The sequence below is a fragment of the Pseudomonas gingeri genome, from assembly GCF_013385425.1.
Lineage (GTDB): Bacteria > Pseudomonadota > Gammaproteobacteria > Pseudomonadales > Pseudomonadaceae > Aquipseudomonas > Aquipseudomonas gingeri_D.
Window position 1 is genome coordinate 171,899 of sequence record NZ_JACAQA010000018.1, and the last position, 57,035, is coordinate 228,933.

Genomic DNA, 57,035 nt, shown 5'->3' on the forward strand with positions numbered 1-57,035 from the left:
CACCAAAACCGAACAGCACGCTGGTCACCCCAGCCAGTCCGCCAAACAGTGCCAACAGCCCATAAAGCATCACGTCGGGTCCTTTCAGAAAGAGAGAACCCCAACCTTAAGCAGCTGACACTTGGCGCGCTTGCGCAAGTCCGTCAATACTGTTTGCGTTTCGGCCAGACAGACCCTGCCATGCGCAACACGTCCCTCGCTCAGTTCGATCACCTGCCCCAGGCCGTGATCGCCATCGGCACCGATTACCCCCACGGGCACCTGCTGGCCCGCCACCAGCACCGTCGGGCGCAATTGCTCTATGGCGCCACGGGGGTGATGCATGTGCTCACCGATGGCGGCAACTGGATCGTCCCGCCGCAACGCGCGGTGTGGATTCCTCCCGGCGTGCCCCATCAGGTGCTGATGCTCGGTGTCAGCACCCGCAGCCTGTATATCGAGCCCGATGCCGTCGGCGAGATGAGCCAAGCCTGCCAGGTACTGGAAGTCTCGGCGTTACTGCGGCAGTTGCTGATCGCCGCCGTCGACATGCCGGTGGACTACGACCCACAGGGCCGCGATGGCGCGCTGATCACCCTGTTGCTGCATGAGTTGGCCCGCGCCCACAGCCTGCCTCTGCATATCCCCCTGCCCCAGGACCCGCGCCTGCTGCCGCTGTGCCAGGCCTTCGTCGGGCAACCGGACATCCGCCAGTCCCCCCGGGCCTGGGCGGACCGCCTGCACCTGAGCCTGCGCAGCTTCGGGCGCCTGTTCCAGGACCAGACCGTCCTGAGCTTTTCCCAATGGCGACAACGGGTCTGCGTGGTCCTGGCCCTGGCCCGGTTGAGTCAAGGCGAGTCGGTCACGCGGATTGCCCTGGATTTCGGCTACCAGAGCCCGGCGGCGTTTTCGACCATGTTCCGCCGAGTTCTCGGCCGATCTCCGAGCAGTTTCCTGCAGACTTCGGATACCTTATGACGACACGTACGACAAGGACCCCGCCCATGCATATCCTCAACGCCAAGCTGCGTCACCGCGAAGGCCTGTATGACCTGCACCTGGAACACGCACGGATCGCGAGCATCACCCCGCAAACCGGCCCGTTGAGCGCCGGCCCAGATGATCTCGACGCCCAGGGCAACCTGGTGGTCCCGCCTTTCGTCGAACCGCATATCCACCTCGACGCCACCCTCACCGCCGGCGAGCCACGCTGGAACATGAGCGGCACCCTGTTCGAAGGCATCGAGTGCTGGGGCGAACGCAAGGCGACCATCACCCATGAAGACACCAAGACCCGCGCGAAGAAAACCATTCGCAGCCTCGCCGCCCATGGCATCCAGCATGTGCGGACCCATGTCGACGTCACCGATCCGCAGCTGACCGCGCTCAAGGCCATGCTCGAAGTGCGCGAGGAAAGCCGGCACCTGATCGACCTGCAGATCGTGGCGTTTCCCCAGGAAGGCATCGAGTCCTATCGCAATGGCCGGGAACTGATGGTCGAGGCGATCAATCTCGGTGCCGACGTGGTGGGCGGCATCCCGCACTTCGAATACACCCGGGACCAGGGCGTGTCCTCAGTGAAGTTCCTGATGGACCTGGCGGAAAAAACCGGCTGCCTGGTGGACGTGCATTGCGACGAAACCGACGATCCGCACTCGCGTTTCCTTGAAGTGCTGGCCGAAGAAGCCCGCAGCCGCGACATGGGTTCACGGGTGACCGCCAGCCACACCACGGCCATGGGCTCCTACGACAATGCCTACTGCGCCAAGCTGTTCCGTTTGCTGAAAGCCTCGGGGATCAGTTTTGTCTCCTGCCCCACCGAGAGCATTCACTTGCAGGGCCGCTTCGATAACTTTCCGAAGCGGCGGGGCGTGACCCGGGTGGGCGAGTTGCTGGACGCCGGGATGAATGTCTGTTTCGGCCAGGACTCCATCGTCGACCCCTGGTACCCCTTGGGCAACGGCAATATCCTGCGGGTGCTGGAGGCCGGGCTGCATATCTGCCATATGCTCGGTTATCGCAATCTGCAAAGCGCGCTGGACCTGGTCACCGACAACAGTGCCAAGGCCATGGCCCTGGGTGAACGCTACGGGCTGGAAGTCGGACGCCCGGCCAACTTGCTGATCCTCTCGGCCGACAGCGACTACGAGATGATCCGCAGCCAGGGACTGCCGCTGTATTCGATCCGTGACGGCAAGGTCCTGGTGAAACGCCAGCCGGCACAGTTGCAGTGGCAGGACCCGGTATGAAATTCGACAAGGCCTACTGCATCAGCCTCGACGAAAAACTGACGATCTATGACGTCCGCGATCTGAACTTCGACGAGACGGTGGAGTTCGATTCCAGCCGGGAAAGCTTCCAGTGCCCGAACGATGCCTGCCGCGCGGCGTTCGACAGCAGCAACCGGCTGACCACCTACAACGCCAGCAACCCACGCTTCAAACGCACCCCGCATTTCAAGAACATGCCCAGTACCCGGCACCTGGCGGACTGCCCGTACCTGAGCGCGGAAACCGCACCGAGCGGGCTCGATGGGGAACAGCCGCCGGACGATATCGAAGGCGAACAGAACTTCCCCGTCGAGCTGCTGCTGACCCGCCGCACCTATGCCCGCAAGACGCCGGCCAGCGTCGACACCCGACCAGCGCAACCAATAGCGGAACCGACGCCAGTCATCATCGATACTCCCGCCGTCCAGGAAACCAAGGCCCCACCGAACCGCACCAGCGTGTTCGCCCATCCGGTGGAGTGCTTCGTCTCCAACCACGCCAACAAGGACCTGCTCAAACGCATGCCCCTGACCATTGGCGACCTGACCCTGAACTACAACACCTTCTTCAAGAAGGTCGAATACTGCCAGGACCGCCAGGGCCTGATCTACTGGGGAAAAATAAAGGAAATCAAGGACTACAAGACCAGCTTCAGCGTGGTTTTCGACAAACCGGTGTGGGCCGACAAGAAGCGCTACTCGATCAATGTCTACCTGAGCAAAAGCCTGATCGAGAACTACCGCCAGCGCACGGTGTTCCTGGAAGAGATCAAGAGTGTCATCGACCAGGCTGAAGACCTGTATTGCTTCTTCTACGGTGTCACGCCGCAATTGAAGCAAGTGCCGAGCAAGAAGAACCCGGACCAGACCTTCAGCGTGTTCAGTTGTGAAATCGACAACCTGGATCACTTCCTGATTCGCCAGGCGCCAGGACTTGATGCCCCTTGAACCGGCTCAATCCGCCGCGCCGGTGCGCGCGGTCGAGGCACCGGCCCACTGGTAGGTCTTGTGGGCCGCACATCGGGTGTCACTGGCCACCGAGCGGTCGAACACGAACTCGAAGGTCACCGCGCCCTGATAATCCGTGCGGACGATCCGGTTGACGTCCAGCAGGTGCCAGCTGCCATCCTGGCGCAAGGAGTCCGGCGAACGGTATTGGTCGCTGGCCCTGGTCACCCCCTGCTTGTTCAGGGTGTCCAGGTGAAAGTTGATATTGGCCTTGTTGCCGCCACCCTGGCCGCTGCTGCGGACAATCCGGTAGCGCACCGTACTGACATCGAAGTAAGCCGTGCTGCCGGCGGAGGCGAACACCACCCTCGCCTCGAGTTCGCCCCTGAAGCGGCCCACCGAGCATGAAAAATAGTCGGTTCGACTGCCCTCCAGTAGTTCCGCCGGGCTGGACTCAACCGCATCGGTAGTGCTGGAGGAAACCACTTTCTTATCGCTGATGGCCGGCTCGGGCACCGCCTGAGCGCACGTGGAGGCGGTGCTGAACACCAGCCCGGCACACACCAGCGCGCTGAATAAACCTTTGATTGCTCTCATCGTAAATTCCCTTTAAACGAGTCGGAAATTCGGACCCGTTCTCACGGGCCGACCAGGGCAAGGCGCTCGTCGGCCTTCCACCCTGTCGACTCATCAAGCCAAAACCGCCAGGGTCGGACAAGGGCCGAACAGGCCTGCGCAGGGCGGGCTTTTTCTGGTCTCGATGTCGGCCTCAGGATTGACGCCGGGCCGCGCCAAACAGGTGGACACTCTGCAACTCGTCGTCCAGGGCCACCAGACGGATCGGCGCCGTGCCGCCCGGCATGCCGACCCGGACTTCGCCAGCCTCGACCCAACCGACCCGCCAGGCCGCACAGGCCACCGCGCTGGCACTGGTGCCGGAAGACGCCGTCGGTCCTTCACCGCGCTCGAACACCCGGGCCTGCAATTGTCCCGGCGCCACCCAGGTTGCCCATTGCAGATTCACTCCCGCCGGACAGGGTTCGCCGGCACCGGTCGGTGGGGCAAAGGCGATGCGGGTCAGGCCAGGCTCCAGGGCCGACTCGCCCATTTGTGCGTTGCTCGGTAGCAACGTCGGCTCGTCGACCAGGGTGACGCAATGCGGATTGCCGATACGCACAAACTGGCTGCGCTGCCAGCCGGCGTTCAAACTCGACAACTGTGCGACATGGCTCAACTGGCGGCCATTCAACTGCGCCTCACCGACACGCCGGGCAGACACTGCCTCCGGGCCGAACGCCGGTTTCCCCAGGTCCAGCCAGAACCCCTGTTGATCCTCGACCTGCGCCGGCTCGACCAAGGTGGCGACCGGAGAGAGGCCCCCCGGCTGATCGTGATGAACCCGCAACAGACAAGCGCCCTGAACCGGCATCAAGCCCTGCTCGGTCAGCGCCTGGGCGAAAATCGTCAAGCCGTTGCCGCTGCGCTCGGCCAGGGTGCCGTCGGTATTGATAATCAACAGGTCGAACGGCGCTTCGCTCTGGAACGGCCCGACCAGCAGGCCATCGGAACGATGGTGTTTGCCACCTCGCGCAGGCACCTGCCCTCCCCAGCCACAAAGTGCCTCCACCGCCTCAAGCGCCCAGTCCTGGCGTGACAGCGCCGCCTGCGCGGCATTCGTCGGCACATCCAGACCCAATGCCCGCACTTCCCCAGGACTGGCCACGGCATAGATATTCCCGCGCGCATCGTAAAACGTTGGCATGCAGCCTCTCCGCAATTCTGCTTTCAGACCCGCCACTCTAGTGGCAAAACCTCGCTTCCCGGGAGCATTTTCCAACGGATTGGCTAGGTGTCCACCCGTCGATATCCTGCTGACGTCGACGCGCGAACCCTACTTTTTCACGGAGGACAGAGCATGAACAGCAAGGCCTCCGTAGCGTGTTGCAAGTACGCGTCGACGGCGAGCAGATCGTCGCCGTGACCCTGTTCAGCCCCGAATAGGCCTCAGCGCACCAGGCACGGGCGCTTGTTGTTGAACGACCAGCCGGGAATCAGGAACTGCATCGCCACGGCGTCATCGCGGGCACCGAGGCCCATGTTCTTGTAGCACTCATGGGCCTTGGCCACCGCGTCCATATCCAGTTCGATGCCCAACCCCGGCTTTTGCGGAACCTGGATAAAACCGTCGACGATCTGCAGCGGATCCCGGGTCAGGCCCTGACCGTCCTGCCAGATCCAGTGGGTGTCGATGGCAGTGATCTCACCCGGCGCGGCAGCGGCGACATGGGTGAACATCGCCAGGGAAATATCGAAGTGGTTGTTGGAGTGCGACCCCCAGGTCAGCCCCCATTCATGGCACATCTGCGCGACCCGAACCGAGCCCTGCATGGTCCAGAAATGCGGATCGGCCAGGGGAATATCGACGGCATGCAACTGAATCGCATGGCCCATTTCCCGCCAGTCGGTGGCGATCATATTGGTCGCCGTCGGCAGGCCCGTGGCCCGGCGGAACTCGGCCATGACTTCACGACCCGAATAGCCGTTCTCGGCACCGCAAGGGTCCTCGGCATAGGCCAGCACATGATGCTGATCACGGCACAGGGCGATGGCTTCCTTCAGCGACCAGGCGCCGTTGGGGTCAAGGGTGATCCGTGCCAGGGGGAAGCGCTCGGCCAGCGCCGTGACCGCTTCGATTTCCGCCGCGCCACTGAGCACGCCGCCCTTGAGTTTGAAGTCATTGAAGCCGTAGCGCGCCTGGGCGGCTTCAGCCAGCTTGACGATAGCTTCGGGGGTCATCGCCTCTTCATGACGCAGGCGGAACCAGGCGTCATCCGCCTCGGCTTCGTGACGGTAGGCCAGGTCGGTCTTGCCGCGATCACCGATATAGAACAGGTAACCCAACACCTTCACCGCATCACGCTGTTGCCCCTCGCCCAGCAAGGCTGCCACGGGTACGCCGAGGAACTGACCGAGCAGGTCGAGCAGCGCGGCTTCCAGTGCCGTCACCGCATGGATGGTGATCCGCAGGTCGAAAGTCTGCTGGCCACGACCGCCGGCATCGCGTTCGGCGAACGTGCGGCGCACCTCGTTGAGCAGCTTCTGGTAGTTGCCGATGGACTGCCCCAGCAACAGCGAGCGGGCGTCCTCCAGGGTCGCGCGGATACGTTCGCCTCCCGGCACTTCACCGACGCCGGTGCGGCCGCTGCTGTCGGTGATGATCACGATATTGCGGGTGAAAAACGGGCCGTGGGCACCGCTCAGGTTCAGCAACATGCTGTCGTGGCCGGCCACCGGGATGACCTGCAAGCCAGTGATGACGGGGGCCTGGCCGGCCGCGTGGAGAGTGTTTGTCGTCATGATTCGTACCTGTGTTCAACCGCAGTCTTCAATGGGATTTGTTCAGGGCCGGGCTGACCGATCCCGGTAATGTCTGGGTCGGCTTGGGCTGGGTCCGGGCAAAGAACACCAGGATCGCGGCGATCACCGAGGCCGCCGCCAGGCCGTACAAGCCGCCCTGGATCGAGCCGGTGCGCTCCTCCAGCAGGCCGAAGGTGGCCGGCGCGACAAAGCCGCCGAGGTTGCCTGTGGAGTTGATCAGGGCAATTACCGCCGCGGCGATGCGCGCATCCAGGTAGGCCTGGGGAATTGGCCAGAACAGCGACGAGGCGGACTTGAAGCCGATGGCCGCGAAGCACACCGCGACAAAGGCGAAGATCGGCCCGCCGGTGGTGGACATGAACATCCCCAGCGCCGCGATCAGCAGGGCCGAGGCGACCCAGGCCTGCTGGTGTTTCCACTTGCCCGAGGCAGCCGCGAAGGCATACATGGCGATGATCGAGATCAGCCAGGGAATCGAGTTGAAGAAGCCCACCTGCAGGTCGCTCATCTGGCCCATCTTCTTGATGATGCTCGGCAGCCAGAAAGTGGCGGCATAGATGGTCAGCTGGATACAGAAATACAACACGCAGAACAGCAGGATCTGGCGGTCCTTGAGCAGACTCCAGATCGACGGTTTGACCGGCATCGAGGCGTCGCGCTGCTGCTGTTCATCCTCGATGACCTGCACCAACCGTTGCTGTTCGGCGACGCTCAACCACTTGGCGTCCTTGGGAGAGGAATCGAGCCAGAACCAGGTGAAACCGCAGAGCACCACCGACGCCAGCCCTTCGATGACGAACATCCACTGCCAGCCGTGCCAGCCGAAGCCTTCGATCTGCAACAAGGCCCCCGACAGCGGACCGGAAATCAGCGAGGCCACGGCCGAGCCGCTGAGGAAGATGGCGATCGCCTTACCGCGCTCGACCCCTGGCAACCAGCGGGTGAAGTAGTAGATCACCCCGGGAAAGAAGCCGGCCTCGGCCACCCCGAGCAGGAAACGCAGGATGTAGAAGTGGGTTTCGTTCTGGACAAAGGCCATGGCCGTGGCGACCAATCCCCAGGTGAACATGATGCGGGTCAGCCAGAGCCGTGCGCCGACCTTCTGCAAGAGGATATTGGACGGCACTTCGAACAGCGCATAACCGATAAAGAACAATCCGGCACCAAACCCGTAGGCGGCGGCGCCGATCCCCAGGTCGTGTTCCAGGTGCGTGCGCACGAAACCGATGTTCACCCGGTCGATGTAGTTGACGATAAACATGATGACGAACAGCGGCAGCACATGGCGCTTGACCTTCGCCACGGCGACGGCCAGCAGGGAATCGCGTTCCGCTGCTGCGGACGGATCTAGGGTGTTGTTCACGACAGGTCTCCCACGGGTTATTTTTGTGTGCGGGGGTGCTGGATCAGACGAGCCAGTCGACAGTCATCATACGAGTAGAAAAATAGCTCAACAAGTGCTCCTGCGGGGGTTTCCTGGGACAAATGACCGATGCTGAACGTAAAATCATTCAAAAAAATATATATATAATTGATTTATAAGTACTTTTTTTAAAATTAAAATACCCAAAAAAATCATCCGGGGATGTTTGGCCAAAGCCATCATTCGAAGTCAGCCGCTCCTGATTTCAAGTTGTCATACATGCTGGCGACCACCCCTACGCCTCTTGTCATACGAGTGTTAAGCTTTGCCCTCGCTCCTGTGTGACACGCCCATGAACACTGAAACCGCCCCTTCTGCGCCGCGGCGCAAACGCAGCCCCAACCTGGCCCATGACCTGGTCGATCATCTGACCCAGCAGATTCGCCTGGGACATTTGAAAGCGGGCGACAAACTGCCGTCGGAAAGTGCCATCGTGTCTGAGCACAAGGTCAGCCGTACGGTGGTGCGCGAAGCGATTTCCAAATTGCAGGCCGCCGGCTGGGTGGAAACCCATCATGGTGTCGGCAGTTTCGTGCTGGAGCGCCAGGAGCCCCACGGCTTGCGCCTGAATGTGGAAACCGCGTTGAGCGTGCGCGATCTGCTGGAACTGCGCCTGGGTCTGGAAACCCAGGCGGCGGCGCTGGCGGCGCGGCGGCGCAGCGATGAGCACCTCAAGCAGATGCGTGCGGCGCTGGACGAGTATCGGAGCCTGCTGGCCAACAACGATAGCTGTGTGGCGGCCGACCAGCGTTTTCACCTGCTGATCGCCGAAGCCACCGGCAACGCCTATTTTTCCGAGATTTTGCTGCACCTGGGCAGCTCGATGATTCCGCGCACCCGGGTGCCGGGGGCGGAGCGCGGCGATGCCGACCTGGCGCAACTGGGCCAACTCGCCAGCCTGGAGCACGAGGCGATCCTCAACGCCATCCGCCGCCAGGACCCGGATGCGGCGCGGGCAGCGATGTGGACGCACTTGAGCAACAGCCGCGAGCGGTTTTCCCGCGAATAACCGCCACACGCTGATCTTTAGGAGCCGGCTTGCTGGCGATCAGCCGATAGGCTGAGGTTCTGGCGGCGCCCCGCAGATCGCTATCGCCAGCAAGCCGGCTCCTGCAAAAGCGGCGTCGACTTCAAGGTCAGCGGTGGTCACACCTCATCCGCCGGAATCCGCCGACAATCCTCCGGCCCCAGCAAGCGGCCATCCTCGGCACGCAACTCCAGCGGTCGCAACGCCGCGCCCAGCTGCTGATCGACCATCACTGAATGGCGCTCACCCGGCTCGTAGAGGTATGCCTCACCCCACTGGCGCAAACCGATGATCAGGTGGAACAACCCCTTGCCCTTCGCCGTCAACACGTACTCCTGATACGCACTGCCATCGGATGCCGGGACGATCTCCAGCACGCCATGGGCCACCAGGCTTTTTAGTCGCGTCGCGAGAATATTCTTGGCCATGCCCAGATTGCGCTGGAACTCGCCAAAACGACGGATGCCGTCAAATGCATCACGGATGATCAACAATGACCAACCATCACCGATGGCGTCCAGTGACCGGGCCACCGGACATTCGCCCCCCTCCAGACTCGAACGCTTGACCATGGCCTGAAGCTCCGCCGATAAATGTGGTTGCAATATAAAACCAGTCACTCTAGGGTACAAGTAGTTTCAAAAAGAAACCACAAATCCCGGAGCCGATCATGGAATCTGAAGCACCGCTCACCTCCCATGCCCTGGACACTGTCACACACCTGCCCGGCGCGGTGGTGCTGCTGTTCGCCTTTGCCTGCGGGCTGTCGGTGGGCAATGTCTACTACGCCCAGCCGCTGCTGGACGCCATGGCCGAGACCTTTGCCATGGACCCTGCCAGCGTCGGCATCGTGATCAGCCTGACCCAGATCGGCTATGGACTGGGCCTGCTGTTGCTGGTCCCCCTCGGCGACCTGTTCAACCGCCGACGTCTGATCGTCGGGCAGATGCTGCTTTCGGTGGTGGCGCTGCTGGTCACTGCCCTGGCCCCCAGCAGTGCCTGGCTGCTGATCGGGTTGGCCAGCGTCGGCTTGCTGGCCGTGGTGACCCAGGTGCTGGTGGCCTACGCCACCCATCTGGCAGCACCGGGTGAGCGCGGCCAGGTGGTCGGGGCGGTCACCAGTGGCATCGTGGTCGGCCTGCTGCTGGCCCGCAGTGTGGCCGGCGGCATGGCCGACCTGGCCGGCTGGCGCTCGGTCTATGGGTTGTCCGGTGCCCTGACGCTGTTAATGGCGGGCCTGCTGTGGCGGGCCCTGCCGCGGGTCGAGCCGCCCCGGCCACGGCAGGCGTATGGGGCGCTGATCGTTTCGGTCTTCACGCTGTTCAAGGAGGAAAAGGTCCTGCGGGATCGGGCCGTGCTGGCGATGTTGATCTTTGCCGCCGCGACGGTGTTGTGGACGCCATTGGTGTTGCCCCTGAGCGCCCCGCCGCTGTCGCTGTCCCATACCGAGATCGGTCTGTTCGGCCTGGCCGGTGCCGCCAGCGCCCTGGGCGCCGCCCGGGCCGGACAACTGGCGGATCGCGGCTGGGCGCAGTGGACCAGCGGCGGCGCCTTGTTGCTGATGCTGTTGTCCTGGCTGCCGATTGCCTTTACCCAATCGTCGCTGTGGGCCTTGCTGCTGGGAGTGATTGCCCTGGACCTGGGCTTGCAGGCGTTGCATGTCACCAGCCAGACGCTGATCTATAGCGTCAGGCCGCAGGCGCAAAGCCGGCTGGCGGCGGGTTATATGGTGTTTTATTCAGTGGGTAGCGCGGCGGGGTCGATCGGGGCGACGGCGATGTATGCCTGGGCAGGTTGGTTGGGGGTTTGTCTGTTGGGGGCGGGCCTCAATACGCTGGCGTTGGGGTATTGGGGGTGGTCGCTGAGGGTGGTGAAAAACCATTGAATCAGTGGTGCCGGGACGGACGCCTTCGCGGGCAAGCCCTGCTCCTACAGGATCGAGTCGTACCGAAATATTGCGTACACCCGGAACTTGTAGGAGCAGGGCTTGCCCGCGAAGAGGCCCGCCCGAACAACCAATGACTTCAATCCTTACCACGCACCATGCTTTCCAACACCCCATCCCGACGAATCCAGCCATGGAACAGCGCCGCGGCCAGGTGCACCAACACCGTCAGGAACAACAGATATGCCAGGTACCCATGGGCCTTGCGCAAAAAGGCAAAAGTCGTCGGATTGGCCGACATGATCGCCGGCAATTGCAGCGAACTGCTCAGCATCACCGGATCCCCCGCCGCCGAAATCATTGCCCAACCCAGCAGCGGCAATACCAGCATCAACGCATACAACAACACATGGGACAGCTTCGCCGCCAGCGCCTGCCAACCCGGCAAGTCTTTCGGCAACGGCGGTTGGCGGGTACTGAAACGCACCAGCAGGCGCACCACCACCAGCAGCAGAATCGCAATCCCCAGCGGCTTGTGCAGGTGCAGCAACCATTCATGCCGCTCGGACACCGAGGCCACCATGCCAGCACCGATAAACAGCATCGCCAGGATCATCAGTGCCATCAACCAATGCAGCAGGCGCGCCAGGGGCGCGAAGTGATTCGAAGGGGCGCTCATGGGCGGGACTCCTGTGACGAATGGGCGGCAGGCAGGGAGCCGACTTCACTGGTGCGACGCAGATAGGAACTGGCATAGGCCGCCGAACGCGCCGCCAACAGGGGATCGGCCGAAGCCTCGATACCGCTCGGCAGGATCAGCGGGTCGTAGTTGATATCGCGGCAATCGCCGTCGTCCTGGGGCTGGGTGCTTTCCAGCACCAGGGTGCCGGCGTTGAGCACCTTGTGTTCGCCGGTCCATTGCCGACTGGCATCGTCCGTCGGATCGCCGGGATTGGCCAGGGTCAGGCGCAATTGCCATTTCAGCGGGCCTGCCGCCAGGCGCTGGGCCAGGTCCTTGGCGAGAAAGTCGGCACCGTCCGGTGCCGTCGCCCCCGCGGCATCCTGGCTCAACGGCACCAGTCCCCAGCGCACGGCCTGGCGCTGGCCGGCCGCGTCGACCAGATAGAAGGCATTCAAACCGCTATAGCTTTCGGTGGCATAGCTGGCCGACGGCTTGGCGGTCTTGACCCATTGCAGGAATGGCGCGGTTTCCGGGTGGCTGGCGAAGAACGCCGCCATGGCCGCCGGGTTCGGCTTGCCGGTGCTCGGGTCGGGCGAGGCCGCCTTGAGTTGCTGGAAAAATGCCTCGGGGGTGCCGACCGGAAACACCGGCATGCTGTTCATCCCGGTGCGCCATTGCTGGCCGTTGGCCTGGGTGAAGCGCAAACCGAGGCTGCGAATCGGTACGCTGCTGTCCGGCGCGTAAGGGTTACCGCTGGGCAAGGCGAAGCGTCCTTCCACCGGCACGCTGCCTTCGCGGAAGACCTGGGCGGTGGAATAGGCACGGGCGGCATCGCTGCTTTCAAAATACCCGGCCACACACACGCCCTTGGCATGATTACGCCTGAAGCCGGCATGCAGGCCGTTGTTTTTCTCGAAGGTATTGACGATCCGTCCGGGGGTCAGGCGCGCCGGATCGAGCCGACCGTTGACATAGGCAAAGGCCCCGACCAGGACGGCGAGCACGGCGGCGATGCCCGCCAGGCGCAAGACCTTGCTCGAACCGCTGAGGGGCGGTGGTGTGTGATCTACCATGAAAAAACTCCAGGGCCTCAGGCGGCCACAGGGTGAAGGAGCTATAAGACGAAGGCCGTCCCGGTTTATTCCAGGCGCCCCGATTTATTTTTCGAATATTTATTTTCCGGCCGTTGGAATAACCTTCGAGGCCAGGCGTCTTGCTAGTCCAAGCGTAGTGACTGGTTAAAAACCCGCAGGATTCCATGAACGATCTCGATGAGCAGTTACGTGAATTGATCCCGCGAATGCGGCGTTTCGCCGTGTCGTTGACGCGCAATCCCAGCAGCGCCGACGACCTGGTCCAGGCCAGCCTGGAGCGCGCCCTGTCCAGTTGGGGCGACAAGCGTGCCGAGGGCGACCTGCGGGCCTGGCTGTTCTCGATCCTGTATCGCCAATTCATCGACGCCCACCGTCGCGGCAAGCGTTATGCGCGGATGCTCGAGTTCTTTACCGGCCGCGACGATGCCCAGCCCTCGGTGGAACGCACGGTGGTGGCCCAGTCGACCCTGGAAGCCTTCGAGCTGCTGCCCACCGAACAACGGGCCTTGTTGCTCTGGGTCTCGGTGGAAGGTTTGAGTTATAAGGAGGTCGCCGAGATTCTCGACGTCCCCACCGGCACCGTGATGTCGCGTCTGTCCCGCGCCCGCCAGGCCCTGCGTCAGCTCAGCGAAGGCGAAATCACCAGCCCCTCCCTGCGGATATTGAAATGATCACTATTCCTCCAAGCGAACGCGACCTGCACGCCTACGTCGATCATCAGCTCAACGATGCCGACCGGCAGTTGCTGGAGACGTACCTGGCGAGCCACCCGGAACTGGCCGAACAGGTCCGCGACTGGCAGCGTGATGCCCAGCACTTGCGCGCGGCCCTGGGCGGTGCCTTGCAGATGCCGGCGAACCCGGCGCTGGATCCGAGCGTGATTCGCCGACGCCTGCGCGGTCAGTCCCGCCAGCACCTGGCCAGTGCCGCGGTGCTGCTGATTGCCGTGAGCATCGGTGGTGTCAGCGGCTGGCAGGCGCGGCAGATGACTTTCCCGCAGCCTGCGCCAATGGCCGATGCGGTGCAGGCCTATCGCATGTTCGCCACCCAGGACATTTTGCCGGCGGACTTCAAGGTCGAGCAGAGCGGCGACCTGCAAGGCTGGCTCGACCGCTATTTCACCCAGGCCAACCGCTTGCCGAACTTGCAGAACGCCGGGTTCAAGCCGGTCAGTGCACGTTTGCTGAGCACCGAGCAGGGCGCGGCGGCGATGGTGCTGTATGAGAACCCGCAAGGGCAACGGATCAGCTACTACGTACGACCGCCGGGACCGCAGAATCATCTGCTGGAGCGCGGTGGGCGGCGGGATGGTGAACTGCGGGCCGAGTACTGGTCCGGCAGCGGCTACAACTACGCCATGGTGACCCCGGCGGACAGCCCAGCGGCGCAGCTGTTGCAGCAGACCACGCGGTTCTAGGGGCTGAGGTTCTCGCTGTTCTTGAGGGCCTCTTCGCGGGCAAGCTCCGCTCCCACAATATCGGCGTAGAACTCAAAATTCGTGTACAACCGAGGTCCTGTGGGAGCGGAGCTTGCCCGCGAAGAGGCCCTCAAATCCACCCAAGATTTTCCAAGCTGAACCCCCTACTGTGCAGTACCAAATATCTGCGACGGTCGCCGCAACAACGGATCAAACGGATTGATCCGTGGCCCGATCGCCGCGGCCTCGCGCTTGAGCAACTCCACCACCGTCGGCAGGCGATCCGGTCCCAGGCGGTCGCTGATGGTGGCCACGCTCAACGCCGCCACCGCCCGGCCCTCGCGATCCAGGATCGGTACCGCCACCCCGGCCATGCCCTGCAGCACCCCGGTATTGCGACCGGCATACCCGAGCTTGCGCACATTCTCCACTTCCGAACGCAGCAGCACTTCGTCATACAGATGGAAATCCCGCAGTCGCGGCAGGTTGTAGCGGATCACCGTTTCCCGCTCCTCCTCCGGCAGGAAGGCGAGAATCGCCAAACTGCCCTGCCCCACCCCCAGGGCCACGCGCCCACCGATATCGCCGGTAAAGGTGCGGATCGGAAACGGTCCTTCGCTACGGTCCAGGCAGATCGCATCGAAGCCGCTACGGGCCAGGAGGAACAACGAGTCCCCCAGCGATGCCGACAAACGCAATAACGCCGGCCGCACCAGTTCACGCAGATTGCCGGTCTGCCCGGCCCGGGCCGCCAGGGCAAAAAAATCCAGGCTCAGGCGATAACGTTTGCTGCGCCCATCCTGCTCGACCATGCCCTCGTCCACCAGGCTGCGCAGCAACCGATGCGTGGTCGGCTGGGACAAACCGACCCGTTCGGCCAACTGGGTCACCCGTTCACCACCCTCCGGCGTCTCCCCCAGGCTGCGCAACACGGCAAACAGACGAGACACCGCGCCGACACCCACTTCACTTTTCTTATCATTCCGTTCAGTGGAATCCATTATCACTTTTCTCGACTGTAAATTTATTCAATGAATGAAAGTGAAAATAATCATTCTTTCAGTGAAATTCACTCTTTCGCACATCCTAGGCTTCGTCCTACTCTGCGTCCACAAGGGGCGATTCGAACAACACCGGTAGCCGACACAGGTCGAGCACCACGCACCCCGGCAATACCCTTTCGTCTCTGCCCATGACAAAAAAGTGCGCCCCCGGCGTACACAACAACACACAGGTGGAACGCAGTTATGGCCTTTCTACGACTTGAAGGCGTGTGCAAGCGTTATGGCGAGATCGAAGCCGTAGTCGCCACGCATCTCTCGGTGGACAAGGGCGAGTTCGTCTCGCTGCTCGGTCCCTCCGGTTGCGGCAAGACCACGACCCTGCAAATGATCGCCGGCTTCGTCGAAGTCAGCGCCGGCGCGATTCTTCTCGACAACCGCGATATCACCCACGCCAAGCCCAGCAGTCGCGGCCTCGGTGTGGTATTCCAGAGCTACGCGCTGTTTCCCCATATGAGTGTCGAGGACAACGTCGCCTTCGGCCTGCGCATGCGCAAGGTACCGGCCGCCGAAGTGCGCAAGCGGGTGGCGACGGTGTTGCAGCTGGTGCGCCTGCACCAGCACGCCGAGCGTTATCCGCGCGAACTGTCCGGCGGCCAGCGCCAGCGGGTCGCCCTGGCCCGGGCCCTGGTGATCGAACCGCCGGTGCTGTTGCTCGATGAACCGCTGTCCAACCTCGACGCCAATCTGCGCGAAGAGATGCAGTTCGAGATTCGCCGCATCCAGCGCGAAGTCGGTATCACCACCCTGATGGTCACCCACGACCAGGCCGAAGCGCTGTCCATCAGCGACCGCGTGGTGGTAATGCAGGCCGGGCGCATCACCCAGATCGACGAACCCTACAAACTCTACGAACACCCGCGCACGCGCTTTATTTCCGGCTTCGTCGGCAAGGCCAACCTACTACCGGGAGACCGCGATGCCAGTGGTTGCCCGCAAGTGCGGCAACTGCCGGGCGAAGGCGAATTGACCCTGAGCCTGCGCCCGGAAAAGATCGACCTGCTGGCCGCGGGTAGCGGACGTCTGCCCGGCAAAATCCTCAGCCGGTTCTTTCTCGGCAGCCAGTGGCTGTACCGGATCGACACCGCCATCGGCGAGATCACGGTGGTGCGCCGCAATGACGGTTCGGCACCGCTGAACGAAGGCACGGCGGTGGGCCTGGATTGGCCGGCCGAGCTGCTGCGGGTGCTGGAGCACGGCGAGGTGCCGGCATGAACCTGCTCGCGCGGATGCGCCAGGGGCGCCGTGGCTACCTGTTGTCGGCGCCGGCCCTGCTGCTCTACCTCGGCCTGCTGATCCTGCCGCTGGGCCTGACCGCCGTGCTGTCGTTCAACGTCTTCGATTACCAGACCGGGGTCAAAAACCACGCCTACACCCTGGAACACTACGGCCTGCTGTTCAGCGATCCGTACTTCTATGAAATCTTCCTGCGGACCTTCTGGATCAGCGGCCTGACCACCCTGCTCTGCGTGCTGATCGGGGTGCCCGAAGCCTACATCCTCAGCCGCATGGGCACACCCTGGCGCTCGATCTTCCTGATCCTGATCCTCACCCCGTTGCTGATTTCGGTGGTGGTCCGGGCTTTCGGCTGGAGCCTGCTGCTGGGTGCCGACGGCCTGGTCAACCAGAGCCTGCAAGCCTTCGGCCTGGCGCCGATGAAACTGCTCTACACGCCGTTCGCGGTGGTGATCGCCCTGGTCCACGTGATGTTGCCGTTCATGATCATTCCGGTCTGGACCTCGCTGCAAAAGCTCGATCCGGCCGCCGAACAGGCCGCGCTGTCCCTCGGTGCCAGCCACACCACGGTGATGCGCCTGGTGGTGTTGCCGCAGGTGATGCCCGGGGTGCTGTCCGGCACGCTGATCGTGTTCGGCCTGTCCGCCAGTTCCTTCGCGATTCCCGGCCTGCTCGGCGGACGCCGGCTGAAGATGGTCGCGACCCTGGTCTACGACCAGTACCTCTCGGAACTCAACTGGCCGATGGGCGCGGCGATTGCCGTGGTGCTGTTGCTGCTCAACCTGCTGATCATGTTGTCGTGGAACCGGATGATCGAGCGTCGCTACAAAAAATCCCTGGGGGCCGCGTAAATGTCCAGAAACGGCCCGTTGGCCCTGCTGTTCCATAGCCTGATCGTGGTGTTCATGATGGCGCCGCTGGTGGTGGTGTGCCTGGTGGCCTTCACCCCGGAAAACACCCTGAGCCTGCCGACCACGCACTTCTCGCTGCGCTGGTTCCGCGCGGTGTTCGAACGCGCGGATTTTGTCCAGGCGTTCTACAACAGCCTGATCCTGGCCTTCAGCGCCGCCAGCCTGGCGACCCTGATCGCGGTCCCGGCGGCCCTGGCGATGACCCGTCATCAGTTTCCCGGGCGGGATTTTCTCAATGGCCTGTTTCTCTCGCCGATCATCATTCCGCACCTGGTGCTCGGGGTCGCCTTGTTGCGCCTGTTCGCCCTGATGGGGGTCAACGGCAGCTTCGCCTGGCTGATCGCCGCCCATGTGCTGGTGATCACGCCTTATGTGCTGCGCCTGGTACTGGCCGCCGCCATCGGCATGGACCGTAGCGCCGAGCAAGCCGCCGAATCCCTGGGGGCCGGGCGCTTCACGCTGTTCCGCCAGATCACCCTGCCGATGATCCTCCCCGGCGTGGCCGGTGGTTGGCTGCTGGCGTTCATCAACAGCTTCGACGAAGTGACGCTGTCGATCTTCGTCACCTCCCCCTCGACCCAGACCCTGCCGGTGCGCATGTACGTGTACGCCACCGAATCCATCGATCCGATGATGGCGGCGGTCTCGGCCCTGGTGATCGCGCTGACCGCGCTGACGATGATTCTGCTCGACCGGGTCTATGGCCTGGACCGGGTACTGGTAGGCAAACAATGAGGCCGACATGGCGCTGCTGACACGACTGGCCGAAGGCGATCGCCCGGCCCTGGACTTTACCCTCGACGGCGAACCGGCCAGCGGATTGCAGGGCGATACCCTGCTGACCGCGCTGCTGACCGCCGGTGAATATCTGCGCCACAGCGACTTCAGTGGCGAACCCCGTGCCGGGTTCTGCCTGATGGGCGCTTGCCAGGATTGCTGGGTCAGGCTGGCCGACGGGCGCCGGGTGCGCGCCTGTTCGACGATGCTCGAAGCCGGGCAGCAGGTGAGTCGGGAAGGGAGAAAGCCAGCATGACCCGCACGTCGGTAAAAGGCCGTGGCATTTTTTCCAGAAGACGGCGGGTCGAGCATGTCTGAGATAGTGATCGTCGGTGCCGGACCGGCCGGTATCCGCGCCGCACAAACCCTGGTTGCCCATGGCCTGCGCCCCTGCCTGCTGGATGAAGCCGCACGCGGCGGCGGGCAGATCTATCGCCGTCAACCGGAGAACTTCCGCCGTTCTCCGGTGAAACTCTATGGGTTCGAAGCCCGCAAGGCGGTAGCGATTCACCAGACCCTGGACCGTCTGCGCGAACAACTCGACTACCGGCCCGACACACTGGTGTGGAATGCCGAAGACGGCGCCCTCGACACCTTGCAGCAAGGCCGTGCCGGGCGCCTGGACTACACGAAGGTGATCGTCGCCACAGGCGCCACCGACCGGGTGTTGCCGATCCCCGGCTGGACCTTGCCCGGTGCCTACAGTCTCGGTGCCGCGCAGATTGCCCTGAAATACCAGGGCTGTGCCATCGGCCAACGGGTGGTGTTCGCCGGCAGCGGACCGCTGCTGTACCTGGTGGCCTACCAATACGCCAAGGCCGGGGCCAAGGTGGTCGCGGTGCTCGACAGCACGCCGTTCAGCGCCCAGTGCCGCGCCCTGCCCGGTTTGCTCAGGCAGCCACTGACCCTCGCCAAGGGCCTGTACTACCGCGGTTGGCTGACGGCCCACGGTATCCCGGTACATCAGGACGCCCATCTGCAACAGATTGACGGCGAACAACGCGTGCAGTCGTTGCGCTGGCGCCAGGGCAAACGCCTGCGCTCGCTTGACTGCGACGCACTGGCCTTCGCCCACGGGCTGCGCAGCGAAACCCAATTGGCCGATCTGCTCGGCTGTCGTTTCGCCTGGAACCCCTTGAACCGCGCCTGGCTGCCGGAGCGCGATAGCGCCGGGCGTAGCAGTGTGGCGGGGGTTTACCTGGCCGGTGATGGCGCTGGAATCATGGGCGCCGATGCGGCGGAAATGGCCGGCGAGCGCGCCGCCCTGGCCCTGCTGGAAGACCTGGGACGCGCCGTCGATCCCCATCGAATAGCGTTTCTGGAGAGCCAACTGCAACGTATCGATGGCTTCCGCCAAGGCTTGGAACAGGCCTTCCCCTTCCCCGAGCGCTGGGCGGCGAACGTCCCTGACACGCTGATGCTGTGCCGCTGCGAGGAAGTCAGCGTCGGCGAGGTGCGTGCGGTGGTCCGCGAAGGCCACTGGGAAATCAATCGGGTCAAGGCCCATTGCCGGGTCGGCATGGGCCGCTGCCAGGGGCGGATCTGCGGCGCGGCGACAGCGGAAATCATTGCCTGTGAAAGCGGCCTGGCCCTGGACAGTATTGGCCGTCTGCGGGCCCAGGCGCCGATCAAGCCGCTGCCGTTCGGCGTGGAGGTCGCACCATGATCGAAGTCGACGTAGTAATTCTCGGCGGCGGCATTGTCGGTGCTTCGGCGGCCCTCGCCTTGAGTCGCCAAGGCCGCAGCGTGGCGTTGCTGGAGCGGGACTTCTGCGGCTCGCATTCCAGCGGCGTGAACTACGGCGGTGTGCGCCGCCAGGGTCGGCCGCTGTCGCAGTTGCCGCTGTCCCAGCGTGCCCACGGGATCTGGGCTCGCCTGCCTGAGTTGATCGGCATCGACGGCGAATACCAGCGCTCGGGGCATCTCAAGCTGGCCCGCAGCCTCGACGACCTGGCCGCCCTGCAAGCCTATGCCGACAGCAGCCAGGGCTTCGGGCTCGATCTGCAAGTGCTTGACCGCGAACAGTTGCACCGACGTTTTCCGTGGGTCGGCCAGGTCGCCGAGGGCGCGTCCTTCTGCCCCGACGACGGTCATGCCAACCCCCGGCTGGTCTCCCCGGCGTTTGCCCGGGCGGCTCGTCTGCTCGGCGCGACGGTGCTGGAACAGAGCGAAGTGACCCAGGTCGAGCACGACGGCCGAGGTTTTCTCCTGCGCACGCAAAAGGGCCTCGAAGTCCGCGCGCCCTGGCTGCTCAATTGCGCCGGCGCCTGGGCCGGCGGACTCGCCGCACAGTTCGGTGAGGCGGTGCCGATGCACTCCGGCCATCCGGCGATGCTGGTGACCGAGCCCTTGCCCCTGGTGATGGACGCCAGCACCGGTGTCGAGGGCGGTGGCATCTATGCCCGCCAGGTCAGTCGCGGCAACTGTGTATTGGGTGGCGGCCAGGGTTTTGCCCTCGACCACGCCCGTGCCCGACCGGGACAAAGCGCCGTGCTGGAGATTCTGCGCCAGGCCGTCGAGCTCTATCCGTTTCTGCAAGGGGCCCAGGCGATCCGCACCTGGAGCGGCACCGAAGGCTACCTGCCCGACCGCCAGCCGGTGATCGGCCCGAGCAGTACCCAACCCGGCCTGCTGCACGCCTTCGGTTTTGCCGGGGCGGGCTTCCAGATCGCTCCGGCGGTGGGTGAAGTCCTCGCCGAACTGGTGTGCCAGGGCCAGTCGTCGACGCCGATAGAAGCTTTTTCCATTACCCGTTTCCACGCCACTCCCGCCGTTTGAGCGGGCCGTCAGAACCCAGAGGAAGATCGCGCCATGAAGAAGACTCAACGCAATGCCCTGATCGGTTTGTCCTGCCTGCCTCTCATGGCCCTGCTGGGCGCCGCGCCGGCCCAGGCCGAGCCCACGCTGTACCTGGGCATGAACGGCGGGACCATGGAACGCTTGTACACCGACGAGGTGCTGCCGCCCTTCGAAAAGGCCAATCACGTCAAGGTAGTCATTGTGCCGGGCACCTCCGCCGACATCCTCGCCAAGGTCCAGGCGAGCAAGGACAATCCGCAGCTGCACGTGATCTTCCTCGATGACGGGATCATGTACCGGGCGATCTCCATGGGCCTGTGCAGCAAGCTCGAAGACAGCCCGACCCTGGCACAGATCCCGGCCAAGGGCCGGATCAAGGACCAGGCCGTGGCGGTCAGCCTGGGGGTGACCGGGCTGGCCTACAACACGCGGCTGTTCAAGGCCAAAGGCTGGGCCGCGCCGACCTCGTGGATGGACATGGCGGACAGCAAGTACAAGGACAAACTGGTGTTCCAGTCGATGTCGTCCTCGACCTTCGGCCTGCACGGTTTCCTGATGTTCAACCGGCTCCAGGGCGGCAGCGAGACCAATGTCGAACCGGGTTTCAAGGCCTGGCCGAACAGCGTGGGGCGTAATGTGCTGGAGTACATCCCGAGTTCGGCCAAGCTTTCGGAGATGGTCCAGACCGATGAAGCGGCACTGTTCCCGCTGACCCCGACCCAGGTTACCGCGCTCAAGCTCAAGGGCATCCCGGTGGAGTACGCGCAACCCAAGGAAGGCGCGGTGGTGCTGAACGTCGCCGAATGTGCGATCGCCAACAACACTGAGCCGGCGTTGGCGCAGAAACTCGCCGAGTTCCTCCTGACTCCCGAGGCCCAGGCGGCGGCGCTGGAAGATGGCGACCAGATCCCGTCCAACCCCAACACCCCGACCACCGACAAGACCCGCGGCCAGGTCGAGGCCATGAAAAAATACCTGGACACCGCGGTGGCCATCGACTGGGATCAGGTCAACCTGCTGCGGCCTGAGTGGAACGCGCGCTGGAACCGCAGTATCGAGCGCTAGACCCCCCCCTTCAAAAACCCACATCCAGAATCACGTTGTCGGTGCAGGTCCCTGCCGACGGCGTGCTCTGGTCGGTGTAGACCCTCGAGCAACCCTTGGTGCCAGCCACCACAAATGCATCGTCGATGCACAAGGGACAATACCAAAACAATAGAGCCTTCCAAGGCATCATTCCTGTTGGATAGTGGTTGCCTTGATTGAAGCGTCACGGTAAAACTTGAAACTGGTTAAAGATTAATCGATATGCCTTCACGCCTTTTCTGATCTATCTGACGAATGAACTCGCTCCGGACCTTCATGCAAGGGGATTCTCTCCGTTGGCTGCTCTGCCCCCCCATCGCCCTGGCGTGAAATCCCGTTGGCCAGCCTTGCGCCGCTTTTTCGGCAAGGCTTTCGCCGGCAAGGGCAGCGCCGCACCGCTGTCCCACGACGTGCACGAGTATTTCCGACGCAAGGCCAACCACCAGGGCTACACCCTGAGCCTGAGCCAGCAGCGGGTCATCGAACGCATGGCACAGCAGGCCAGCGCGCTGCTGTACAGCGCGCACCAGGGCCGCCAACGCAGCCTGTACCTGCACGGCGCGGTCGGACGTGGCAAGAGCTGGTTGCTGGACGGCTTTTTCCAGGCCGTGCCGATTGCCGAGAAACAGCGGGTGCACTTCCACGACTTCTTTACCCACCTGCACCAGGGCATGTTCCTCCACCGGGAAACCCCCGATGCCCTGGGCCGGACCCTCGATGAGCTGCTCAAAGACTGCCGGCTGCTGTGCTTCGACGAGTTCCATGTCCATGACATCGGCGATGCCATGCTCATCAATCGGCTGTTCAAGGCGCTGTTCCAACGTGGCGTGCTGCTGTTGGTGACCTCCAACTACCCGCCCGAAGGCCTGTTGCCCAACCCGCTCTATCACGCCCGCTTCAAGCCGGTAATCGACCTGATCAACGCCCGCATGGAGGTCATGGAGGTCGGCGGCCCCCATGACTACCGCAGCCAACCACGCAGCCATAGCCAACAGCAATTCACCCAGGGCCAGTACGTCTGGCCGGGCACTGCGGAACAACGCCAGGCCTTGCTATTGCCGCAGCGCCAGGCTCCGGCCTTTGCCCTGCAGGTCGGCGCCCGGCAACTGAAGGCGCGTCTGTGTAGCGAACGCACCGTGCGTTTCGAGTTCGCCGACCTCTGCGACCAGCCCACCGCCGTGATGGATTACCTGGAACTGTGCCGACGCTTCGACACCTGGATCGTCGATGAACTGCCCAGCCTGGAAGACTGTTCGATCGCGGCCCAGCAGCGTTTTATCAACCTGATCGACGTGCTGTACGACCAGGACAAACGCCTGCTGCTGATCGGCGAACGGCCGCTGCGCGACAGCCTGGGCGGTAATGCCATCGACCTGGCACGGACCCGCAGCCGCCTGGGGCAACTGGTCGAAGTCGGAGCCGAATCCCTCAACCAGGGCTGACACCCACTCATCACAGCGCCGTTGCTGAACAACATTGCTATCATGACGATCTTTTTTCGATGATCGCGACGAGTACTCACGCCCGCTTATGGATACCCTTGCCCAATTGCGCGCCGGTCAACTGACCGGTATCAAGCGACTCGACCTGTCCTGCGGGCTGACCGAGTTCCCCCGGGAGATTTTCCAGCTGGCCGACTCCCTGGAAATCCTCAATCTGAGCGGCAATGCCCTGAGCAGCTTGCCGGATGACCTGTACCGGCTGCCACACCTGCGCATCCTGTTCTGCTCGGACAACCAGTTCACCGAGTTGCCGGTGTGCCTGGGCCAGTGCGCCAGACTGAGCATGGTCGCCTTCAAGGCCAACCGCATCGAGCAAGTGCCGGCCGCCGCCCTGCCGCCCCAGCTGCGCTGGCTGATCCTGACCGACAACCGCATCACCGAGCTGCCGGAAGAACTCGGCCGCCGGCCCCTGCTGCAGAAACTCATGCTGGCAGGCAATCGCCTGCGCACCCTGCCCGCCAGCCTGGCGGACTGTCACCGGCTGGAGCTGATCCGCATCGCCGCCAACCAGCTGGACGAGTTGCCCGAGTGGCTGCTGACCCTGCCGGGCCTGGCCTGGATCGCCTATGCCGGTAACCCGAAGCTCGATCACACCGGTGAGGTGCTGGTCGGCGACACCACCCCGAGCATCGACTGGAGCCAGCTGCAACTGGCGCAACGCTTGGGCGAAGGCGCCTCGGGGGTGATCAGCCAGGCACGCTGGAGCCGTCCAGAGGCGCCGGCCTTGCCGGTGGCGGTCAAGCTGTACAAGGGCAGCATGACCAGCGACGGTTCGCCCTTGAATGAAATGAATGCCTGCATCGCGGCGGGCCTGCATCCGAACCTGATCAAGGTCGAAGGGCGCATCGGCGGTCACCCCGATGCCCAAGCCGGCCTGGTGATGGAACTGATCGATCCGCAGTTCACCAATCTTGCGGCACTGCCGAGCCTCGATTCGTGCAGCCGTGATGTGTACCGGGACGAGACCCGCTTCAGCCCGGAACAAGCCTTGCGCATGGCCCGCGGGATCGCCTCGGTGGGCGCGCATCTGCATCGCCTGGGGCTCTGCCACGGCGACCTGTACGCACACAATATTCTCTACAACGAGGCCGGGGATTGCCTGCTCGGGGACTTTGGCGCCGCCTCGTTCCATGCACCGACCGACAGCCTGGAAACCCGCGCGCTGCAACGGATCGAGGTGCGTGCGTTCGGGATTCTGCTCGGCGAGCTGCTGGAACGGATCGACGGGGCGATGGAGCCGCGCGTGCTTGAATCGCTCAAGGACCTGCAGTTGCGCTGCATCCAACCGGATGTGCTGGCGCGACCGGGGTTCGAGGCGATCTGCGTAACCCTGGCATAACTGCCGGGCATCAGCCCCCCTTGTGACAAGGGGGGCTTGGCGGATCAGCCCGCCAGGCCGACAAACATGTCTTGCACGTCGTCGTGGTTGTCCAGGCCTTCGAGGAAAGCCTCGACTTCGGCCATCTGCTCGTCGCTCAGGCCGCTGACCGGGTTCTTCGCCTGGTAACCCAGCTTGGCCGACAACACGGTGAAACCTTGCTCCGGCAGGGCTTTCTGCACCGCGTCGAGATCGGTCGGTTCGGTGAGGAACAGGGTCGCGCCCTCTTCGCCCGGCTCGAAATCCTGGGCACCGGCTTCGATCGCCGCCATTTCCGGGTCGGCATCCGGACTGTCCGGAGACGCCTCGATCAGGCCGACATGGTTGAAGTCCCAGGACACCGAACCCGACGCGCCCAACTGGCCCTTGCGGAACGCCACGCGGATTTCCGCCACGGTACGGTTGATGTTGTCGGTGACGCATTCAACGATCAGCGGCACCTGGTGCGGGGCGAAGCCTTCGTAGGTCACGCGGTGATACTGCACGGTTTCGCCCAGCTGGCCCGAGCCTTTCTTGATGGCGCGTTCCAGGGTCTCGCGAGGCATCGAGGCCTTTTTCGCCTGTTCGACCACCAGCCGCAGGTGTGCGTTGGTGGAGACATCCGCACCGTTGCGCGCGGCGATGGTGATTTCCTTGACCAGCTTGCCAAAAATCTTGCCCTTGGCGTTGGCCGCCGCTTCTTTGTGTTTAACCTTCCACTGTGCGCCCATTACTCACTCTCTCGATCAGAGGCGTCGTGACATTTATTGGCCGACGCTTTGCCGCCCAGTTTATACGGCCAGTCCCCGCCAATCGACCAAAACCTGACGAAGATTACGACTCTACCCTGATGTTCGTAGGCAATTTCCCAAACATCGTTTTGCGGTGTCCAGGCGCCCACGGCTTTTCGTACCCTCTGCCACAAATCCGTGGAGAAGAGACGAAATGCCTCAGGACAAGGAACGACAGATCTCACTGACCATCGGCCTGCTCCCTGACCCCTTGCCGGTCATCCGCTTCAAGGGCCGCGAGGCCTTGAACGAACCCTTCCGCTTCGAAATGGAACTGCTGGGCGACACCGCCCTGGACCTGGAACCCCTGCTGCATCGTCCGGCCCTGTTGAGTCTGGGCTGCGGGCAGACCAGCTGGCATGGGATCATTGAGGAGATCAGCAGTCGCTACCTGGAGCCACGGCTCTGTCATTACCAGGTGGTGCTGGTGCCGCGCCTGCAAGCCCTGGCACGTTGCCAACGACGTCGGGCCTTCTGCGACCTGAGCGTACCGGCGATTCTCCTGCGACTGCTTGAAGCCCACGACCTGGAGGCCGCCGATTACCGCTTCGAGCTTGAGCGTGGCCTGTACCCCCGCCGGGCCCTGTGCCTGCAACAGGATGAAAACGACCTGCAATTGCTGAACCGGCTCTGCGAGGAAGAAGGCATCCACTATCACTTCGAACAGGCGCCGCACCGACATGTCCTGGTGTTCGCCGAAGACCCGCAAAGCTTTCCCGAACGAGCCGGCGTGGTGCCTTGTCACGACAGTGCCGCGGGACTGGAACAGCCCTTTATCAGCCAACTCTACGAGCGTCACCAGATGCTCGCCAGCCATGACAGCCGACTGCCCGGGCATGCTCCCGCCTGGCCGCCGGAAGCACCCGACGACGGCGCCGCCAACCAGGCCAACGCCTATGGCCTGCACACCGCCCCCCCCACACCGCGCCAGCGCCACGAACAGCAACTCAGCCAGCGCAGCCTCGAACGGTTGCGTTGCGAACAACGCCAGATCCAGGGCTACAGCAACCTGGACAGCCTGCGCAGCGGCGAAGTCCGGCGGATCGGCGGCCATCCACGACAGGCGCTCAACGATCAATGGCTGATCACCGAGGTGCAGCATCTGGGCGAACAGTGCCTGGATCGATACCCCGTCGACGCCTTCAGTGTCGAGGCGGACGACGGCCTGCATGACGAGTGTTTCAGCGACGGCTACAGCAATCACTTCAGGGCCATCCCCTGGGCCACGCCGTTTCGCCCCTCCTTACGGGAAAAACGCCCGGCGGCGCAGGGTTATCAGATCGGCACGCTACTGGGTGCGCATGCCGGCACCGCCCGGCCGGATGCCCAGGGGCGCCTGCGGGTACAGTTGTCGAACAGCGTCCAGCCCGCGGACCGCGCACCGGGCTGCTGGGCCTCGCCCGGCGTCGCGCAAAGCCAGGCCCCCCGGGTTGGCAGCCAGGTGCTGATCGACTTTGTCGAGAACGAGGCGGAGCAACCGGTGATCTGTGGTTTTCTCACCGATCGGGACCTGTACGCCGCCATTGACCCGCCGCCCCTGGCCGACCGGCCGCCTGGCGGCGCCGCGCCGTGGGAGGGACAGGAGAGCGGCGGCGCACCGGATGATGACCCCGGGGAGTTCTATCTGTATGAGCAACCCCATGAACCGCCGACAACCACCGCCCGTTGCCTGGGCGAAAACATCTGGTACGTCGTGCGAATGCCCCGGCCCGGACTCAAGGAACTGGCGCGCCTGAGCCGTGATGACATCCTTCTGGAAGGCCGCAGTGACAGCCGTGGCGCGGCCTTGCTGAGCCCCGCCGACAGACGGCGACTGGCCCTGGAGTTGGCCGCCACGCCGGAACAGCTGTGGTTGCTCTACCCAGGACAATGCGTGGCCCTGCACGCCTACATCCAGCAGCACTGGAGCCAGCGCCAGCGCCAGGCCTTTCTTCAGGACGGGCTGAATGCCCCCGGCGTTTGCGGCACCAGCCCAAGGAATGCCTGAATCAGCCGCAGTTCCTTGCGGCGCTCCAGGCAACCGATCTGGTGCCGGTTGCCCAGCCCCTCACCGCTGATCGGCAGCGCCCGTACCCGGGGGTCGGGACTGACTTCCAACGACGAGACGATACCCACCCCCAGCTCCGCGGCCACCGCTTCGGTCACCGCCTCGCGGCTGTCCAGTTCCAGCAGCACCCGTGGACTCACGGCGGCCAGGGCACAGGCCTGATCGAAGGTGCGCCGGGTGATCGAGCTCGGCTCGCGCAGCACCATGATCACCTGGTCCAGTTGCTCCAGGGCAATGCCCTGTGGTTCGGCCAACCACGGATGCCCCTGGGGCACCAGCGCACAGATCCGCGACTCGCTCAGGGGTTGCAGGTACAGGCCCTTGCGCGGCTCGACCTCGGTCAGCACCGCCACATCGGCATGCTCGGACAACAGCGCCGCCAGGGTTTCCTGGGCATTGCCGAGCCTCAGGTTGACGGTGATCCCCGGGTATCGCGCCCGCAGCCGCGCAAGCATCGGCATGACCATATGGGGCCCGTCCGCGGCAATCTCCAGGCGTCCGGTCAGCAGTTGTCGATTGGCTTCGAGCATCGCCTGGGCTTCCTCCACCAGACCGAACATGGCCCGGGTGATCGCCGCCAGCCGGGTGCCCTCGGCGGTCAGTTCCACCCGTCGCGCCGTGCGCCTGAGCAAGGTGATCTGGTAGTGCTCTTCCAGGGCCTTGATATGTCCGGTCACCGCCGGCTGGCTGATGAACAACCGGGCCGCGGCACGGGTAAAACTGCCCTCGCGGGCCACGGCATCGAATGCGCGCAGTTGGAACAGGTTCATAGCTATCGGCCTCACTGATAGCTCGCATAACAACAAACAATTTGATTGATGACAAGCCAAACGGCAATTTATGCCCTGTATCCCGTCAACGATCCCCGCCGCGAGAAACCCGCATGCGTACTGCCGCTCCCATCCTGCTCACCCCGGGCCCCCTGACCACTTCGGCCCGCACTCGCCAGGCAATGAGCCAGGACTGGGGTTCCTGGGATGAAGGCTTCAACCAGTTGACCGCGAGCCTGTGCGAGCAACTGCTGGCAATCGTCAAGGGTGCCGACAGCCATCACTGCGTCCCCTTGCAAGGCAGCGGCACCTTTGCCGTGGAGGCGGCCATCGGTACCCTGGTGCCACGGGACGGCAAAGTGCTGGTGCTGATCAACGGTGCCTACGGCCAGCGCCTGGCGAAGATCTGCGCAGTGCTGGGCCGTTCGTTCAGCACCTTCGAAACCGCCGAAGACCAACCGACCACCGCCGTTGATGTCGAGCACCTGCTGCTCGCCGAGCCGACCGTCAGCCATGTCGCGCTGATCCACTGCGAAACCAGCACCGGCATTCTCAACCCGCTGGCGGAGATCGCCGAGGTGGTCGCGCGCCACGGCAAACGCCTGATCATCGACGCCATGAGCTCGTTCGGCGCCTTGCCCATCGACGCCCGCCAGGTGCCGTTCGATGCGCTGATCGCCGCTTCCGGCAAATGCCTGGAAGGCGTGCCCGGGATGGGTTTTGTGTTTGCCCGCAAGGAAGCGTTGGCCGCGGCCGCCGGCAACTCCCATTCGCTGGCGATGGATCTGCACGATCAGCACGCCTATATGGCCAAGACCGGCCAATGGCGTTTCACCCCGCCGACCCATGTGGTCGCGGCGCTGCACGAAGCACTGTTGCAATACCACGAGGAAGGTGGCCTGCCCACCCGCCTCGGGCGTTATGCCGACAACTGCCAGGTGCTGCTGGAAGAAATGGCCAGGCTCGGCTTGCGCAGTTTCCTGCCGGCGGCGATCCAGGCGCCGATCATCGTGACCTTCCATGCGCCGAAAGATCCGCGCTACCAGTTCAAGGCGTTCTACGAACGGGTCAAGGCCAAGGGTTTCATTCTTTATCCGGGCAAGCTGACCCGGGTCGAGACGTTTCGCGTGGGCTGTATCGGCCAGGTCGGGCGCGGCGATATGCAGGCGGCGGTTGCCGCTATCGCCGAGGTCCTGCGGGAAATGGAAGTGCTGGATATCTAGAGCCCAAGACTGAACACGCCCCCTGTAGGAGCCGGCTTGCTGGCGATAGCGTTTTTCCAGGCAACAACGATGGCGACGATCAGATCGCATCGCCAGCAAGCCGGCTCCTACAGGTTTGTATTCCAACTCTTTTATTGTATTCAAGGCTGATCGACATGAACTACCGCAACCCCACCCAACTGCAAGCCGCGATCCTCGACTGGGCCGGCACCGTCGTCGATTTCGGTTCGTTCGCCCCGACCCAGATCTTTGTCGAGGCCTTCGCCGAGTTCGACGTACAAGTCTCCATCGAAGAAGCCCGCGGCCCCATGGGCATGGGCAAATGGGACCATATCCGCACGCTGTGCGACCAACCGGCGATCACCGAACGCTACCGCCAAGCCTTCGGCCGCGCCCCGAGCGATGAAGACGTCACCGCCATCTACCAGCACTTCATGCCCCTGCAGATCGAGAAGATCGCCGAACACTCGGCGCTGATTCCAGGAGCCCTGGAGACCATCGCCACACTGCGCCAGCAAGGCCTGAAGATCGGTTCGTGCTCGGGTTATCCGGCCCGGGTCATGGAAAAGGTCGTGGCCCTGGCCGCCGGCAACGGTTATGTTGCCGACCATGTAGTGGCCACCGACGAGGTGCCGAACGGTCGCCCCTGGCCGGCCCAGGCCCTGGCCAACGTGATCGCGCTGGGCATCGACGATGTCGCCGCCTGCGTCAAGGTCGACGACACCGTACCGGGAATCCTCGAAGGCCGTCGGGCCGGCATGTGGACCGTCGCCCTGGTCTGTTCCGGCAATGCGCTGGGACTGACCTACGAGCAGTACCGCGACCTCGACCGGGCGACCCTGGACGCCGAACGCCAGCGTATCCACGAACTGTTCGCCGGCTCCCGGCCGCATTACCTGATCGACACCCTCAACGATCTGCCGCAGGTAATCGACGATATCAACAAGCGTCTGGCGAAGGGTGAAATGCCCCAGGGCAACTGATCGCGACAGCCAGCACTGCTCACTCAAGCCGAAGCACATCCTGTGGGAGCGGAGCTTGCCCGCGAAGAGGCCTTTGAGGACACCAGAAGCTTCGCGGGCAAGCACCGTTCCCACAAAACCGTGCGTCAGAGCTTGATGATATTGCCCTGGGTCGGCGGCACCTGCCCGTGATAGAGGCGTGAGACCAACTGTCGGGCGGCCTCGTAGCCTTCATCGACGACCACCTCCAGCAGCGGCGCCGGCCCTTCGCTCACCGTCTGATAGAACCGCTGCAGGCCTTCGCCGATATACTGACTGACCCGTTCCGGCCCCCATTCGGCATTGCGCTTGCGGATCTGGATGGGGGCAAAAAAGAACACCGGCTGCGGTCCCTCGATCGCCGTGAGTTGCGCCTCGCCGGTGGTTTGCGCGGAGCCGGCGAAACAGCTGTAGACCAGTTGCCGGCCGAGGCGTTGATGCACCCGGTCACGCAACGCCAGATCACCGGAAAAATCCACATACAGCGTCGGCTGGTCGGTTTCCAGCCGGTCCAGTTCATCGTAGGCCAAGGTCTGCTCATAACAGCCCAGCTCGGCGACAAACGCCCGATTGGCCGAGGACGTCAACGCCACACGGGTCAACTCGGGCCGCCCCTCCAGGCACACCGCCGTACCAAAGGCGGTCTTGCTCGACGCACTGGAAAACACCAGGCGCGTGGCGCCGAAGAACTGGTTGTCCTGAAGGAAGTCGGCGAGCATCGCCGAGGTCAGGAACAACGGCTTGAGCAGGATCTGCAGGTCCTCGGTATCCGGGCTGTAGTAAGGGTCCCAATTGCAACGGGTGTACTGGTTGTAGGCCGAGGTCAGGTCCTTGCGGTGCTCGGCACCGTCATAAAAGCCCCGTTCGGTCACCCGTTCCGGTTTCATCCACAAATGGCTGGCCATCGGAAAGTAACCGTAGAAGCGTTCCCCCACCGCCACCCCATCGACATTCGACAGCAAAACATCGGCAAAGCCCCAGACCGGTATATGCCCCCACTCCGCCTCCGCGGTAGGAAAAAAGCCCCAGTAGTTCATCGAGTCGCCATAGGCGGCGTAGGTGATGTTGTTGGTGGTCAGGGAGCAACGTTCGACCTTGAGGATCGCCTCGCCGGGACCGACCACCAGGGCACGTTCCTGCGTTTCGATCCGGCTCTGGCCGAGGTCGTTCTTGCGGGTGATCAGTCGTGTTACCGTGCTGGCACTTGGCATAATCAGACTCCTCTCTGCGACGATTGCGGGTGGAACCAGCTTAATGGCAGACCATGAAGAACGGGTTCGGAAACGCCGGCAAGCCGGCTGCACATAGCCTCAAGCCCCGCGCCAAGCCGCTCAAGCGGCCCAGTCAGGCCCGGGCGATATTCACCGTCGAGGCCATTTACGAAGCCTTTGTTCGGATTTGGCAGCGCAACGGCTGGTCCGCCCTGACCACCCGCGCGGTCGCCCTGGAAGCCGGGGTGGCCATCGGTACGCTGTACGATTATTTCCCGAGCAAGGCCGCGCTGCTGTCCGGTTATGTGCGCCATAGCGTCGAGCGCTTGCTGTGTCAGCTCGATGACCAGGTGATCCGTGCCGAGGGCCTGGACTGGCAGGCACGGGTCGAGCGTCTGGTACAGCTCAGCGGTCATCCGGCAAGCTCCGAGCAGCCGCTGTTCGACTACCCGCTGCTGATGCTCGAACATGAGATCGCGGAGCCCAAGCACCATCAACGGGTATTCCAGGAACTGTCGCAGAAATGGCGGGAGGCCTTCGACGCCTGCACGGACCTCGCCTCCAGACCTTCGGACCAGGCCATCGATGCCTGGCTGGTGCTGGTCTGGGGCGGGCGGCGTTACTGCATCACCGCGCAATTGTCCGCGACACAGGTGGAGGCTTGGCTGCGGGAAACCCAGGGGCTGATCCATCAGCGCCTGGCAAATCCCCTCTAGATCTTCCTGTTGCGCTCGACCCAGTGCCCATAGGCATTGATAAAGCTCTGCAGGAAAGGTTTGACCGTCTCCGACAGGTGGCCCGCCTCGTCGAACGCACTGCCCGCCCCACTCAGATAGGCTTCCGGCTGTTGCATGCACGGTACGTCGAGGAACACCAGGGATTGGCGCAAGTGGTGATTGGCGCCAAAACCGCCAATCGCTCCCGGCGAGGCGCTGATCACCGCCCCCGGCTTGCCGCTCCAGACACTTTTGCCATAGGGCCGCGAGCCAACATCAATGGCGTTTTTCAGGACTCCAGGCACCGAACGGTTGTATTCCGGGGTGACAAACAGCACCGCATCGGTGGCCCGGACCTGTTCGCGAAAGACCTTGTAGGCCGCCGGCGGCGCGTCGGTATCGATATCCTCGCTGTAAAGTGGCAGATCGCCAATCTCGACAATCGTCAGCTTCAGGTTCGCCGGTGCCAGCCCGGCCAGGGCCAGCGCCACCTTGCGATTGATGGATTGTTTTCTCAAGCTGCCAACCAGCACAGCGACCGTGTAGACGTTGCTCATAAGAACTCCCGACTATCTGGGCGAAGGAACAGTAGTTATAGATGATCGGCCGCTATTGTTCCGACGATTTTCTCCCGTCAGTCCACTGCTTTCCCCTTCGATGCCCCGGAGCCTGTAGAGTAGAGCGACTATTTTTTCCAGCATGCAAAACTTCCCCCGCCAAACCACGGTCTACTGAGCCGCAAATCGGGTGTTCATTTCCAGAGGTTCTAAACAGATGGCCGCAGTACTCGTCGGACAATTTCATGCCAGGGATGCGGAAGGTCGCGTCTATTCCGTGCATGAATTCCAGGAATCCACGCCTTCAGCCGAAGGCCTGGCCGGCACGGAGCCTGTCACCACCTACAAACTGGCCATTGGCGATCGCGTCAACAAAATCGACCACAACTCATTTCAGCTGGTTCAATCCGGGGTCACGCTCACCCGTGAACCCGAGACCTCGACCGCTTCCTGATCTGGGACAACAGGCGCAACAGCCACCTGAAGTCATGTGCGCAGACTTGAGTTAGGATCAGTCCACTGACCCCCTCCCGGCTGGACACGGACTTCAAGCATGCGTTTACGCCATATCGAAGTAATCCAGGCCCTTCTGCAGACCGGCAACCTCGGCACCGCCGCCGAGTTGCTGCAACTGCCAGCGGCCACCGTCAGCGCGACCCTGCAGGACGCCGAGCAGCAGTTGGGCTTCCTGTTGTTCGCCAGCGTGCGCGGGCGAATGCAGGCGACCCGGGAAACCCGCGAGCTGCAACCCCTGCTCCACCGCCTGTACGCGGAAGTGGAACCGCTGCGGCGACTGGCCGGCAGCCTGCGTCAACATCAGGACCCCGCCCTGCGGGTGGTCTGCACACCGACCCTGGCCCAGCAACTGCTGCCCCAGAGCCTGGCGGCCTTGCGCCGACGCTTTCGCGAAACCCCCTGCACCCTCGCCAGCCAGCACACCCGCGAGATCGTCCGTGAGCTACTGCTCAGGGAGGTCGAACTGGGCCTGAGCCTGCACAATCCCGATCATCCACAGATCCACGCCCAGGCCCTGGCCGAGGGCAAGCTGCAATTGCTGGCGCCCCACGGCTGGCTGCAACCCAAGCAGAAATACATCGCCCTGCAGGAGTTGGCCGGGCAATCGATGGTCGGCCTGGAGGAGCAGGACACCCTCAGCCTGATGCTCGACAGCAAGCTGCAGGCCCTGCGGCCGGCGCCCCAGGTACAGACGCGGGTGCAGACCTACCAGATGATGCGCAGCATGGTCGAAGCCGGTGAAGGGTTGGCGATTGTCGACCCGTTCACAGCGGTCGGGGCCAGGGCCGGCGGACTGGATGTCTGCCCGGTATCACCGGCCATTGGTGTCACCCTGTACGCCCTGACCCTCAAGGACCGCGAACCGAGCGCCGCCTTGAAGGCCCTGCTGGAAATCGTCGGCGAGAAAGCCACCGCGATGCTACTCTGAGCCGGCCGCCCGTCAGGGCTGTCCGGCAAACAACAGGTACCAGAAGACCGCCACCTCGGCGGTTTGCGCATCGATTCCGCGATAACGCAGATGATCGATCCCGCCCAGTACATAACCGCAACGTTCGTACAGGCGGCAGGCGCCCAGGTTGTTGTTCTGGGTTTCCAGCATGATCCCCGGCAGGTTCTTCTTGTGGCTCCAGAAGCGCACTACATCCAGCAGCGCCCGGGCCACGCCGTGACGCCGCGCCGAGGCGTCGACCGCCAGCTCATCGACATGGGCAAAACCGTTCCAGTTGGTACTGACCACCACATGGCCGACCGCACGACCGTCCAGGTAGGCCATGAAGATTTCGCTGTCCACCGCCGCGCGATAGCTGGCGAATTCCTCGGGGTCGATGCCATAACACTTGCGATAGGGCGCCACCGGCACCAGTGGCCATTGGTCGACCCGCTTGCCGATTTCGGCCAAGCCATGGGCCTTGACCTGAAAACTGAAATCGCTGCCCCAGATGTACTCGGAGAAACCAGCGTCAGCTACACGGACCGATACCTCGGGATACTTCGGGTTCGTGACTAAATGCATTGGGCCAATCATCCTCAAGCCTTGATGTCACGGTGCACGATCGGGAGGAGAAACGTCGGGGTCCTGTCCGGGGACATCCGGTCCCCGGACAGTGGACCTCGCTGCACCGGTCCCTTCAGCTTAGAAGGTCAATCGCCGCTGCACAAAAGATCATCCGCGCGCTGCTCAGTGGCGTTGCGCGTCGGCCTCGGCCAGTTGGGTCCAGAGCGCCGGGGCGCCGGCGGACTTGGCAATCGCTTCGAGACGCACGAGGTGTTCGGCCAGGTCGCTTTCGCTGGCACGAATGATCCGCGCCGGCTGGCGATCGGCCGGCAGGCGGCGGATTTCACTGGCCTGGTTGCCCGAACCTTCACCGGAACCATTGCCATCGGTGGCGTTGCCGGCCAGGGACAGGCTGGTCTGACCGCCGGTCATGGTCAGGTAGACGTCGGCGAGAATCTCCGAGTCGAGCAAGGCGCCGTGCAGTTCGCGGCCGGAGTTGTCGACGCCGTAGCGCTTGCACAGGGCATCGAGGCTGTTGCGCTGCCCCGGGTGACGTTCCCGGGCCATCATCAGGGTGTCGAGGATGCTGCAGTGGCGGGTGATGTCCGCACGGTCCTGCTGACCGATCAAGGCGAATTCGTTGTTGATGAACCCCACGTCGAACGCCGCGTTGTGGATGATCAGCTGGGCGCCCTTGATGAATTCGAAGAACTCGTCGGCCACCTCGGCGAAACGCGGCTTGCCCACCAGGAATTCGTTGGTGATACCGTGGACGCCAATGGCGCCTTCATCACTTTCGCGGTCAGGTTGCAGGTACACGTGGAAATGCCGGCCGGTGAGGCGGCGCCCCATCAACTCGACGCAACCGATCTCGATGACACGATGGCCGTCGGTGACCGGCATACCGGTGGTTTCGGTATCGAGCACCACGCTACGCATGTTTGATCCCCCGTATTTCATCCACGCCACGGTTGGCCAACTGGTCGGCACGCTCGTTGCCGTGATGGCCGATATGCCCGCGGACCCACTTCCATTTCACCGTGTGCCGACTGACCTGCTCGTCGAGCAGCTGCCAAAGGTCGGCGTTTTTCACCGGTTCCTTGGCCGCGGTCTTCCAACCGCGTTTCTTCCAGTTGACCATCCACTCGGTGATGCCTTTCATCACGTACTGCGAGTCGGTCACCAGCAACACTTCGCAGGGACGCTTGAGCTCTTCGAGGCCGCGAATCGCCCCCATCAACTCCATGCGGTTGTTGGTGGTGTTGGCTTCGCCGCCCCAGAGTTCTTTCTCGATGCCCTTGCAGACCAGCAAGGCACCCCAGCCGCCAGGGCCGGGATTGCCCTTGCAGGCACCGTCGGTGAAGAGTTCAACAGTATCGCTCATTACAACCTTTCCATCGAAAATGACCCCGTGGCGCGCCGGTAACTGACCGACGCATCCCGGGCCGAGCAGGCTCGACCCTCAAGGAAAAAAATGCTTACTCTTCGCTTTGTCGCCGGTTGACCTTGGCCATCGGCAGCGGTACCAGCTTGCCGACCGGTTCGCGGCGTACCTGGCGCACGGGCCGCAGGCCGACCACGATCTTGCGCGCGACCAACAGATAGAAGCCGCCACCCGACAGCTGCCAGCCGCCGGCGATCCGCTCCCAGCCCGCCAACCGCGCTTGCCAGGCGGCCGACGCCAGCGGCGGACGATAGCATCCGAAGCGGCGTTTCTCCAGCGCGAAGCCCAGCAGGTTGAGCCAGTCAGCCACCCGCGAGGGTGAAATACAGCGGGCCTGGCGCAGCGCGTCATGGGCGAAAACATGGCGCAGCCCCCAGGCGCTCCAGGGATTGATGCCGAGGATCAGCAGGTGCCCACCGGGACGCACGGCGGCGGCCGCCTCACGCAGCAGGCCATGGGGCGACAGGCAGAAATCCAGGCCGTGCTGCAGCACCACCACATCGGCGGCATGCTCGCTCAGCGGCCAGGCCTGCTCCTCGCAGACGATCTCCACCCCCGGCAGCGGCGCGCCGAGGCGCACGTTGCGGCGCACCTGGTCGGCCTGCGGCGGGGTCTCGGCCGAGGGGCCGTAATGCACCAGGTAGCCGCCGAAATACCGCCCCAGCTCGTCCTCGAGCATGCGCCGCTCCTCATCGAGCAGCAGTTGCCCGAGGGGACCGGACAGCCAGTCGCGGGCCGCGCTGATCAGTGCCAGCCAGTCAGGATCAGCCTGAGCGAACGCTTTATCGGTCATTGCCTTCTCCAACTCGCCACAAGTGCTTTACAAGCACTAAGATGCGCCATTGTTTTGCGCTTGGGAATTGCACCATGATACAGATCGACGCGCTGCCCGCCTTCACCGACAACTACATCTGGTTGTTACAGGATACCGCCCGCCGCCGCTGCGCCGTGGTCGACCCGGGCGATGCCGGGCCGGTGCTGGCCTGGCTGGAACAGCATCCGGGCTGGCAACTCGAGGATATCCTGGTCACCCATCACCACCACGACCATGTCGGCGGTGTCGAACGCCTGAAACAGGCCAGTGGTGCCCGCGTACTCGGTCCGGCCAGCGAAAATATCCCGGCCCGCGACCTGGCCTTGAACGATAACGACAACGTGACGGTACTCGGCCTCGAGTTCCAGGTGTTCGCCGTGCCCGGTCATACCCTGGGGCATATCGCGTTCTACCATGGCGATGCCGCCCGCCCGTTGCTGTTCTGCGGCGACACGCTGTTCGCCGCCGGCTGTGGCCGCCTGTTCGAAGGCACGCCGGAACAGATGCACCATTCCCTCGGCCGGTTGGCGGCCCTGCCGGCGGCCACCGGCGTGTACTGCACCCACGAGTACACCCTGAGCAACCTGCGTTTTGCCCAGGCGGTCGAACCGCAGAACCCGGACATCGCCGAACGAATGGCACAGGTCAGCCAATGGCGGGCCGAGGGACGCATCAGCCTGCCCTCGAACCTGGCACTGGAATTGAAGACCAACCCGTTTCTGCGGGTCGGCGAAACATCTGTTAAAGAAAAAGCAGACGAACGGAACGGCCTCGACAACGGCTCGCCGAGTGAGGTTTTTGCGGCCCTGCGCCGCTGGAAAGACAGCTTCTGATCGAGGTGCGGTCAACACAAAAAATCTGAATGGTTGACCGCACCCTGAGCGCTTTCTAGAATCGCCCGACATTTTCGCCCGGAACTCACTTCCAGCCAATGTCGTCATCCAACCGAAAACCCACCCATTCAGACGCATTGACGCGATTGGCTCAAGCTGTTGCCGTGGCTGTGTCCGCCGCCCTGGCCGGCTGTTCAAGCCTTCATACCCCGGTGGACAGCAACAACGAACCGACCCCGAACCTCAGCGCCCGGATCAAGCAGAAACCGATCTGGCTCAGCGAAAAGGCCAAGCACACGCCGCCCCAGGACGTCTGGGAGCGCATGCGCCAGGGCTTCCAGTTGCAGGACGGCCTGGGTGTGAACCCGCGTATCGAACAACAGCGCCTGTGGTTCGCCAGTAACCCCGAATTCCTGGAAAACGCCAGCTCCCGCGGTAGCCTCTACATTCATTACATCGTCGAGCGCCTGGAAGAACGCAATATGCCGCTGGAGCTGGCGCTGCTGCCGGTGATCGAAAGCGCCTACAACCCGATGGCCTATTCACGAGCCGATGCCGTCGGCCTGTGGCAGTTCATTCCGTCCACCGGCCGCTCTTTCAACCTGCGCCAGGACCGTTTCTACGACGGGCGCAAGGACATCACTGCGTCGACCATCGCAGCGATGAACTACCTGACCCGCCTGCACGACATGTTCAACGGTGACTGGCTGCTGGCCCTGGCCGCCTACAATGCCGGCGAAGGCACGGTCAGCCGGGCCATCGAGCGCAATGAAAAGCTCGGCCTGCCCACCGACTACTGGAACCTGCCGCTGCCCCAGGAAACCCGCGACTACGTGCCCAAGCTGCTGGCCCTGTCCCAGGTGGTCATGGCCCCCGAAGCCTACGGCGTGAACCTGAACCCGATTGCCAACGAACCGTATTTCGCCACCGTCGAAGTCAACCAGCCCATGGACCTCAGCCGGGTCGCGGCCCTGGCCGAGATCGACGAAGACGAGATGATCCAGCTCAACCCGGCCTTCAAGCAGAAAGCCACGATGGACGGCCCGCAGCACCTGCTGGTGCCCAGCTCCAAGGCGCAACTGCTGACCGCCAGCCTGTCGCGAATGAACCCCGAAGAGCTGATCAGCCTGCGGCCGAAGAAGCCGGTGTTCGAATCCCTCGCCGGCAATTCACCGGCACGCCTGACCCGCCGCTACAAGGTGAGGACCGGCGACAACCTGACCTCGATCGCCAAGGCCAACCGGGTCGACGTCAAGGACCTGCAACACTGGAACAAGCTTTCCGGGCATCACCTCAAGGTCGGCCAGACCCTGGTCATGCAGGACAACGTCAAGGCCGTGGCCAGCAAGAAGGCCGCTACCACCTACAAGGTGCAGAAAGGCGATTCGCTGTATATCGTCGCCAAGCGTTTCAATGTCGAGATGCAGCACCTCAAGCGCTTGAACCCGCGCACTGGCCAGGCGCTCAAGCCCGGGCAGATCCTGACGGTTTCCCAACCGCGCTAATCGCCAACGACCGCGAAAACATCACGCCCCTGTAGGAGCAGGGCTTGCCCGCGAAGGCGGCCTCGATACCGCCAAAAGCTTCGCGGGCAAGCCCTGCTCCTACAGGTTCGGCGTCGCCTGCAAGCCCAGATTTCCAACCTGACATTCACAAGGGGATTGCGCCTCTTCCGGCACGCCTTTTTCCACCCGATACAAGCTGTTAAGGTACTGGCCCTATAGCCCAAGCCGCCTGGATCGGATCTCTGCCTTGACGCGTCCCCTCCTCCTGCTGTTCATCAGCCTGGCCTTGAGCTCTCCCGCAAGCGCGACGATCAGCGAAAGCCATGGTTATGCGCAGTTCGGCACGCTCAAGTACCCCGCCAGGTTCACCCACTTCGACTGGGTCAACCCCGATGCCCCCAAAGGCGGCACCTTGCGGGTGATGGCGTTCGGCACCTTCGACACCCTCAACCCCTACACCTTCAAGGGCACCAGCCCGGTCAGCACGCCCAATTTCCTGCAATACGGCGTCAACGAGCTCAACGCCACCCTGATGGCCGGCACCGGCCAGTACGCACCCTCGGGGGATGAACCGAACGCCAGCTACGGCCTGATCGCCCAGTCGGTGGAGTACAGCGAGGATCGCAGCTGGGTGGTGTTCAACCTGCGGCCCGAGGCGCGTTTCCACGATGGCACGCCAATTACCGCCTACGACGTGGCCTTTTCCTACCGCCTGCTGCTCAAGGAAGGTCATCCGCAGTACCGCACCAGCCTGCAGGAAGTGGCCCGGGTCGACGTGCTCACGCCCCAGCGAATCCGCTTCGTCTTCAAACGCTCGGGCAATCCGCTGCTGATCCTGCGCCTGGGTGAACTGCCGGTGCTGGCGCAGCATTACTGGCAAGGCCGCGACTTCACCGCCACCACCTTCGAGCCGCCACTGGGCAGCGGCCCCTATCGCATCAGCAAGGTGCAACCGGGTCGCCAGTTGGTCTTTGAACGGGTCAGGAACTGGTGGGGCGAAAACCTTCCGGTCAATCGCGGCAAATACAATTTCGATCGCGTCGAAGTAGAGTTCTATCGCGACAGCGACGTCGCCTTCGAAGCCTTCAAGGCCGGCGAATTCGATATCTATATCGAACACCAGGCCAAGAACTGGGCCAACGGCTACCGCTTTCCAGCCGTCGAGCGGGGCGAAGTGATCCAGACCCGGATCCCCCACCGGATCCCGACCCAGACCCAGGGTCTGTTCATGAACAGCCGCCGTGCCAGCTTTGCCCAGGACCCGGTGCGCGAAGCCCTGGGCCTTATGTTCGACTTCGAATGGACCAACCGCACGCTGTTCGGCGGAGCCTACCGGCGGGCCATGAGCTTTTATCCCAACAGCGAGTTTTCCGCCACGGGCGTGCCGGCCGGGCAGGAATGGCTGCTGCTGGCGCCTTACCGCGAACAACTGCCGGCCCGGCTGTTCAGCGAACCCTTCAGCCTGCCGCAGACCGACGGTCGCGGCATCCCCCGCGAAACCCTGCGCCGCGCCCTCGCCCTGCTCGGCGACGCCGGCTGGAAACTCGACGGCCAGCGCCTGCTGAACAAGAACGGCCAACCCCTGCGCGTTGAAATACTGCTGGTCAATCCGAACCTGGAACGGATCCTCCAGCCCTACGTCGAAAACCTCGCGAGCATAGGTGTAGACGCCCGCCTGCGAACAGTGGATCGTGCCCAGTACAAACAACGTCTCGACCAGTTCGATTTCGACATGATCCTGATGACCCTGGACCAGAACCTCAGCCCGGGACTCGAGCAGTGGCAGTACTTCCATTCCAGCCAGGCCGGCGTCAAGGGCAGCAAGAACTACGCGGGGGTCGCAAGCCCCGTGATCGACCATCTGCTCGAAGCCCTGCTGGCGGCCCACACCCGCGACGAGCAACTGGCCGCCGGTCGTGCCCTGGACCGGGTCCTGCTCTGGCAACACATCATGATTCCCAACTGGTACCTTGACTATCATCGCCTGGCCTACCGCAACCGGTTCGCCTTCGTCACCACGCCGCCGTACACCCTGGGCCTGAGCGCCTGGTGGATGAAAGCTTCGGAGAAAGCCCAATGATGTTTTCGCGCGTCCTGTTCCTGCCCTTCAGCGGCCTGCTGTTCAGCGCCCTGGCCGGCCTTGCCGTCGCTGCTCCACAACATGCCCTGACGCTCTACAACGAACCCCCGAAATACCCGGCCGATTTCCAGCATGTCGACTTCGTCAATCCCGACGCCCCCAAGGGCGGTACCTTCCGCCAGTCGTCCATGGGCGGTTTCGACAGCCTCAACCCCTTTATCAGCAAGGGCGTGCCGGCCGATGGTCTCGACCTGATCTACGACACCCTGATGCGCCATGGCCTGGACGAGCCCTTCACCGAATACGGGCTGGTGGCGGAAAAAATCGAAAGAGCCCCGGACAACAGCTGGGTGCGCTTTTACCTGCGCCCTGAGGCACGCTTCCACGACGGCCACCCGATGCGCGCCGAAGACGTGGTGTTCAGCTTCCAGACCCTGATCAAGGATGGTGCCCCGCTGTACCGGACCTACTACGCCGACGTCGACGACGTCATCGCCGAAGACCCGTTGCGGGTGCTGTTCAAGTTCAAGCGCACCACCAACCGTGAACTGCCGATGATCCTCGGCCAGTTGCCGGTGCTGCCCAAGCACTGGTGGGCCGACCGTGACTTCAACAAGGGCAACCTGGAGTTCCCCCTCGGCAGCGGGCCGTACAAGCTGGCCGAGGTCAGGGCCGGACGCTCGGTACGCTATGAGCGGGTCAAGGACTACTGGGCCAGGGACCTGCCGATCAACCGTGGCTTCTATAACTTCGATGCCATGGTCATGGACTACTACCGTGACGGCACCGTGGCCCTGGAAGCCCTCAAGGCCGGGCAATTCGACTACTGGTTGGAGAACAGCGCGAAGAACTGGGCCAACGCCTACAACACCCCGGCGGTCGCCCAGGGTCGGTTGATCAAGGAGCAGATCCCCAATCGCAATCCGACGGGCATGCAGGGCTTCATCTACAACCTGCGCAAACCGATGTTCCAGGATATCCGCGTGCGCGAGGCCCTGAGCCTGCTGTTCGACTTCGAGTGGACCAACAAGCAGCTGTTCAACGGCGCCTACCACCGTACCCGCAGCTATTTCGAAAACTCGGAAATGGCCGCCACCGGCCTGCCGGACGCCGCCCAGCTGGCCATCCTCGAACCACTGCGGGGCAAGATTCCCGAACAGGTCTTCACCCAGGCCTTCGAACCCTCGGTGTGCGACGCCAGCGGCATGATCCGTCCGCAACAACGCCGTGCCTACCAGCTGTTGCTGGAGGCCGGCTGGCGCATCGTCGACGACAAGATGGTCGACGCCCAGGGCAAGCCGGTGAGCATCGAGTTCCTCCTCGCCCAGACCGATTTCGAGCGGGTGCTGCTGCCGTTCAAGCGCAACCTCGCCGACATCGGCATCGATCTGGTGATTCGCCGGGTCGATGTTTCCCAGTACATCAACCGCCTGCGCTCGCGGGACTTCGACATGGTCGTCGGCAGCTTCCCGCAGTCCAACTCACCGGGCAACGAGCAACGCGAGTTCTGGAAATCTTCCAGCGCCGACAAACCCGGCAGCCGCAACCTCATGGGCCTCAAGGACCCGGCGGTGGATGAGCTGGTGGAAACGCTGATCGATTCCGACTCCCGGCAGAGCCTGGTGGAGCATGCCCGCGCCCTCGACCGCGTGCTGCAATGGGGCTTCTACGTGATCCCCAACTGGCATATCAAGACCTGGCGCGTGGCCTACTGGGACCATATCGGCCATCCGAAGGTCTCGCCAGCCTACGACATCGGCCTCGACACCTGGTGGATCAAGCCGGATGCCAAGCCGGCGGTACCGCTACAAACCGACAGCACGAGCGCGGAGCAATAAGATGCTGGCCTATATTTTTCGCCGACTGCTACTGATCATCCCGACCCTGTTCGGCATCCTGCTGATCAATTTCGTGATCATCCAGGCCGCCCCCGGCGGCCCCGTGGAACAGATGATCGCCAAGCTCGAAGGCTTCGAAGGCGCTACCAGCCGGATCGCCGGCGGCGGTGCGGAAGTCTCGGTGGCCGGTTCCAGCTATCGCGGCGCCCAGGGCCTGGACCCGGCCCTGATCAAGGAAATCGAGCACATGTACGGCTTCGACAAGTCGGCGCCGGAACGCTTGTGGATCATGATCAAGAACTACGCGACCCTGGACTTCGGCAACAGCTTCTTCCGCGATGCCAAGGTCGTCGACCTGATCAAGGAAAAGATGCCGGTATCGATTTCCCTCGGGCTCTGGAGCACCCTGATCATGTACCTGGTCTCCATTCCCCTGGGCATTGCCAAAGCCACTCGCCATGGCAGTCATTTCGATGTCTGGACCAGTTCGGCGATCATCGTCGGTTATGCGATTCCGGCGTTCCTGTTCGCGATCCTGCTGATCGTGGTGTTCGCCGGAGGCAGCTACCTGAACTGGTTCCCCTTGCGCGGACTGACCTCGAACAACTTCGATCAGTTGGGCTTCGGCGGCAAGATCCTCGACTACTTCTGGCACCTGGCGCTGCCGGTTACCGCCCTGGTCATCGGCAACTTCGCCACCATGACCCTGCTGACCAAGAACAGCTTCCTCGATGAAATCAACAAGCAGTACGTGGTCACCGCCAAGGCCAAGGGCCTGACCCAGCGCCGCGTGCTCTACGGTCATGTGTTTCGCAACGCCATGCTGCTGGTCATTGCCGGTTTCCCCTCGGCCTTCATCGGCATCTTCTTCACCGGCTCCCTGCTGGTGGAAGTGATCTTCTCCCTCGACGGCCTGGGCCTGATGAGCTTCGAGGCGGCGATCAACCGCGACTATCCGATCGTCTTCGGCACCCTGTTCATCTTCACCCTGCTGGGGCTGGTGGTGAAACTGATCGGCGACATTACCTACACCCTGGTCGATCCGCGGATCGACTTCGAACATCGGGAGCATTGAGATGCAGTTATCCCCCCTCAATCGCCGACGTTTCGAACGGTTCAAGGCCAACAAACGTGGCTGGTGGTCACTGTGGCTGTTCCTGGTACTGTTCGTGCTGAGCCTGGGTGCCGAGCTGATCGCCAACGACAAGCCGCTGCTGGTGCACTACGACGGCGGCTGGTATTTCCCGGCCCTCAAGCGGTATCCGGAAACCACCTTCGGCGGCGAGTTCCCGCTGGAGGCCAACTACAAGAGCCCGTACATCCGCGAACTGCTCAAGGCCAAGGACGCCTGGACGTTGTGGGCGCCGATTCCGTTCAGCTATCAGAGCATCAACTACGACCTGCGTGTCCCGGCCCCCGCCCCGCCATCGGCGGACAACCTGCTGGGCACCGATGACCAGGGCCGCGACGTGCTCGCCCGGGTGATCTACGGCTTCCGCATCTCGGTGCTGTTCGCCCTGACCCTGACCGTGCTCAGTTCCATCATCGGCGTGATCGCCGGCGCCTTGCAGGGCTTCTATGGCGGCTGGGTCGACCTGGCCGGGCAGCGTTTCCTGGAAATCTGGTCCGGGCTGCCGGTGCTCTATCTGCTGATCATCCTCGCCAGCTTCGTCCAGCCGAACTTCTGGTGGCTGCTGGGGATCATGTTGCTGTTTTCCTGGATGAGCCTGGTGGACGTGGTGCGCGCCGAGTTCCTCCGTGGGCGCAACCTGGAATATGTCCGCGCAGCACGGGCCCTGGGCATGCAGAACGGCGCGATCATGTTCCGCCATATCCTGCCCAACGCCATGGTCTCGACCATGACCTTCATGCCGTTCATCCTGACCGGCGCCATCGGTACCCTGACAGCCCTGGACTTCCTCGGCTTCGGCCTGCCGGCCGGCTCGCCGTCCCTGGGCGAACTGGTGGCCCAGGGCAAATCCAATCTGCAGGCGCCCTGGCTGGGCATGAGCGCGTTCGCCGTGCTGGCCTTGATGCTCAGCCTGCTGGTGTTTATCGGCGAGTCCGCTCGCGATGCCTTCGACCCGAGGAAGTAAGATGAATCAGGACAATCTGATCGAAGTGCGCGACCTCTCGGTGGAGTTCGTGGTCGGCGAGCAGCGCCAGCGGGTAGTGGAGAACATCAGCTTCGATATCCGTCGCGGTGAAACCCTGGCCCTGGTCGGCGAAAGCGGCTCGGGCAAGTCGGTCACCGCGCACTCGATCCTGCGCCTGCTGCCCTACCCCCTGGCCCATCATCCCAGCGGCACGATCCAGTATTCCGGGCAGGACCTGCTGACCCTGAAAGAGAAGACCATCCGCCACATCCGCGGCAATCGCATCGCGATGATCTTCCAGGAGCCGATGACCTCGCTGAACCCGCTGCACTCCATCGAGAAGCAGATCAACGAAGTGCTCGGCATCCACAAGGGCCTGACCGGCAAGGTGGCCACTCGACGCACCCTGGAGCTGCTGGAGCTGGTGGGCATCCCCGAGCCACACAAACGCCTCAGAGCCCTCCCACACGAGCTCTCAGGCGGCCAGCGCCAGCGTGTAATGATCGCCATGGCCCTGGCCAACGAGCCGGAGCTGCTGATCGCCGACGAACCGACCACCGCCCTCGATGTGACGGTGCAGTTGAAAATCCTCGAATTGCTCAAGGAACTGCAGGCACGCCTGGGCATGGCCCTGCTGCTGATCAGCCATGATCTCAACCTTGTGCGCCGGATCGCCCATCGCGTATGCGTCATGCAGCGCGGCCGGATCGTCGAGCAGGCCGACTGCGAAGCCCTGTTCCAGGCCCCGCAACATCCCTACACCTGTGAACTGCTCAGCGCCGAACCCCGTGGCGAACCGGCCGTGACCGAGGTCGGTGAGCCGCTGCTGGAGGTGGACGACCTCAAGGTCTGGTTCCCCATCAAGAAAGGCCTGTTGCGCAGCACCGTGGACCATGTGAAGGCCGTGGACGGCATCCAGTTCAGCCTGCCCCGGGGCCAGACCCTGGGCATTGTCGGCGAAAGCGGCTCGGGCAAATCCACCCTCGGCCTGGCGATCCTGCGACTGATCGGCAGCCAGGGCGATATCCGTTTCGAAGGCCAGTCGTTGAGCGGCCTGTCGCAGAAGCAGGTGCGACCGTTGCGTCGGGAAATGCAGGTGGTGTTCCAGGACCCGTTCGGCAGCCTCAGCCCGCGCATGTGCGTCAGCCAGATTGTCGGCGAAGGTCTGCGTATCCATAAGATCGGTAACGAGCAGGAACAGGAAGCGGCGATCATCGCGGCGCTGAAAGAAGTCGGCCTGGATCCGGAAACCCGCAACCGCTACCCCCACGAGTTCTCCGGCGGACAACGCCAGCGCATCGCCATTGCCCGGGCGCTGGTGCTCAAGCCGGCGTTGATCCTGCTCGACGAGCCGACCTCGGCCCTCGACCGCACGGTGCAGCGCCAGGTCGTCGAACTGCTGCGCTCGTTGCAGATCAAGTACAACCTGACCTACCTGTTCATCAGCCACGACCTGGCGGTGGTCAAGGCGCTGAGCCACCAGCTGATGGTGGTCAAGCATGGCAAGGCCGTTGAACAAGGCGACGCAAAGGACATCTTTGCCGCGCCGCAACATCCTTATACAAAACAGTTGCTGGAAGCGGCGTTCCTGGTGCCCGGGACGGGTCCAGTGTAGGTACGCCGAGCGACGACTCCTGTTTCCCGGACATAAAAAAGACCGCTCAATGAGCGGTCTTTTTTTATGTAGCGAGCGTTGGCTGAATCAAGTGCCTCAGAAGCGCTTGATGTCCGCCTGGCCTTCCAGCTGCTTGCGGTAGGCCGCGAAGTCCTGCTGGCCGGCACGGGAGGCGAGGAAGCGACGATAGGACGCCTTCTCTTCTTCGCTTGGTGCCGCGCCTTCGTTCACGCCGTTCAGACGCACCAGCACCAGGCTGCCATCAGCCAGGGTCACGGTGCTGAAGGTCGGCTTGTCCTTGCCTTCGGGCTTGGGCATGCGGAACAGCGCTTGCAACACTGCAGGATCAACACCTTCCTGACCGCGGGTGACGGCTTCCTGGGTTTTCCAGGTCTGGCCGGCCGGCAGTGCCTTGCCTTCACGCAGGCTGGCGATCAGTTCATCAGCCTTGACCTTGGCCGCCGCCGTGGCGTGCTCCTTGGTCAATTGCTTGCGAATCGGCGCATCCACGCTGGCCAGAGGCAGTTGCTCAGGCTTGTGGTGTTCCTTGGCACGCAATACCACCACGGTGTCCGGATCCAGCTCGAGGGCGGTGCTGTTGGCACCCTCATCCAGCACTTCCGGACTGAACGCCGCCGTCACGACGGCACGGTTGGCTGCTACACCTTCACCACCTTCACGCCCGAACGGCGCCGAGGTGTGCACCTTCAGGTTCAGGTCCTGGGCCGGCTGGGCCAGGTCGGAAGCTTCGAACGAGGCGTCTTCGAGCTGCTTGGTCGCCTCGACGAAACGCTGTTCCACTTGCTGGTTTTTCAGCTCGCGGGTCAGCTTGTCCTTCAGGCTGGCGAAGGTCGGCACTTGTGGTGCCTCGACGCCCAGCAACTTGATCAGGTGATAACCGAACTCGCTGCGCACCGGTCCCGACACCTGGTCCTTGGTCAAGGCATACAACGCCTTTTCAAAGGCCGGGTCATAGACACCCGGGCCGGCGAAACCGAGGTCACCGCCATGGCTGGCCGAACCCGGGTCCTGGGAGAACTCCTTGGCCAGGGCGTCGAAATGCTCACCCTTGGCCAGGCGCTGCTGGATCTCTTCGATCTTCGCCTTGGCCTGTGCGTCGTTCACCTTGTCATTCACTTCGATCAGAATGTGCGCGGCACGACGCTGTTCAGCGAGGTTCGCGGTTTCTTTCTGATACAGCGCCTGCAGGTCTTCATCCTTGACGGTGACCTGATCGAAGAACGAGGACTTCTTCAGCTCCAGGTAATCGACGACCACCTGGTCCGGCGTCATGAACTCCTTGGCGTGCTTGTCGTAGTAGGCCTTGACCTCGTCATCGGTCAGCTTGACCGCCGACAGATCGACCGGCACGTTCAGCGAAGCGAAATCGCGGGTCTGTTTTTCCAGACGGGCAAACGCCAGTACCTGGGCATCAGTGACGAAACCACTGCCCGCCAGACCGGCACGGATCTGGCCGATCAGCATTTCCTGAGCCAGCATCTGGCGGAATTGCATACGACCGTAGCCCAGTTGACGAATCACCTGGTCGAAACGATCGGAGCTGAACTTGCCGTCCACCTGGAATTCAGGGGTTTGCAGGATGACCTGGTCCAGAGCACCCTCGGAGAAAGCGAACTTCGACTTCTCGGCGCCCTGCAGCAGCAGCTTGCGATCGATCAGCCCCTTGAGGGCGGATTCGCGGAGCATTTTCTCATCCAGCAACGAGGCATCGAAATCCTTGCCCAGCTGTTGCATGAGTTGGCGACGTTGCATGTCGACCGCCTGGCTCAGCTCGGTCTGGGTGATCTCGTCACCGTTGACCTTGGCCGCGTCCTGGCTAGTGGAGGTGGCCCTGAAAATGGCATCGAAACCGGTCAGCGCCATCAATGCGACGATGACTCCGATGATGGTCTTGGCAATCCAGCCTTGTGAATTGTCCCTGATATTTTGCAGCATGCGTCCCCCAGAAACGGTTGAACTTCAATGTGGGCAACCGTGGAGCGTGGGTAGAATCCGGATAGAAGAAAGGCGCATCCGAGGATGCGCCTTCTCGTAACTGGCAGAGCGGATGAGGGCTCGATACGCGTCCCTCGGCGTGTCAGGCCGGCCCTGAAAAAGGACCCTGGCCGACCGCTTCACCGCTCCGCGGCCAGATCAGGCAATAACCCGACCCGGATAGGCAAAGGCTTGAACGAATGTCAGTTGACAGCTTCTTTCAGTGCTTTGCCGGCTTTGAAACCTGGCTTTTTGGCAGCAGCGATTTCCAGCGTCTTACCGGTCTGAGGGTTGCGACCGATGCGAGCAGGACGGTCGGTCACGGAGAAAGTGCCGAAACCTACCAGTACAACGGAGTCGCCAGCCTTCAGAGCGCCAGTGACGGATTCGATGACTGCATCCAGCGCACGGCCAGCAGCAGCTTTCGGGATATCAGCGGATGCAGCGATAGCATCAATCAGTTCCGACTTGTTCACTCTAAGTCCCCTTATATCTATTGAGTATATTTCTAAGTTTTTGGGTGAAAGCTAAACCTGTGCTGAATGGCCTACAGACACTTAAGAGCCGCTTTATAACAAGGGCTCTAAAAAGCTGTCAAGGAAGCCACCCAGGCTTGATCCGTACTTAATGCGTGCTGATTCTTTCCTTAGAATCGGAGTCGCGCTTCTCATCTTTCGCGACGATCTCCGGAACCACATCTGGCAAGGGCTCCGGCGCGTATTGCAGCGCAATTTGCAGGACCTCGTCAATCCATTTAACCGGTTTAATCTGAAGATCCTGCTTGATATTGTCAGGAATTTCCTTCAGATCGCGCACATTCTCTTCTGGAATGATGACGGTCTTGATCCCACCACGATGTGCCGCCAGCAATTTTTCCTTCAAACCACCAATGGCCAGCACCTGACCGCGCAAGGTAATTTCACCGGTCATGGCCACGTCGGCACGCACAGGAATGCCAGTCAAGGCTGACACCAGGGCCGTACACATTCCTACACCAGCGCTAGGGCCGTCTTTCGGCGTCGCCCCTTCCGGCATATGGATATGGGTGTCGCGCTTCTCATGGAAGTCCAGGGGGATCCCCAGGCTCTTGGCGCGGCTGCGCACCACGGTCAACGCGGCGGTGATCGACTCGACCATGACATCGCCCAGGGAACCGGTCTTGATCAACTGGCCCTTGCCCGGCACCACGGCGGCTTCGATGGTCAACAACTCGCCACCGACCTGGGTCCAGGCCAGGCCCGTGACCTGACCGATCTGATCCTGTTGCTCGGCCAGGCCGTAGCGGAATTTACGCACGCCGAGGAAATGCTCCAGCAGGTCGGAGGTGACCTTGACCGAGAAGCGTTTTTCCAGGGAGTGCTCTTTCACCGCCTTGCGGCAGACCTTGGCGATTTGCCGCTCCAGCCCACGCACACCGGCTTCGCGGGTGTAGTAGCGAATGATGTCGCGAATCGCCTCGACCTCGAATTCCAGCTCGCCCTTCTTCAGGCCATTGGCCTGGATCTGCTTGGGCGACAGGTACTTGGTGGCGATGTTGATCTTCTCGTCCTCGGTGTAACCCGGCAGGCGGATCACTTCCATCCGGTCGAGCAGCGCCGGCGGGATGTTCATCGAGTTGGAGGTACAGAGGAACATGACATCGGACAGGTCGTAGTCAACTTCCAGGTAGTGGTCGTTGAAATTGTGGTTCTGTTCCGGGTCCAGCACCTCGAGCAGCGCCGAGGCCGGATCGCCACGCATGTCGCTGCCCATCTTGTCGATTTCATCGAGCAGGAACAGCGGGTTGCGCACGCCAACCTTTGTCATCTTTTGTATCAATCTTCCTGGCATCGAACCGATATAAGTCCGTCGATGACCACGAATTTCCGCTTCGTCACGCACACCGCCGAGGGCCATGCGTACGAATTTTCGATTGGTCGCGTGAGCAATCGACTCAGCCAGGGAAGTTTTACCCACGCCCGGAGGTCCGACGAGGCACAGCACCGGCCCCCGAATTTTCTTCACGCGCTTCTGCACGGCGAGGTATTCGAGGATACGTTCCTTGACTTCGTCCAGGCCATAATGGTCCGCGTCGAGAATATCTTCGGCCCGCGCCAGGTCCAGGCGCACCTTGCTCTGGGCCTTCCACGGCACCTGCACCAACCAGTCGAGGTAGGAGCGCACCACGGTCGCTTCCGCGGACATCGGCGACATCTGCTTGAGCTTGTTCAACTCGGCCAGGGCCTTGGTCATGGCATCTTTCGGCAGACCGGCGGCATCGATGCGCTTTTTCAGCTCTTCGACTTCATTATGGCCTTCGTCGCTGTCGCCCAGTTCCTTCTGAATGGCTTTCATTTGCTCATTCAGGTAGTACTCGCGCTGACTGCGCTCCATCTGCTTCTTGACGCGACCACGGATGCGTTTCTCGACCTGCAGCAGGTCGATTTCGGCGTCGAGCAGGGCCAGCACGTGCTCGACACGGGCCGACAGGTCGACGATTTCGAGAATTTCCTGCTTCTGTTCGATCTTCAAGGCCATGTGCGCGGCCATGGTATCGACCAGGCGGCTCGGCTCGTCGATGCTGTTCAACGACGACAGCACTTCAGCCGGGACTTTCTTGCCCAACTGCACATATTGTTCGAACTGTGCCAGCAGGCTGCGGACAAAGACTTCGGACTCACGGTCCGGGGCATCGACCTCGTCGATCAGCGCCACTTCGGCGCGGCAGTAGCCGTCAACCTCGCTGAAACGCTCGACGGTGCCGCGCTGCTCGCCCTCGACCAGCACCTTGACGGTGCCATCAGGCAATTTCAGCAACTGCAATACGGTGGCGACTGTACCTACGCGATACAGCGCATCTTCGCCCGGGTCATCATCGGCAGGATTACGTTGGGCCAACAGCAGGATCTGCTTGTCGCCCGTCATCGCGGCCTCGAGGGCTTCGATAGACTTCTCGCGCCCCACGAACAGCGGGATCACCATGTGCGGATACACCACGACATCACGCAATGGCAGGAGAGGCAATTCGATGGTTGTCTTCATGATTTCGCCTCTACGGCGGCCGTACGGCCGGAAACAGATGGATAAGCTTGAAACCAAGATGGGGGCTTGTTCGGAAAAAAACAAGCGCCAAAAGAAAAGGGGCCCGAAGGCCCCTTGTCAGGTCACAGTCTGCCGCACTCAGGCGTCAGGCGCGGCCTTTGCCTGCAGCTCACTGTTCTCGTAGATGTACAGCGGCTTGGATTTACCCTCGATCACGCTTTCATCGATCACCACTTTGCTCACCTCGGACTGCGAGGGGATTTCATACATGGTGTCGAGCAGGACGCCTTCGAGGATCGAACGAAGGCCACGGGCACCGGTTTTACGCTCCAGGGCACGCTTGGCGACGGATTTCAGTGCATCGGCACGGAATTCCAGGTCAACCCCTTCCATTTCAAACAGCTTGGCATACTGCTTGGTCAAGGCGTTCTTCGGCTCGGTGAGAATCTGCATCAACGCAGCCTCATCCAGCTCGTCGAGCGTGGCCAGGACCGGCAGGCGACCGACGAATTCCGGGATCAGACCGAACTTGACCAGATCGTCAGGCTCGACTTCACGCAGGGACTCGCCCACCTTCTTGCCTTCTTCCTTGCTACGCACTTCGGCGCTGAAACCGATGCCACCACGGGTGGAACGGTTCTGAATAACCTTTTCCAGACCTGAGAACGCACCACCACAGATAAACAGGATGTTGCGGGTGTCCACTTGCAGGAATTCCTGCTGTGGGTGCTTGCGACCGCCCTGGGGCGGAACGGAGGCCACCGTGCCTTCGATCAACTTCAGCAAGGCCTGTTGCACGCCTTCACCGGAAACGTCCCGGGTGATCGACGGGTTATCGGACTTGCGGGAAATCTTGTCGATTTCGTCGATGTAGACAATGCCCATCTGGGCCTTTTCCACATCGTAGTCGCACTTCTGCAACAGTTTCTGAATAATGTTTTCCACGTCTTCGCCCACATAACCCGCCTCGGTGAGGGTGGTTGCGTCAGCGATGGTGAACGGCACATTCAGCAGGCGAGCGAGGGTTTCAGCCAGCAAGGTCTTACCCGAGCCGGTCGGACCGATCAGCAGGATGTTGCTTTTGCCGAGCTCGACGTCGTCACTTTTCTTGTCACGCTGGTTCAGACGCTTGTAGTGGTTGTAGACCGCTACCGCCAGAACCTTTTTCGCACGTTCCTGACCAATCACATACTGATCAAGGATGCCGCTGATTTCTTTAGGCGAAGGCAATTTATGCGCGCTGCTTTCAGCCTGTGCTTCCTGCACCTCCTCACGGATGATGTCGTTGCACAGGTCGACGCACTCGTCGCAGATAAAGACCGAGGGGCCGGCGATCAACTTGCGTACTTCATGCTGGCTTTTGCCGCAGAAGGAGCAATAGAGCAGCTTGCCGTTGTCCTCGCCGTTGCGGGTGTCAGTCATTCGTTCGATCCAAATCCGATAGGCTTGCAACACAAGATGAAGGCTATTGCGGGCTTTTTCAAGCCCGCTGGTGATCGGAACAGCCGACCAGCCCTATTTTGCGCTGCTTAATGTTAAGCGGGGCGCTTGTCGATCACTGCATCGATCAACCCGTAGTCACGCGCGGCTTCTGCGCTCATGAAGTTGTCACGGTTGGTATCGCGCTCGATTTCTTCCAGCGTGCGCCCGCTATGCTTGGCCATCAGCGTGTTGAGACGCTCGCGAATGAAGAGGATTTCCTTGGCATGGATTTCGATATCCGACGCCTGGCCCTGGAAACCGCCCAGTGGCTGGTGAATCATCACACGCGAGTTCGGCAGGCAGAAACGCTTGCCTTCGGCACCGGCCGTCAGCAGGAACGCGCCCATGCTGCACGCCTGGCCGATACAGGTGGTCGACACGTTTGGCTTGATGAACTGCATGGTGTCGTAGATCGACATGCCCGCTGTCACCGAACCGCCCGGGGAGTTGATATAGAGATGGATGTCCTTGTCCGGGTTTTCCGCTTCAAGGAACAGCAGCTGCGCACAGATCAGGTTGGCCATGTAGTCCTCTACCGGGCCCACCAGAAAAATCACCCGCTCCTTGAGAAGGCGCGAGTAGATGTCATAGGCGCGCTCGCCACGAGCGGACTGCTCGACAACCATCGGGACCAGGCCGCCTGCGGCCTGGATATCAGAGTTCTGCTGAATATAAGAATTACGGAACATGCTCTGCAGTCACTCCCAAATAGTCATGTCTTGAATACGCATAAGCCAGCGCGAGGCTGGCTTATGGTGTGTATTTCCAACGAGTCAGAAAATCAGTCGGCTTGTGGAGCTTCCACCGGCTTGACTGCTTCTTCGTAGGAGACCGATTTATCGGTCACATTCGCCTTCTGCAGAACAGTATCCACAACTTGTTCTTCCAGCACAACCGAACGAACTTCGTTCAGTTGCTGGTCGTTCTTGTAGTACCACGACACAACCTGCTCTGGCTCCTGGTAGGCCGAGGCCATTTCCTGGATCAGCTCACGCACGCGGGTTTCATCAGGCTTGAGCTCGAACTGCTTGACCACTTCAGCCACGATCAGGCCCAGCACGACGCGGCGCTTGGCTTGTTCTTCGAACAGCTCGGCCGGCAGCTGGTCAGGCTTGATGTTGCCGCCGAACTGCTGAACGGCCTGCACGCGCAGACGATCCACTTCGTTGGACAGCAGGGCCTTCGGCACTTCGATCGGGTTGGCGGCCAGCAGACCGTCCATGACCTGGTTCTTGACCTTGGATTTGATCGCCTGGCGCAGCTCACGCTCCATGTTCTTGCGAACTTCGGTGCGGAAGCCGTCAATGCCGCTTTCCTTGATGCCGAACTGGGCGAAGAAGGCTTCGTTCAGCTCAGGCAGGGTCGGTGCGGACACAGTATTGACGGTCACGGTGAACTCGGCAGCTTTGCCAGCCAGGTCCAGGTTCTGGTAGTCAGCAGGGAAAGTCAGGCTCAGAACGCGTTCTTCACCGGCTTTAGCGCCTACCAGGCCATCTTCGAAGCCCGGGATCATGCGATTGGAGCCCAGCACCAGTTGGGTGCCCTTGGCGGAACCACCGGCGAAGACTTCACCGTCGACCTTGCCGACGAAATCGATGTTCAGCTGGTCTTCGTTCTGGGCGGCGCGATCGGCCACTTCGAAACGGGTGTTCTGCTTGCGCAGGATTTCCAGCATGTTGTCCAGATCCGAGTCCGCCACGTCGGCGCTCAGGCGCTCGACAGCGATGGAGTCGAAACCGGCAACGGTGAACTCAGGGAACACTTCGAACGTAGCAACGTATTCCAGGTCTTTGCCCTTCTCCAGCACTTTCGGCTCGACAGAAGGCTGACCAGCCGGGTTCAGCTTCTGCTCAACCACGGCTTCGTAGAAGGAGGACTGGATCACATCGCCCACGGCTTCCTGGCGGGCATCCGCCTCGTAACGCTGGCGAATCACGCTCATTGGCACCTTGCCAGGGCGGAAGCCTGCAATCTTGGCCTTTTGGGCAGTCTGCTGCAGACGCTTGTTGACCTGGGTCTCGATGCGCTCAGCTGGCACGGTGATGCTCATGCGGCGCTCAAGAGCCGATGTATTTTCAACAGAAACTTGCATGGATATTCCTCGTTGCACAGACATTAGCCGGCCGTTTCCGACCTCAGAAGCAAGGGCAAGCATTCTAGAGGGTCAGACTCAAGAAGTCACCCTACTGAAAAGGGCTAAAAACAGCAGGTAATCATTGGCCATGGGTCACCCTTGAGCCAGGCGCCCCGGACAGACGGTCACTCAATCGCCTTTCTACTATATAGAAGAGCCGTGGGAGAGCATTGCGCCAGCACACCGACAGAGCCCGCACCAGGACATCGACGACCTTTGTGCCATTGCCATTATCGCCGTCGCTGCGCCAATGGCTACCGCTGCTTCCAATCAAAAGCTTCCGGCCCGGTCGATATGCCGCTGACGGGCGACAGTCATGCAGAGCACTTGCCGCCCGGACCGTCGGAACAGCTCAAGGACTTGAACGCTGCCTCTTTTATTCACCTCGACCTGCCCGTTATCGACAGTGAAATATTCAAGGACACCTTCGCGATCGTCCTCGCCGACAAGAACATCAAGACGGTGATTATTTCCGCGGCCCGGGAAAGTAAAATAGTACCTTCACTGGATAATTTGCCGACCCGCCTGAAAAACACCTTTAATGCCTTCAAGCACTCAGGAAAGAAACTCTACGTATTTGATGACAGACCTTCATTCCTGTTCGACTCCGAGAAATGCAAGTACGCAGCCAAGCAAATTCCGCTCGAGGTGCAGAGACATCCTCACGAGCAAGCTGGAAATGCGCCCAAGACAACGAAGAATGGCGAAATTCGAGGCAATAAAAAAGCCGCTCAAGGCGGCTTCTTTACTGGGCCTTGCAAAAGTCAGCGGACCTTGGCGAAACCTGATGAAAAAAAACGCCAGATAATTAATCTGGCGTTTTTATTCGAATATGGGGTGGACGATGGGGATCGAACCCACGACAACAGGAGTCACAATCCTGTGCTCTACCAACTGAGCTACGCCCACCATATTGCCTATTCAAAAAGACCGATCAGATCGACCTCCTTGTTAAGCCTCACCAACACCCAGCGGCTTTGATGAAACTTTATTTGGTGCGGATGAAGAGACTCGAACTCT

At 62.3% G+C, this 57,035-nt stretch carries 52 protein-coding genes, 2 tRNA genes and 1 pseudogene (2 of these 55 running past the window's edge); 30 read left to right on the forward strand and 25 right to left on the reverse strand.

The genetic code is table 11. The features are described from left to right. A protein-coding gene (locus HX830_RS21050; RefSeq protein ID WP_177102394.1) for a sulfite exporter TauE/SafE family protein crosses the window boundary here: on the reverse strand, positions 1–70 show its 5' portion. 740 nt of this gene lie to the left of the window's left edge; only the first 70 of its 810 coding nucleotides appear in the window; its start codon is at positions 68–70; the stop codon falls past the left edge of the window. A 110-nt stretch (positions 71–180) separates the two neighbouring features. On the opposite strand from HX830_RS21050, the gene HX830_RS21055 reads away from it, so the two are divergent. From HX830_RS21055 to HX830_RS21065, 3 genes are read left to right on the forward strand one after another with little or no spacing between them, the layout of a single operon-like run. Then, positions 181–957, forward strand: coding sequence for an AraC family transcriptional regulator (locus tag HX830_RS21055; RefSeq protein ID WP_103497872.1), 777 nt, complete (start codon positions 181–183; stop codon positions 955–957). 26 nt (positions 958–983) lie between these two features. Continuing rightward, positions 984–2,228: a cytosine deaminase gene (gene codA / locus HX830_RS21060; RefSeq protein WP_152737357.1), complete on the forward strand. Its 1,245-nt coding sequence runs from the start codon at positions 984–986 to the stop codon at positions 2,226–2,228. Beyond that, complete coding sequence (locus HX830_RS21065; protein ID WP_103497869.1) at positions 2,225–3,196, forward strand: hypothetical protein; 972 nt, start codon at positions 2,225–2,227, stop codon at positions 3,194–3,196. The genes codA and HX830_RS21065 overlap by 4 nt, the downstream gene beginning before the upstream one ends. A gap of 6 nt (positions 3,197–3,202) precedes the next feature. Here the strand turns inward: HX830_RS21065 and HX830_RS21070 are convergent, their stop codons facing one another. From HX830_RS21070 to HX830_RS21085, 4 genes are all read right to left on the reverse strand, one after another. Continuing rightward, positions 3,203–3,793 (reverse strand): hypothetical protein, encoded by a 591-nt coding sequence (locus HX830_RS21070; protein WP_177102396.1) that lies wholly within the window; start codon positions 3,791–3,793, stop codon positions 3,203–3,205. Positions 3,794–3,965: 172 nt separating this feature from the next. After that, positions 3,966–4,958, reverse strand: coding sequence for a diaminopimelate epimerase (locus HX830_RS21075; RefSeq protein WP_177102398.1), 993 nt, complete (start codon positions 4,956–4,958; stop codon positions 3,966–3,968). Positions 4,959–5,200: 242 nt separating this feature from the next. Beyond that, positions 5,201–6,553 (reverse strand): glucarate dehydratase, encoded by a 1,353-nt coding sequence (gudD, locus tag HX830_RS21080; protein WP_152737355.1) that lies wholly within the window; start codon positions 6,551–6,553, stop codon positions 5,201–5,203. A gap of 28 nt (positions 6,554–6,581) precedes the next feature. After that, positions 6,582–7,937 (reverse strand): MFS transporter, encoded by a 1,356-nt coding sequence (locus HX830_RS21085; RefSeq protein ID WP_103497863.1) that lies wholly within the window; start codon positions 7,935–7,937, stop codon positions 6,582–6,584. A 352-nt stretch (positions 7,938–8,289) separates the two neighbouring features. Here HX830_RS21085 and HX830_RS21090 point away from each other — a divergent pair, with 352 nt between their 5' ends. After that, on the forward strand, positions 8,290–9,006 hold the full coding sequence (locus HX830_RS21090; protein ID WP_103497862.1) for a FadR/GntR family transcriptional regulator: 717 nt from the start codon (positions 8,290–8,292) through the stop codon (positions 9,004–9,006). Positions 9,007–9,143: 137 nt separating this feature from the next. On the opposite strand, the gene HX830_RS21095 is transcribed toward HX830_RS21090, so the two are convergent. Further along, on the reverse strand, positions 9,144–9,596 hold the full coding sequence (locus HX830_RS21095; RefSeq protein WP_177102400.1) for a winged helix-turn-helix transcriptional regulator: 453 nt from the start codon (positions 9,594–9,596) through the stop codon (positions 9,144–9,146). A 98-nt stretch (positions 9,597–9,694) separates the two neighbouring features. On the opposite strand from HX830_RS21095, the gene HX830_RS21100 reads away from it, so the two are divergent. Continuing rightward, positions 9,695–10,909 carry an MFS transporter gene (locus HX830_RS21100; protein WP_177102402.1) on the forward strand — a complete coding sequence of 405 codons (1,215 nt, stop codon included), beginning with the start codon at positions 9,695–9,697 and terminating at the stop codon, positions 10,907–10,909. A 139-nt stretch (positions 10,910–11,048) separates the two neighbouring features. Here HX830_RS21100 and HX830_RS21105 read toward each other — a convergent pair whose 3' ends face one another. Together HX830_RS21105 and HX830_RS21110 are read right to left on the reverse strand one after the other, a co-directional pair. Continuing rightward, the gene (locus tag HX830_RS21105) at positions 11,049–11,588 is read right to left on the reverse strand and encodes a cytochrome b (protein WP_103497857.1); all 540 of its coding nucleotides are present in this window, start codon (positions 11,586–11,588) and stop codon (positions 11,049–11,051) included. Next, positions 11,585–12,664 carry a catalase family peroxidase gene (locus HX830_RS21110; RefSeq protein WP_177102404.1) on the reverse strand — a complete coding sequence of 360 codons (1,080 nt, stop codon included), beginning with the start codon at positions 12,662–12,664 and terminating at the stop codon, positions 11,585–11,587. The genes HX830_RS21105 and HX830_RS21110 overlap by 4 nt, the downstream gene beginning before the upstream one ends. Positions 12,665–12,849: 185 nt before the next feature. Here HX830_RS21110 and HX830_RS21115 point away from each other — a divergent pair, with 185 nt between their 5' ends. Both HX830_RS21115 and HX830_RS21120 read left to right on the forward strand, forming a co-directional pair. After that, positions 12,850–13,356, forward strand: a complete 507-nt coding sequence (locus HX830_RS21115; RefSeq protein WP_152737351.1) for an RNA polymerase sigma factor — start codon at positions 12,850–12,852, stop codon at positions 13,354–13,356. Continuing rightward, the gene (locus tag HX830_RS21120; protein ID WP_177102406.1) at positions 13,353–14,102 is read left to right on the forward strand and encodes an anti-sigma factor family protein; all 750 of its coding nucleotides are present in this window, start codon (positions 13,353–13,355) and stop codon (positions 14,100–14,102) included. Before HX830_RS21115 ends, HX830_RS21120 begins: the two co-directional genes overlap by 4 nt. Positions 14,103–14,266: 164 nt before the next feature. Here HX830_RS21120 and HX830_RS21125 read toward each other — a convergent pair whose 3' ends face one another. Then, positions 14,267–15,106, reverse strand: coding sequence for an IclR family transcriptional regulator (locus tag HX830_RS21125; protein ID WP_177102608.1), 840 nt, complete (start codon positions 15,104–15,106; stop codon positions 14,267–14,269). A gap of 243 nt (positions 15,107–15,349) precedes the next feature. Here HX830_RS21125 and HX830_RS21130 point away from each other — a divergent pair, with 243 nt between their 5' ends. The 9 genes from HX830_RS21130 (at position 15,350) to HX830_RS21170 (ending at position 24,813) form a co-directional block, all read left to right on the forward strand. After that, complete coding sequence (locus tag HX830_RS21130) at positions 15,350–16,378, forward strand: ABC transporter ATP-binding protein (protein ID WP_103497848.1); 1,029 nt, start codon at positions 15,350–15,352, stop codon at positions 16,376–16,378. After that, complete coding sequence (locus tag HX830_RS21135; RefSeq protein ID WP_177102408.1) at positions 16,375–17,250, forward strand: ABC transporter permease; 876 nt, start codon at positions 16,375–16,377, stop codon at positions 17,248–17,250. Before HX830_RS21130 ends, HX830_RS21135 begins: the two co-directional genes overlap by 4 nt. Then, positions 17,251–18,045, forward strand: coding sequence for an ABC transporter permease (locus HX830_RS21140; protein WP_100942727.1), 795 nt, complete (start codon positions 17,251–17,253; stop codon positions 18,043–18,045). Positions 18,046–18,052: 7 nt separating this feature from the next. After that, positions 18,053–18,343 (forward strand): (2Fe-2S)-binding protein, encoded by a 291-nt coding sequence (locus HX830_RS21145; RefSeq protein ID WP_103497842.1) that lies wholly within the window; start codon positions 18,053–18,055, stop codon positions 18,341–18,343. A 54-nt stretch (positions 18,344–18,397) separates the two neighbouring features. Next, the gene (locus tag HX830_RS21150; RefSeq protein ID WP_177102410.1) at positions 18,398–19,753 is read left to right on the forward strand and encodes an FAD/NAD(P)-dependent oxidoreductase; all 1,356 of its coding nucleotides are present in this window, start codon (positions 18,398–18,400) and stop codon (positions 19,751–19,753) included. Further along, positions 19,750–20,865, forward strand: coding sequence for an NAD(P)/FAD-dependent oxidoreductase (locus tag HX830_RS21155; RefSeq protein WP_177102412.1), 1,116 nt, complete (start codon positions 19,750–19,752; stop codon positions 20,863–20,865). The genes HX830_RS21150 and HX830_RS21155 overlap by 4 nt, the downstream gene beginning before the upstream one ends. A gap of 33 nt (positions 20,866–20,898) precedes the next feature. Then, on the forward strand, positions 20,899–21,951 hold the full coding sequence (locus HX830_RS21160) for an ABC transporter substrate-binding protein (protein WP_103497838.1): 1,053 nt from the start codon (positions 20,899–20,901) through the stop codon (positions 21,949–21,951). Between the two features lie 317 nt (positions 21,952–22,268). Next, the gene (gene zapE, locus HX830_RS21165; RefSeq protein ID WP_177102421.1) at positions 22,269–23,414 is read left to right on the forward strand and encodes a cell division protein ZapE; all 1,146 of its coding nucleotides are present in this window, start codon (positions 22,269–22,271) and stop codon (positions 23,412–23,414) included. 88 nt (positions 23,415–23,502) lie between these two features. After that, a complete protein-coding gene (locus HX830_RS21170; protein ID WP_177102423.1) occupies positions 23,503–24,813 on the forward strand; it encodes a leucine-rich repeat-containing protein kinase family protein in 1,311 nt (436 codons plus the stop codon). A gap of 44 nt (positions 24,814–24,857) precedes the next feature. Here the strand turns inward: HX830_RS21170 and HX830_RS21175 are convergent, their stop codons facing one another. After that, positions 24,858–25,562 carry a YebC/PmpR family DNA-binding transcriptional regulator gene (locus HX830_RS21175; protein WP_100942741.1) on the reverse strand — a complete coding sequence of 235 codons (705 nt, stop codon included), beginning with the start codon at positions 25,560–25,562 and terminating at the stop codon, positions 24,858–24,860. A 214-nt stretch (positions 25,563–25,776) separates the two neighbouring features. Between HX830_RS21175 and HX830_RS21180 the strand changes: the two genes are divergently transcribed. Beyond that, positions 25,777–27,609 carry a type VI secretion system Vgr family protein gene (locus HX830_RS21180; protein ID WP_152737343.1) on the forward strand — a complete coding sequence of 611 codons (1,833 nt, stop codon included), beginning with the start codon at positions 25,777–25,779 and terminating at the stop codon, positions 27,607–27,609. On the opposite strand, the gene HX830_RS21185 is transcribed toward HX830_RS21180, so the two are convergent. Next, the gene (locus tag HX830_RS21185; RefSeq protein ID WP_103497833.1) at positions 27,555–28,439 is read right to left on the reverse strand and encodes a LysR substrate-binding domain-containing protein; all 885 of its coding nucleotides are present in this window, start codon (positions 28,437–28,439) and stop codon (positions 27,555–27,557) included. The genes HX830_RS21180 and HX830_RS21185 overlap by 55 nt on opposite strands. A 113-nt stretch (positions 28,440–28,552) precedes the next feature. On the opposite strand from HX830_RS21185, the gene HX830_RS21190 reads away from it, so the two are divergent. Further along, the gene (locus tag HX830_RS21190; RefSeq protein WP_177102425.1) at positions 28,553–29,662 is read left to right on the forward strand and encodes a 2-aminoethylphosphonate--pyruvate transaminase; all 1,110 of its coding nucleotides are present in this window, start codon (positions 28,553–28,555) and stop codon (positions 29,660–29,662) included. Positions 29,663–29,817: 155 nt separating this feature from the next. Beyond that, complete coding sequence (gene phnX / locus HX830_RS21195; protein ID WP_177102427.1) at positions 29,818–30,645, forward strand: phosphonoacetaldehyde hydrolase; 828 nt, start codon at positions 29,818–29,820, stop codon at positions 30,643–30,645. A gap of 125 nt (positions 30,646–30,770) precedes the next feature. On the opposite strand, the gene HX830_RS21200 is transcribed toward phnX, so the two are convergent. Beyond that, positions 30,771–31,874: a DUF2855 family protein gene (locus HX830_RS21200; RefSeq protein ID WP_152737341.1), complete on the reverse strand. Its 1,104-nt coding sequence runs from the start codon at positions 31,872–31,874 to the stop codon at positions 30,771–30,773. A gap of 53 nt (positions 31,875–31,927) precedes the next feature. On the opposite strand from HX830_RS21200, the gene HX830_RS21205 reads away from it, so the two are divergent. Beyond that, a complete protein-coding gene (locus HX830_RS21205; protein ID WP_152737340.1) occupies positions 31,928–32,590 on the forward strand; it encodes a TetR/AcrR family transcriptional regulator in 663 nt (220 codons plus the stop codon). On the opposite strand, the gene HX830_RS21210 is transcribed toward HX830_RS21205, so the two are convergent. Beyond that, complete coding sequence (locus HX830_RS21210; protein WP_103497826.1) at positions 32,587–33,147, reverse strand: NADPH-dependent FMN reductase; 561 nt, start codon at positions 33,145–33,147, stop codon at positions 32,587–32,589. The two genes, HX830_RS21205 and HX830_RS21210, sit on opposite strands and share 4 nt — an antisense overlap. 217 nt (positions 33,148–33,364) lie before the next feature. Between HX830_RS21210 and HX830_RS21215 the strand changes: the two genes are divergently transcribed. Further along, on the forward strand, positions 33,365–33,601 hold the full coding sequence (locus tag HX830_RS21215) for a hypothetical protein (RefSeq protein ID WP_103497825.1): 237 nt from the start codon (positions 33,365–33,367) through the stop codon (positions 33,599–33,601). Positions 33,602–33,700: 99 nt separating this feature from the next. Continuing rightward, a complete protein-coding gene (locus HX830_RS21220; RefSeq protein WP_103497823.1) occupies positions 33,701–34,591 on the forward strand; it encodes a LysR family transcriptional regulator in 891 nt (296 codons plus the stop codon). 12 nt (positions 34,592–34,603) lie between these two features. Here the strand turns inward: HX830_RS21220 and HX830_RS21225 are convergent, their stop codons facing one another. The 4 genes from HX830_RS21225 to HX830_RS21240 all read right to left on the reverse strand — a co-directional run bounded on the left by HX830_RS21225 (position 34,604) and on the right by HX830_RS21240 (position 37,395). Then, positions 34,604–35,176: a GNAT family N-acetyltransferase gene (locus HX830_RS21225; protein ID WP_100942751.1), complete on the reverse strand. Its 573-nt coding sequence runs from the start codon at positions 35,174–35,176 to the stop codon at positions 34,604–34,606. A gap of 165 nt (positions 35,177–35,341) precedes the next feature. Continuing rightward, on the reverse strand, positions 35,342–36,097 hold the full coding sequence (gene dnaQ / locus HX830_RS21230; protein ID WP_103497822.1) for a DNA polymerase III subunit epsilon: 756 nt from the start codon (positions 36,095–36,097) through the stop codon (positions 35,342–35,344). Further along, complete coding sequence (gene rnhA / locus HX830_RS21235; RefSeq protein WP_100942753.1) at positions 36,090–36,542, reverse strand: ribonuclease HI; 453 nt, start codon at positions 36,540–36,542, stop codon at positions 36,090–36,092. The genes dnaQ and rnhA overlap by 8 nt, the downstream gene beginning before the upstream one ends. Before the next feature lie 94 nt (positions 36,543–36,636). Beyond that, entirely contained in the window at positions 36,637–37,395 is a 759-nt protein-coding gene (locus tag HX830_RS21240) for a methyltransferase domain-containing protein (protein ID WP_103497821.1), read from the reverse strand. Between the two features lie 74 nt (positions 37,396–37,469). On the opposite strand from HX830_RS21240, the gene gloB reads away from it, so the two are divergent. The 7 genes from gloB (at position 37,470) to HX830_RS21275 (ending at position 47,383) form a co-directional block, all read left to right on the forward strand. Continuing rightward, positions 37,470–38,249: a hydroxyacylglutathione hydrolase gene (gene gloB / locus HX830_RS21245; protein WP_177102429.1), complete on the forward strand. Its 780-nt coding sequence runs from the start codon at positions 37,470–37,472 to the stop codon at positions 38,247–38,249. Positions 38,250–38,347: 98 nt separating this feature from the next. Next, positions 38,348–39,754, forward strand: a complete 1,407-nt coding sequence (locus tag HX830_RS21250; RefSeq protein WP_103497819.1) for a transglycosylase SLT domain-containing protein — start codon at positions 38,348–38,350, stop codon at positions 39,752–39,754. A gap of 247 nt (positions 39,755–40,001) precedes the next feature. Further along, entirely contained in the window at positions 40,002–41,834 is a 1,833-nt protein-coding gene (locus HX830_RS21255) for an extracellular solute-binding protein (RefSeq protein WP_177102431.1), read from the forward strand. After that, positions 41,831–43,672, forward strand: a complete 1,842-nt coding sequence (locus HX830_RS21260) for an extracellular solute-binding protein (RefSeq protein WP_152737337.1) — start codon at positions 41,831–41,833, stop codon at positions 43,670–43,672. The genes HX830_RS21255 and HX830_RS21260 overlap by 4 nt, the downstream gene beginning before the upstream one ends. A gap of 1 nt (position 43,673) precedes the next feature. Then, positions 43,674–44,747: a microcin C ABC transporter permease YejB gene (locus HX830_RS21265; protein ID WP_103497814.1), complete on the forward strand. Its 1,074-nt coding sequence runs from the start codon at positions 43,674–43,676 to the stop codon at positions 44,745–44,747. 1 nt (position 44,748) lies between these two features. Beyond that, a complete protein-coding gene (locus HX830_RS21270) occupies positions 44,749–45,768 on the forward strand; it encodes an ABC transporter permease (protein ID WP_103497813.1) in 1,020 nt (339 codons plus the stop codon). A gap of 1 nt (position 45,769) precedes the next feature. Then, positions 45,770–47,383, forward strand: a complete 1,614-nt coding sequence (locus tag HX830_RS21275; protein ID WP_103497811.1) for an ABC transporter ATP-binding protein — start codon at positions 45,770–45,772, stop codon at positions 47,381–47,383. 96 nt (positions 47,384–47,479) lie between these two features. Here the strand turns inward: HX830_RS21275 and HX830_RS21280 are convergent, their stop codons facing one another. From HX830_RS21280 to tig, 6 genes are all read right to left on the reverse strand, one after another. Next, positions 47,480–49,339 carry a SurA N-terminal domain-containing protein gene (locus tag HX830_RS21280; RefSeq protein ID WP_103497810.1) on the reverse strand — a complete coding sequence of 620 codons (1,860 nt, stop codon included), beginning with the start codon at positions 49,337–49,339 and terminating at the stop codon, positions 47,480–47,482. A gap of 242 nt (positions 49,340–49,581) precedes the next feature. After that, the gene (locus tag HX830_RS21285) at positions 49,582–49,854 is read right to left on the reverse strand and encodes an HU family DNA-binding protein (protein WP_002552737.1); all 273 of its coding nucleotides are present in this window, start codon (positions 49,852–49,854) and stop codon (positions 49,582–49,584) included. 148 nt (positions 49,855–50,002) lie between these two features. Then, on the reverse strand, positions 50,003–52,399 hold the full coding sequence (gene lon / locus HX830_RS21290; protein WP_103497809.1) for an endopeptidase La: 2,397 nt from the start codon (positions 52,397–52,399) through the stop codon (positions 50,003–50,005). Between the two features lie 138 nt (positions 52,400–52,537). Further along, positions 52,538–53,821 carry an ATP-dependent Clp protease ATP-binding subunit ClpX gene (clpX, locus tag HX830_RS21295; RefSeq protein WP_103497808.1) on the reverse strand — a complete coding sequence of 428 codons (1,284 nt, stop codon included), beginning with the start codon at positions 53,819–53,821 and terminating at the stop codon, positions 52,538–52,540. 113 nt (positions 53,822–53,934) lie between these two features. Continuing rightward, positions 53,935–54,570: an ATP-dependent Clp endopeptidase proteolytic subunit ClpP gene (clpP, locus tag HX830_RS21300; protein WP_017736926.1), complete on the reverse strand. Its 636-nt coding sequence runs from the start codon at positions 54,568–54,570 to the stop codon at positions 53,935–53,937. Positions 54,571–54,662: 92 nt separating this feature from the next. Then, the gene (gene tig, locus HX830_RS21305) at positions 54,663–55,973 is read right to left on the reverse strand and encodes a trigger factor (RefSeq protein ID WP_103497806.1); all 1,311 of its coding nucleotides are present in this window, start codon (positions 55,971–55,973) and stop codon (positions 54,663–54,665) included. Positions 55,974–56,174: 201 nt separating this feature from the next. Here tig and HX830_RS32575 point away from each other — a divergent pair. Beyond that, a pseudogene (locus HX830_RS32575) lies at positions 56,175–56,648 on the forward strand (SGNH hydrolase domain-containing protein); the annotation flags it as partial. 200 nt (positions 56,649–56,848) lie between these two features. Here the strand turns inward: HX830_RS32575 and HX830_RS21310 are convergent. Together HX830_RS21310 and HX830_RS21315 are read right to left on the reverse strand one after the other, a co-directional pair. Further along, a tRNA-His gene (locus tag HX830_RS21310) sits at positions 56,849–56,924 on the reverse strand. A gap of 84 nt (positions 56,925–57,008) precedes the next feature. Next, positions 57,009–57,035, reverse strand: a tRNA-Leu gene (locus HX830_RS21315) (it continues 58 nt past the right edge of the window).

Coding starts and splice junctions, on each gene's coding strand:
- HX830_RS21175 (WP_100942741.1), bottom strand. CDS start 25,562: ATGGGCGCACAGTGGAAGGTTAAACACAAAGAAGCGGCGGCCAACGCC.
- HX830_RS21150 (WP_177102410.1), top strand. CDS start 18,398: ATGTCTGAGATAGTGATCGTCGGTGCCGGACCGGCCGGTATCCGCGCC.
- tig (WP_103497806.1), bottom strand. CDS start 55,973: ATGCAAGTTTCTGTTGAAAATACATCGGCTCTTGAGCGCCGCATGAGC.
- clpX (WP_103497808.1), bottom strand. CDS start 53,821: ATGACTGACACCCGCAACGGCGAGGACAACGGCAAGCTGCTCTATTGC.
- gudD (WP_152737355.1), bottom strand. CDS start 6,553: ATGACGACAAACACTCTCCACGCGGCCGGCCAGGCCCCCGTCATCACT.
- codA (WP_152737357.1), top strand. CDS start 984: ATGCATATCCTCAACGCCAAGCTGCGTCACCGCGAAGGCCTGTATGAC.
- dnaQ (WP_103497822.1), bottom strand. CDS start 36,097: ATGCGTAGCGTGGTGCTCGATACCGAAACCACCGGTATGCCGGTCACC.
- HX830_RS21205 (WP_152737340.1), top strand. CDS start 31,928: ATGAAGAACGGGTTCGGAAACGCCGGCAAGCCGGCTGCACATAGCCTC.
- HX830_RS21180 (WP_152737343.1), top strand. CDS start 25,777: ATGCCTCAGGACAAGGAACGACAGATCTCACTGACCATCGGCCTGCTC.
- HX830_RS21225 (WP_100942751.1), bottom strand. CDS start 35,176: ATGCATTTAGTCACGAACCCGAAGTATCCCGAGGTATCGGTCCGTGTA.
- HX830_RS21145 (WP_103497842.1), top strand. CDS start 18,053: ATGGCGCTGCTGACACGACTGGCCGAAGGCGATCGCCCGGCCCTGGAC.
- HX830_RS21070 (WP_177102396.1), bottom strand. CDS start 3,793: ATGAGAGCAATCAAAGGTTTATTCAGCGCGCTGGTGTGTGCCGGGCTG.
- phnX (WP_177102427.1), top strand. CDS start 29,818: ATGAACTACCGCAACCCCACCCAACTGCAAGCCGCGATCCTCGACTGG.
- HX830_RS21265 (WP_103497814.1), top strand. CDS start 43,674: ATGCTGGCCTATATTTTTCGCCGACTGCTACTGATCATCCCGACCCTG.
- HX830_RS21260 (WP_152737337.1), top strand. CDS start 41,831: ATGATGTTTTCGCGCGTCCTGTTCCTGCCCTTCAGCGGCCTGCTGTTC.
- HX830_RS21055 (WP_103497872.1), top strand. CDS start 181: ATGCGCAACACGTCCCTCGCTCAGTTCGATCACCTGCCCCAGGCCGTG.
- HX830_RS21135 (WP_177102408.1), top strand. CDS start 16,375: ATGAACCTGCTCGCGCGGATGCGCCAGGGGCGCCGTGGCTACCTGTTG.
- HX830_RS21075 (WP_177102398.1), bottom strand. CDS start 4,958: ATGCCAACGTTTTACGATGCGCGCGGGAATATCTATGCCGTGGCCAGT.
- HX830_RS21105 (WP_103497857.1), bottom strand. CDS start 11,588: ATGAGCGCCCCTTCGAATCACTTCGCGCCCCTGGCGCGCCTGCTGCAT.
- HX830_RS21160 (WP_103497838.1), top strand. CDS start 20,899: ATGAAGAAGACTCAACGCAATGCCCTGATCGGTTTGTCCTGCCTGCCT.
- HX830_RS21155 (WP_177102412.1), top strand. CDS start 19,750: ATGATCGAAGTCGACGTAGTAATTCTCGGCGGCGGCATTGTCGGTGCT.
- HX830_RS21170 (WP_177102423.1), top strand. CDS start 23,503: ATGGATACCCTTGCCCAATTGCGCGCCGGTCAACTGACCGGTATCAAG.
- HX830_RS21095 (WP_177102400.1), bottom strand. CDS start 9,596: ATGGTCAAGCGTTCGAGTCTGGAGGGGGGCGAATGTCCGGTGGCCCGG.
- HX830_RS21130 (WP_103497848.1), top strand. CDS start 15,350: ATGGCCTTTCTACGACTTGAAGGCGTGTGCAAGCGTTATGGCGAGATC.
- lon (WP_103497809.1), bottom strand. CDS start 52,399: ATGAAGACAACCATCGAATTGCCTCTCCTGCCATTGCGTGATGTCGTG.
- rnhA (WP_100942753.1), bottom strand. CDS start 36,542: ATGAGCGATACTGTTGAACTCTTCACCGACGGTGCCTGCAAGGGCAAT.
- HX830_RS21065 (WP_103497869.1), top strand. CDS start 2,225: ATGAAATTCGACAAGGCCTACTGCATCAGCCTCGACGAAAAACTGACG.
- HX830_RS21210 (WP_103497826.1), bottom strand. CDS start 33,147: ATGAGCAACGTCTACACGGTCGCTGTGCTGGTTGGCAGCTTGAGAAAA.
- HX830_RS21270 (WP_103497813.1), top strand. CDS start 44,749: ATGCAGTTATCCCCCCTCAATCGCCGACGTTTCGAACGGTTCAAGGCC.
- HX830_RS21240 (WP_103497821.1), bottom strand. CDS start 37,395: ATGACCGATAAAGCGTTCGCTCAGGCTGATCCTGACTGGCTGGCACTG.
- HX830_RS21110 (WP_177102404.1), bottom strand. CDS start 12,664: ATGGTAGATCACACACCACCGCCCCTCAGCGGTTCGAGCAAGGTCTTG.
- HX830_RS21280 (WP_103497810.1), bottom strand. CDS start 49,339: ATGCTGCAAAATATCAGGGACAATTCACAAGGCTGGATTGCCAAGACC.
- HX830_RS21250 (WP_103497819.1), top strand. CDS start 38,348: ATGTCGTCATCCAACCGAAAACCCACCCATTCAGACGCATTGACGCGA.
- HX830_RS21120 (WP_177102406.1), top strand. CDS start 13,353: ATGATCACTATTCCTCCAAGCGAACGCGACCTGCACGCCTACGTCGAT.
- HX830_RS21220 (WP_103497823.1), top strand. CDS start 33,701: ATGCGTTTACGCCATATCGAAGTAATCCAGGCCCTTCTGCAGACCGGC.
- HX830_RS21275 (WP_103497811.1), top strand. CDS start 45,770: ATGAATCAGGACAATCTGATCGAAGTGCGCGACCTCTCGGTGGAGTTC.
- HX830_RS21115 (WP_152737351.1), top strand. CDS start 12,850: ATGAACGATCTCGATGAGCAGTTACGTGAATTGATCCCGCGAATGCGG.
- HX830_RS21185 (WP_103497833.1), bottom strand. CDS start 28,439: ATGAACCTGTTCCAACTGCGCGCATTCGATGCCGTGGCCCGCGAGGGC.
- clpP (WP_017736926.1), bottom strand. CDS start 54,570: ATGTTCCGTAATTCTTATATTCAGCAGAACTCTGATATCCAGGCCGCA.
- HX830_RS21190 (WP_177102425.1), top strand. CDS start 28,553: ATGCGTACTGCCGCTCCCATCCTGCTCACCCCGGGCCCCCTGACCACT.
- HX830_RS21090 (WP_103497862.1), top strand. CDS start 8,290: ATGAACACTGAAACCGCCCCTTCTGCGCCGCGGCGCAAACGCAGCCCC.
- HX830_RS21200 (WP_152737341.1), bottom strand. CDS start 31,874: ATGCCAAGTGCCAGCACGGTAACACGACTGATCACCCGCAAGAACGAC.
- HX830_RS21140 (WP_100942727.1), top strand. CDS start 17,251: ATGTCCAGAAACGGCCCGTTGGCCCTGCTGTTCCATAGCCTGATCGTG.
- HX830_RS21215 (WP_103497825.1), top strand. CDS start 33,365: ATGGCCGCAGTACTCGTCGGACAATTTCATGCCAGGGATGCGGAAGGT.
- gloB (WP_177102429.1), top strand. CDS start 37,470: ATGATACAGATCGACGCGCTGCCCGCCTTCACCGACAACTACATCTGG.
- HX830_RS21100 (WP_177102402.1), top strand. CDS start 9,695: ATGGAATCTGAAGCACCGCTCACCTCCCATGCCCTGGACACTGTCACA.